At 72.2% G+C, this 57671-nt stretch carries 43 protein-coding genes and 3 pseudogenes (1 of these 46 running past the window's edge); 21 read left to right on the top strand and 25 right to left on the bottom strand.

Translation table 11 applies throughout. The features are described from left to right. Positions 1–1021, bottom strand: the 5' portion of a protein-coding gene (locus HL189_RS16670) for an acetyl-CoA carboxylase biotin carboxylase subunit family protein (RefSeq protein WP_369134835.1). Its footprint begins 203 nt before the window's first position; 1021 of the gene's 1224 nt are visible here — the first part of the coding sequence; it begins with the start codon at positions 1019–1021; its stop codon lies beyond the left edge, outside the window. Between the two features lie 96 nt (positions 1022–1117). Here HL189_RS16670 and HL189_RS16665 point away from each other — a divergent pair, with 96 nt between their 5' ends. Then, positions 1118–2344 carry a hypothetical protein gene (locus HL189_RS16665; RefSeq protein WP_369134834.1) on the top strand — a complete coding sequence of 409 codons (1227 nt, stop codon included), beginning with the start codon at positions 1118–1120 and terminating at the stop codon, positions 2342–2344. Positions 2345–2371: 27 nt separating this feature from the next. Further along, positions 2372–3583: an acetyl-CoA carboxylase biotin carboxylase subunit family protein gene (locus HL189_RS16660; RefSeq protein ID WP_369134833.1), complete on the top strand. Its 1212-nt coding sequence runs from the start codon at positions 2372–2374 to the stop codon at positions 3581–3583. 75 nt (positions 3584–3658) lie between these two features. On the opposite strand, the gene HL189_RS16655 is transcribed toward HL189_RS16660, so the two are convergent. After that, positions 3659–4384, bottom strand: coding sequence for an esterase family protein (locus tag HL189_RS16655; protein WP_369134832.1), 726 nt, complete (start codon positions 4382–4384; stop codon positions 3659–3661). A gap of 162 nt (positions 4385–4546) precedes the next feature. On the opposite strand from HL189_RS16655, the gene HL189_RS16650 reads away from it, so the two are divergent. After that, complete coding sequence (locus HL189_RS16650; protein WP_369134831.1) at positions 4547–6028, top strand: glutamate--cysteine ligase; 1482 nt, start codon at positions 4547–4549, stop codon at positions 6026–6028. Here HL189_RS16650 and HL189_RS16645 read toward each other — a convergent pair. Beyond that, positions 6025–7284 carry a RimK family alpha-L-glutamate ligase gene (locus HL189_RS16645; protein ID WP_369134830.1) on the bottom strand — a complete coding sequence of 420 codons (1260 nt, stop codon included), beginning with the start codon at positions 7282–7284 and terminating at the stop codon, positions 6025–6027. The two genes, HL189_RS16650 and HL189_RS16645, sit on opposite strands and share 4 nt — an antisense overlap. Before the next feature lie 165 nt (positions 7285–7449). Here HL189_RS16645 and HL189_RS16640 point away from each other — a divergent pair, with 165 nt between their 5' ends. The 4 genes from HL189_RS16640 (at position 7450) to HL189_RS16625 (ending at position 11580) form a co-directional block, all read left to right on the top strand. Then, the gene (locus HL189_RS16640) at positions 7450–7653 is read left to right on the top strand and encodes a zinc-ribbon domain-containing protein (RefSeq protein WP_369134829.1); all 204 of its coding nucleotides are present in this window, start codon (positions 7450–7452) and stop codon (positions 7651–7653) included. A 248-nt stretch (positions 7654–7901) separates the two neighbouring features. After that, a complete protein-coding gene (locus HL189_RS16635; RefSeq protein ID WP_369134828.1) occupies positions 7902–9263 on the top strand; it encodes a DUF2254 domain-containing protein in 1362 nt (453 codons plus the stop codon). Between the two features lie 233 nt (positions 9264–9496). After that, on the top strand, positions 9497–10951 hold the full coding sequence (locus HL189_RS16630; protein WP_369134827.1) for an alanine/glycine:cation symporter family protein: 1455 nt from the start codon (positions 9497–9499) through the stop codon (positions 10949–10951). Positions 10952–11220: 269 nt separating this feature from the next. After that, complete coding sequence (locus tag HL189_RS16625; protein ID WP_369134826.1) at positions 11221–11580, top strand: carboxymuconolactone decarboxylase family protein; 360 nt, start codon at positions 11221–11223, stop codon at positions 11578–11580. Positions 11581–11821: 241 nt separating this feature from the next. On the opposite strand, the gene HL189_RS16620 is transcribed toward HL189_RS16625, so the two are convergent. The 4 genes from HL189_RS16620 to HL189_RS16605 form a co-directional block, all read right to left on the bottom strand. Continuing rightward, positions 11822–12655 carry a hypothetical protein gene (locus HL189_RS16620; RefSeq protein WP_369134825.1) on the bottom strand — a complete coding sequence of 278 codons (834 nt, stop codon included), beginning with the start codon at positions 12653–12655 and terminating at the stop codon, positions 11822–11824. Between the two features lie 682 nt (positions 12656–13337). Then, complete coding sequence (locus tag HL189_RS16615) at positions 13338–13865, bottom strand: DUF6463 family protein (RefSeq protein ID WP_369134824.1); 528 nt, start codon at positions 13863–13865, stop codon at positions 13338–13340. 305 nt (positions 13866–14170) lie between these two features. After that, positions 14171–14848, bottom strand: a complete 678-nt coding sequence (locus HL189_RS16610; RefSeq protein WP_369134823.1) for an SDR family oxidoreductase — start codon at positions 14846–14848, stop codon at positions 14171–14173. Further along, positions 14818–16530 carry an FAD-dependent monooxygenase gene (locus tag HL189_RS16605; protein WP_369134822.1) on the bottom strand — a complete coding sequence of 571 codons (1713 nt, stop codon included), beginning with the start codon at positions 16528–16530 and terminating at the stop codon, positions 14818–14820. Before HL189_RS16605 ends, HL189_RS16610 begins: the two co-directional genes overlap by 31 nt. Positions 16531–16679: 149 nt before the next feature. Between HL189_RS16605 and HL189_RS16600 the strand changes: the two genes are divergently transcribed. The 8 genes and pseudogenes from HL189_RS16600 to HL189_RS16565 all read left to right on the top strand — a co-directional run bounded on the left by HL189_RS16600 (position 16680) and on the right by HL189_RS16565 (position 27219). Then, complete coding sequence (locus HL189_RS16600) at positions 16680–17237, top strand: TetR family transcriptional regulator (RefSeq protein WP_369134821.1); 558 nt, start codon at positions 16680–16682, stop codon at positions 17235–17237. Positions 17238–17343: 106 nt separating this feature from the next. Next, a complete protein-coding gene (locus HL189_RS16595) occupies positions 17344–18576 on the top strand; it encodes an FAD-dependent monooxygenase (RefSeq protein ID WP_369134820.1) in 1233 nt (410 codons plus the stop codon). A 141-nt stretch (positions 18577–18717) separates the two neighbouring features. Beyond that, positions 18718–18999, top strand: a complete 282-nt coding sequence (locus HL189_RS16590; RefSeq protein WP_369134819.1) for an antibiotic biosynthesis monooxygenase — start codon at positions 18718–18720, stop codon at positions 18997–18999. Then, positions 18996–19935: pseudogene (locus HL189_RS16585) on the top strand (FAD-dependent monooxygenase); the annotation flags it as partial. The gene HL189_RS16590 and the pseudogene HL189_RS16585, both read left to right, overlap by 4 nt. Before the next feature lie 45 nt (positions 19936–19980). Beyond that, complete coding sequence (locus tag HL189_RS16580; RefSeq protein WP_369134968.1) at positions 19981–20433, top strand: hypothetical protein; 453 nt, start codon at positions 19981–19983, stop codon at positions 20431–20433. 96 nt (positions 20434–20529) lie between these two features. Continuing rightward, on the top strand, positions 20530–21465 hold the full coding sequence (locus HL189_RS16575; protein WP_369134818.1) for an NAD-dependent epimerase/dehydratase family protein: 936 nt from the start codon (positions 20530–20532) through the stop codon (positions 21463–21465). A 622-nt stretch (positions 21466–22087) separates the two neighbouring features. Next, positions 22088–25717, top strand: a complete 3630-nt coding sequence (locus HL189_RS16570) for a hypothetical protein (protein ID WP_369134817.1) — start codon at positions 22088–22090, stop codon at positions 25715–25717. Positions 25718–25719: 2 nt separating this feature from the next. After that, on the top strand, positions 25720–27219 hold the full coding sequence (locus HL189_RS16565) for a hypothetical protein (RefSeq protein WP_369134816.1): 1500 nt from the start codon (positions 25720–25722) through the stop codon (positions 27217–27219). A 252-nt stretch (positions 27220–27471) separates the two neighbouring features. On the opposite strand, the gene HL189_RS16560 is transcribed toward HL189_RS16565, so the two are convergent. The 8 genes from HL189_RS16560 to HL189_RS16525 all read right to left on the bottom strand — a co-directional run bounded on the left by HL189_RS16560 (position 27472) and on the right by HL189_RS16525 (position 37865). Continuing rightward, positions 27472–29964: a SpoIIE family protein phosphatase gene (locus tag HL189_RS16560; protein WP_369134815.1), complete on the bottom strand. Its 2493-nt coding sequence runs from the start codon at positions 29962–29964 to the stop codon at positions 27472–27474. Positions 29965–31634: 1670 nt separating this feature from the next. Beyond that, the gene (locus HL189_RS16555) at positions 31635–32093 is read right to left on the bottom strand and encodes an anthrone oxygenase family protein (protein ID WP_369134814.1); all 459 of its coding nucleotides are present in this window, start codon (positions 32091–32093) and stop codon (positions 31635–31637) included. A 447-nt stretch (positions 32094–32540) separates the two neighbouring features. Next, positions 32541–33032: a TspO/MBR family protein gene (locus HL189_RS16550; RefSeq protein WP_369134813.1), complete on the bottom strand. Its 492-nt coding sequence runs from the start codon at positions 33030–33032 to the stop codon at positions 32541–32543. Next, positions 33029–34519 (bottom strand): alpha/beta hydrolase fold domain-containing protein, encoded by a 1491-nt coding sequence (locus HL189_RS16545; protein ID WP_369134812.1) that lies wholly within the window; start codon positions 34517–34519, stop codon positions 33029–33031. The genes HL189_RS16550 and HL189_RS16545 overlap by 4 nt, the downstream gene beginning before the upstream one ends. After that, positions 34516–35502: a lysostaphin resistance A-like protein gene (locus tag HL189_RS16540; RefSeq protein ID WP_369134811.1), complete on the bottom strand. Its 987-nt coding sequence runs from the start codon at positions 35500–35502 to the stop codon at positions 34516–34518. Before HL189_RS16540 ends, HL189_RS16545 begins: the two co-directional genes overlap by 4 nt. Next, positions 35499–36788 carry an FAD-dependent oxidoreductase gene (locus HL189_RS16535; RefSeq protein WP_369134810.1) on the bottom strand — a complete coding sequence of 430 codons (1290 nt, stop codon included), beginning with the start codon at positions 36786–36788 and terminating at the stop codon, positions 35499–35501. The genes HL189_RS16540 and HL189_RS16535 overlap by 4 nt, the downstream gene beginning before the upstream one ends. A 40-nt stretch (positions 36789–36828) precedes the next feature. Beyond that, positions 36829–37389: a hypothetical protein gene (locus HL189_RS16530; RefSeq protein WP_369134809.1), complete on the bottom strand. Its 561-nt coding sequence runs from the start codon at positions 37387–37389 to the stop codon at positions 36829–36831. A gap of 8 nt (positions 37390–37397) precedes the next feature. Continuing rightward, entirely contained in the window at positions 37398–37865 is a 468-nt protein-coding gene (locus HL189_RS16525) for a hypothetical protein (protein ID WP_369134808.1), read from the bottom strand. Positions 37866–38068: 203 nt separating this feature from the next. Between HL189_RS16525 and HL189_RS16520 the strand changes: the two genes are divergently transcribed. After that, the gene (locus tag HL189_RS16520; RefSeq protein ID WP_369134807.1) at positions 38069–41365 is read left to right on the top strand and encodes a BTAD domain-containing putative transcriptional regulator; all 3297 of its coding nucleotides are present in this window, start codon (positions 38069–38071) and stop codon (positions 41363–41365) included. On the opposite strand, the gene HL189_RS16515 is transcribed toward HL189_RS16520, so the two are convergent. The 4 genes from HL189_RS16515 to HL189_RS16500 all read right to left on the bottom strand — a co-directional run bounded on the left by HL189_RS16515 (position 41326) and on the right by HL189_RS16500 (position 48061). Further along, the gene (locus tag HL189_RS16515; protein WP_369134806.1) at positions 41326–41487 is read right to left on the bottom strand and encodes a hypothetical protein; all 162 of its coding nucleotides are present in this window, start codon (positions 41485–41487) and stop codon (positions 41326–41328) included. The genes HL189_RS16520 and HL189_RS16515 overlap by 40 nt on opposite strands. A 1016-nt stretch (positions 41488–42503) precedes the next feature. After that, a complete protein-coding gene (locus HL189_RS16510) occupies positions 42504–44516 on the bottom strand; it encodes an acetoacetate--CoA ligase (protein WP_369134805.1) in 2013 nt (670 codons plus the stop codon). A gap of 425 nt (positions 44517–44941) precedes the next feature. Next, positions 44942–46021: a PHB depolymerase family esterase gene (locus HL189_RS16505; RefSeq protein WP_369134804.1), complete on the bottom strand. Its 1080-nt coding sequence runs from the start codon at positions 46019–46021 to the stop codon at positions 44942–44944. A 327-nt stretch (positions 46022–46348) separates the two neighbouring features. Continuing rightward, positions 46349–48061, bottom strand: coding sequence for an NAD-dependent malic enzyme (locus HL189_RS16500; RefSeq protein WP_369134803.1), 1713 nt, complete (start codon positions 48059–48061; stop codon positions 46349–46351). Positions 48062–49028: 967 nt separating this feature from the next. Between HL189_RS16500 and HL189_RS16495 the strand changes: the two genes are divergently transcribed. From HL189_RS16495 to HL189_RS16480, 4 genes and pseudogenes are all read left to right on the top strand, one after another. Then, positions 49029–49667: a hypothetical protein gene (locus HL189_RS16495; RefSeq protein ID WP_369134802.1), complete on the top strand. Its 639-nt coding sequence runs from the start codon at positions 49029–49031 to the stop codon at positions 49665–49667. Between the two features lie 26 nt (positions 49668–49693). Beyond that, entirely contained in the window at positions 49694–50407 is a 714-nt protein-coding gene (locus HL189_RS16490; protein WP_369134801.1) for a hypothetical protein, read from the top strand. A gap of 169 nt (positions 50408–50576) precedes the next feature. Then, a pseudogene (locus HL189_RS16485) lies at positions 50577–50723 on the top strand (transposase); the annotation flags it as partial. A gap of 188 nt (positions 50724–50911) precedes the next feature. Then, complete coding sequence (locus HL189_RS16480) at positions 50912–51196, top strand: tyrosine-type recombinase/integrase (RefSeq protein ID WP_369134800.1); 285 nt, start codon at positions 50912–50914, stop codon at positions 51194–51196. Between the two features lie 456 nt (positions 51197–51652). On the opposite strand, the gene HL189_RS16475 is transcribed toward HL189_RS16480, so the two are convergent. After that, a complete protein-coding gene (locus tag HL189_RS16475) occupies positions 51653–51919 on the bottom strand; it encodes a twin-arginine translocase TatA/TatE family subunit (protein ID WP_369134799.1) in 267 nt (88 codons plus the stop codon). A gap of 59 nt (positions 51920–51978) precedes the next feature. Continuing rightward, complete coding sequence (locus HL189_RS16470) at positions 51979–52947, bottom strand: intradiol ring-cleavage dioxygenase (protein WP_369134798.1); 969 nt, start codon at positions 52945–52947, stop codon at positions 51979–51981. Positions 52948–54198: 1251 nt separating this feature from the next. Here HL189_RS16470 and HL189_RS16465 point away from each other — a divergent pair. Next, a complete protein-coding gene (locus HL189_RS16465) occupies positions 54199–55437 on the top strand; it encodes an aromatic acid exporter family protein (protein WP_369134797.1) in 1239 nt (412 codons plus the stop codon). Between the two features lie 85 nt (positions 55438–55522). Here HL189_RS16465 and HL189_RS16460 read toward each other — a convergent pair whose 3' ends face one another. The 4 genes and pseudogenes from HL189_RS16460 to HL189_RS16445 all read right to left on the bottom strand — a co-directional run. Then, on the bottom strand, positions 55523–55663 hold the full coding sequence (locus HL189_RS16460; protein ID WP_369134967.1) for a tautomerase family protein: 141 nt from the start codon (positions 55661–55663) through the stop codon (positions 55523–55525). Then, the gene (locus HL189_RS16455) at positions 55663–55818 is read right to left on the bottom strand and encodes a tautomerase family protein (RefSeq protein WP_369134796.1); all 156 of its coding nucleotides are present in this window, start codon (positions 55816–55818) and stop codon (positions 55663–55665) included. Before HL189_RS16455 ends, HL189_RS16460 begins: the two co-directional genes overlap by 1 nt. Before the next feature lie 110 nt (positions 55819–55928). Then, complete coding sequence (locus HL189_RS16450) at positions 55929–57437, bottom strand: CoA-acylating methylmalonate-semialdehyde dehydrogenase (protein WP_369134795.1); 1509 nt, start codon at positions 57435–57437, stop codon at positions 55929–55931. 27 nt (positions 57438–57464) lie between these two features. Continuing rightward, a pseudogene (locus HL189_RS16445) lies at positions 57465–57671 on the bottom strand (sugar phosphate isomerase/epimerase); the annotation flags it as partial.

The following is a 57671-nucleotide window of genomic DNA, read 5'->3' as shown; positions in this document are numbered from 1 at the left end:
CGGAGATGACGCCGTCCCGGTCGGGTCGCAGCGCGACGATGCCGGCCGAGTACTGGCGGGACGGCTGCCCCCAGACCTGGCCCTGGACGATCGAGTCGGCCCACTGGCGGTAGACGTCCAGGTCGTTGGCGGCCGAGTAGAGGTCCCAGGCGCCCACGCCGGGCGGGCGGCAGCCGATCTCGCTGAACTTCAGGCCCTTGGGACCGAAGAACCACTCCATGTGCGTGGCGCTGGTGCCGATCCCGAGCGCCTCGTTGACCCGGCGCCCCAGGTCGCGCAGCTCCTGGTAGTCGGCCACCGAGTCGATCCGGTTGGTCGTCACGAACTGCGGCGAGATCCAGCGGGTGCGCATCGCCTCGAGCACGTTCGGGAAGTAGTGCGACACGAAGTCCAGCGCCGGGACGCCGTCGACCGAGACGGTGTCGTAGAAGCCCTCGTGCCCCTCGACGAACTCCTCCACCGCGATCGAGTCGACCTGCTGGCCGCCGAACAGGCCCAGCGCCGCGGCCAGCCCGGAGTCGTCGTCGACCCGCGTGGTGTCCAGGGCGCCGGCTCCGGAGCGGGGCTTGAGGATGAGCGGGTAGCCGACCGCCCGCGCGAAGTCGCGCACCTCGTCGGCGGTGGAGGCGGCGGTGGAGGCCGCCGTCGGCACCCCGGCGGACCGGAGCACCTCCTTCATCGACGGCTTGTCGCGGCACAGCCACGCCGTCCGCACCGACGTCCCCGGGATCGTGCAGGCCTCCCGCACCTGGGCGGCGGCCAGGGTGTGCGCCTCGATGGTGGCCTCCAGCCGATCGACCCACGTGTTGTCCTGGATCCACCGGACCGCGTCGGTCATCACGCCGACGTCGGTGACGCTGGGCACGACGTGGTAGTGCGCCATCCAGGAGCGCAGCTCGTCGTCCAGCCACTCCGTCGGTCGCTCGCCGATCCCGATCACCGTCGCGCCGACCTCGGTGAGGGCCTGCACGAACCGGCGCTGCGTCGGCGGGAACGCCGGATCGACCAGGACCACGTTCATGCGGGGGACTCTAGAAGGCGTCTCGGCCCCCCGCAGGATCCGACCGCGAGCTTGCGAGCGGTTGGGGGTGGGGGGTCCCTTCGGTAGCGTCCGACCGTGGTCGTCGCCGCCTTCGTCGCGCCGTACCTCCTGCCGGCCACCGCGCGGTTCGTGTCCGTCGCCGCAGAGCTGCCGGACGTCCGGCTCGGCCTGGTCACCTGCGAGCCGGTGGAGCAGGTACCGCCGGAGCTGCGCCGGCGGCTGGCCGGCCACTGGCGCGTGGCGGACCCGCTCGACCCGCGACAGCTGGCCTGGGCGGTGGACGGCCTCGCCGGGCAGATGGGCCGGGTGGAGCGGCTCGTCAGCGCCCTCGAACAGCTCCAGGTGCCCCTCGCCGAGGTCCGCGAGGCCCTCGGCATCGAGGGCATGGACGTCCGGACGGCGCGCAACGTCCGGGACAAGTCGCAGATGAAGGAGACGCTGCAGGCGGCGGGCATCCCCTGCGCCCGCCACGCGCTCGTGTGCAGCGCCGGCCAGGCCACGGCCTTCGCCGGCGAGGTCGGGTTCCCGCTCGTCGCCAAGCCGCCGGCGGGTGCCGGCGCGCAGTCGACGTTCCGGCTGGACGACGGGGACATGCTGCGCAGCTGGCTGGCGGCCGTGCCGCTGGGCGAGGACTCCCCCGCGCTGCTCGAGGAGTTCCTCACCGGCGAGGAGCACACTTTCGACAGCGTGACGGTCGGCGGGTCGACGGTGTGGTCGTCGATCGCGGACTACCGGCCGCCGCCGCTGGAGGTGCTGCGCAACCCGTGGATCCAGTGGACGGTCGTGCTGCCCCGCGACACCAGCGGCCCGCGGTACGAGGGCATCCACAGGTGGGGTCCGGCGGCGCTCGAGGCCCTGGGCGTCACCGACGCGCTCACGCACATGGAGTGGTTCGCCCGGCCCGACGGCTCGGTCGCCGTCTCGGAGGTGGCCGCCCGGCCGCCGGGGGCGCAGCTGACCTCGATGCACGGTCACGCGCACGACTTCGACCTGTACCGCGCGTGGGCCGAGCTGGTCCTCCTCGGCCGGTTCCCGGTGCCCGAGCGGCGGTTCTCGGCCGGCACCGCCTACCTGCGCGGCATGGGGCACGGGCGGGTGCGCGCGGTGCACGGCGTCGACGCCGTCCAGCAGCGGATCGGGCACCTGGTCGTGGAGGCGCGGCTGCCCGAGCCCGGCCGGCCGGCCGCCACCGACTACTTGGGCGAGGGGTACGTGATGGTGCGCGCCCCCGACACCGCGGTCGTGGAGGACGCGCTGCAGCAGATCGTCGGCGGGGTCCGCGTGGAGCTCGCCGAGGCGTGAGACGACAGGTCATCCACCGGAGGTCCGATGAACATCGTCATGCTCTCTCCCGGCTACCCGGCCGAGATGGCCTACTTCACCCGGGCCCTGGCCGGGGTGGGGGCCCGGGTCATCGGTGTCGGCGACCAGCCGCCGCACGCGCTGCCCGAGGCCGCCCGCTCGTCGCTCGCGCACTACGAGCACGTCGACCTCGCCGACGAGGGGGCGGTGCTCGACGCGCTGCGCGGGCTGTCCCGGCACGCCTCGCTCGACCAGGTGGAGTGCCTCTGGGAGCCGTACATGATCCTGGCCGCCCGGATCCGGGAGACGTTCGGCCTGCCCGGTCTCACCGTCGAGCAGACCGTGCCCTTCCGGGACAAGGAGCAGATGAAGCGCTTGCTCGACGCCGCCGGGATCCGGACGCCGTGGCACGTCAGCGCGCGCACCGTCGCCGAGGTCTGGGAGGCCGCGGCGAAGGTCGGCTACCCGCTTATCGTCAAGCCGATCGCAGGGGCCGGCTCGGCGGACACCTACCGGGTGGACTCCGACACCGAGCTCGCCGCCGCACTCCCCCTGCTGCGGCACGTGCCCGAGGTCAGCGTCGAGGAGTTCGTCGACGGGGAGGAGTTCACCTTCGACACCATCTGCGCCGACGGCCGGATCCTGTTCGAGCACGTCCTGTGGTACCGGCCGCGGCCGCTGCAGATGCGCACGCACGAGTGGGTCAGCCCGGTGTCGATCTCGCTGCGCGACCTGTCCGTGCCCCAGCTGGCCGGCGGGCGGCAGATGGGTGAGGCGGTGCTCGCCGCGCTCGGCTTCCGTTCCGGCTTCACGCACATGGAGTGGTACCTCAAGTCCGACGGCGAGGCCGTGTTCGGCGAGATCGGGGCCCGCCCGCCCGGGGCCCGCGTGGTGGACCTGATGAACCTCGCCACGGACGGCGACACCTACGCCGGCTGGGCGCAGGCCGTCGTGCACGGGTCCATGCCGCCGCTGGAGCGGCGGTACAACGCCGGCGCCGTCTTCAAGCGGGCTCGCGGGTCGGGCCGGATCACGCACTCCGAGGGCCTCGACGCGCTGCTGGAGCGGTACGGCCAGCACGTGGCGCTCGTCGACCTGCTCCCGGTCGGGACGCCGCGCCGCGACTGGCGCTCGACGGTCACCGGCGACGGCATGGTCGTCGTCCGGCACCCCGAGCTGCAGCAGGTCATCGAGATGACCGAGGCCTTCGCCCGCGACTTCCAGATGTTCGCCGCTTAGGCCCCGTCCCGAGCCGGCCCCGTCCAGAGGCTCGCCGCGAGCCTGCGAGCGCTGAGGAGGACGGGGTCCTTCTACTCAGCAGAGCTCGTCGAGGTACTGCGGGAGCATCCGCTGCCAGGTGGGCCAGTCGTGCGGCCACTCCGCGCCCCAGACGTCCACGCGGTTCGGCACGCCCTTGCGGCCGAGCACGTCGCCGGCCTCCCACGACGCGCCGACGTCCTCCCAGGCCCCCTGCCCGGTGGCGATGATCGCGAACCTGCTCCGGAGCCGGTCGAGCTGCTCGCCCTCCAGCCCCGGGAGGAAGTCCAAGGGCGAGGCGAAGAACAGGTCTTGCGAGAACGCGCCGTCGAGGAACCGCTGGATCCGGTACGTGCCGCTCATGCCCACGGCGGCGCGGAACACGTCCGGGAACCGGCACAGCACCGCGAGCGCGTTGAACGCCCCGATCGAGGCGCCGGCCGTGACGATCGGCGTCTCGTCGCCCCCCATGTCGGCGCGGATCGCCGGGACGACCTCCTGCCGGACGCAGTGGTGGTACTGGTTGAACAGCCACATCCGGTGGTCGAGGGACCCGGACTTCGCCACCATCGCCTGGCCGGCGACGCTGTCGCAGGAGTAGAGCTTGATCCGGCCGCTCTCGATCAGCGGCCAGCAGGCACCGACGACGCCGTTGTGCTCGATCTCCTCGGCGTCCCCGCCCGCCGTCGGGAAGACCAGGACCGGGGTGCCGTAGTGACCCCACCGGGCCAGACCGATCGGCTGCTCCAGGCGCTCGGAGTACCACCTGTCGGTTACCTTCACGTCGCCCCCCTTCCGCCCCGCCCGCGTCGGCCACCCTGACACGAGCGCCGACTCGCGACAACGCGACCCGTGCGACGGGACGGCGGGCCACCGGCCGGCATGTCGTCCGGGCCGGTTTGTGCCAACCTGGCCGCACACCTGCGCTGAGGGAAGGCGGCCGTCGTGGGCGAAGAGGTCCAGGCCCAGGAGTTCTCCCGCACCGACCGGCTCCGCTACCGGGAGAAGCTGCGTCGCTGCCTGGACGTGTTCGGCCGGATGCTCAACGAGTCGAAGTTCGACTTCGAGCGGCCGCTGACCGGCACGGAGATCGAGTTCAACCTGGTCGATGCCCGGCAGGACCCGGCGATGCGCAACGAGGAGGTCCTGGCCGCCATCGCCGACGAGGTCTTCCAGGCCGAGATGGGCCAGTTCAACATCGAGATGAACGTGCGTCCGTCCTCGCTGGCCGGCACCGCCGCCGCCGAGCTCGAGGAGGAGCTGCGGGGCAGCCTCAACGATGCCGAGGAGCGCGCCCGCGAGATCGGGGCGCACATCATCATGATCGGCACGCTGCCGACCCTCGACCCCGAGCACGTCACCGCCGAGGCGATCACCGCCCACCCGCGCTACGCGCTGATCAACGAGCAGATCTTCGCCGCACGGGGCGAGGACCTGCACATCGCGATCGACGGCCCCGAGCGGCTGGATCTGCACGCCGACACGATCGCCCCGGAGGCGGCCTGCACCAGCACCCAGTTCCACCTGCAGGTCAGCCCGCAGGACTACGCGGCCCACTGGAACGCCGCGCAGTGCATCGCCGGCATCCAGGTGGCGCTCGGCGCCAACTCGCCGTTCCTCTTCGGCAAGGAGCTGTGGCGGGAGACCCGCATCCCACTGTTCGAGCAGGCCACCGACACCCGGCCGCAGGAGCTCAAGGCCCAGGGCGTCCGGCCCCGGGTCTGGTTCGGCGAACGCTTCATCACCTCGGTGTTCGACCACTTCGAGGAGAACGTCCGCTACTTCCCCGCCCTGCTGCCCGTCTGCGACGACGAGGACCCGATGGCCGTCCTGGACCGCGGTGACATCCCCCGGCTCGCGGAGCTGAGGATGCACAACGGCACGGTCTACCGCTGGAACCGCCCGGTGTACGACATCCACGACGGCAAGCCGCACCTGCGGGTCGAGAACCGGGTGCTGCCGGCCGGGCCGAGCATCGTCGACGTGTTCGCCAACGGCGCCTTCTACTACGGCCTGCTGCGCACCCTGGCCGCCCAGGACCGGCCGGTGTGGTCACAGATGTCGTTCGCCACCGCGGAGGACAACTTCACCGAGGGCGCCCGGCACGGCATCCACGCCCAGCTGTACTGGCCGGGGTTGGGCACCGTGCCGGTCACCGAGCTCGTGCTGCGGCGGCTGCTGCCGATGGCCCAGCAGGGCCTGGCCGAGTGGGACGTGGACACCTCGGTCAGCGACCGGCTGCTGGGCGCCATCGAGCGCCGCTGCACCACCTACCGGAACGGCGCGGAGTGGCAGGCCGAGACGTTCCACCGGATCGACGAGCAGCGGAAGCCGCTGGACCGGCGTGACGCGCTGCGGGAGATGCTGCGCCGCTACAGCGAGCACATGCACGCCAACACCCCAGTTGCGGATTGGCCGCTCGACTAGAGCTGGACGCGCTGGAGGCGGGTCTCCTCGTCGCGCGCCCACAGCCCGAGCAGCCCCCGGTAGTGCTCGACGAAGTGGTCGTGCTCGTGTGCCGGGAAGGTGGACCGCACCGTGTCCACCAGGAGCCGGTCGAAGTCGGGACCGCGGACCCAGTCGAGCACGACCTCGTCGAGATGGGCCAGCCGGCTCGCACAGAAGTCCGTGTAGGCCTCCACCTGGAAGTAGTCGTCGGCGAGGCCGCGATAGGCCTGCAGCTTCTCGGCGTAGGACAGGTCGCTCCGGTCGGCGATGTCGAAGTAGCGGCGGGTGTCCAGGTCGTACCGGGGCTGCCGTCCGGTGACGGTGCAGTAGACCGACCACCGGACCAGCGCCTTCAGCGCCCAGGGGAAGTAGTAGTGCAGGCTCGTCAGCGCGATGTCCGGGCAGGCGTTGGCGTAGTCGATCGGGTGGACGACGCCGTTCTTGATCAAGGTCTCGCAGGAGTTGAACTCCCAGCGGAAGAAGGCGTTGACCAGCCGTCCGATGGTCACCGTCTCCTCGCCCGTGGCGGCGTCCAGGAAGTCGTGCGTCACCGAGTAGCGGCCGTGCATGGGCTGGTCGGGGTCGAACTTCATCACCATGGTCTCGGGGCCGATGGACAGGCTGCGCGCGAAGACCTCGTACCCGTCGACGGCCTTCTGCAGGTGCATCAGCCGCTGCCCGCTCTCGTCGTAGGCCCGGTGCAGCTCGGCAGGGTTGCGGATCATGCTGACGCCCACCCACGCGCCACCGTCGTAGGGCTTCATGAACAGGGGGTAGCCGAGGCGGTCCGCGATCGCGTCCAGGTCGAACGGCTGGTTGTACCGCTCCGCCGTGTAGGCGTACTTGGTGTGGTCCGGCGGGTTCTTGAACGGGATCAGCACCGTGTCGGGCACCTGCAGGCCCAGCCGCAGCATGGCGCAGTAGGCGGCGTGCTTTTCCATGCTCTGGAACGTGAAGGGGCTGTTGAGCAGGTAGACGTCGTCCATGAGCGCCACCTTCTTCAGCCACTCCCGGGGGTGGTAGTACCAGTAGGCGAGGCGGTCGATCACCAGCTCGTAGCGGGGCCGGGCGCACAGCTCGAACGGCTCGATGGTGACCCGCTCGACGTCGTAGTGGTGCTGCCTGCCCGAACCGTCGACCACCGGGCCGAGCATGCGGATCATCGCCTCGAAGGCCGTGGGCCAGTCCTCCTCCGTCCCGAGGAGAAGGCCGATCAGGTGGCGGTGGTCGGACATCGGCGGCACTCCTCCGGACGGCGGCTGTGCAGGTCGGCGCGTGCTGGGACGGCGCGTTCGGATCGTAGATCCGCCGTGCGCGGCGCGCTGACCGGCGAAGACGCGGTGGGGCCAGGCGGACGAGCGCGCCGCGCGCCGGTGCGGTCCGCTGCCTAGGGTGGCCGCGTGTTCTTCCTCTTCGGCTTCGGCACCAAGCAGCAGGACCTGGGCCCCGGCGCCGTGCGCACCTGCCCGCGCTGCGGCAACACCACGCAGTGGGCGCGGGTGCGGCAGGCCAAGCAGTTCACGGTGTTCTTCGTGCCGATCGCCCGGTGGGGACGCCGGCAGCTCGAGCTCTGCGGGATCTGCGGCACCGCGGTCGAGGTCTGAGCACGGTCGCCAAGAGCCCGGTGTGATCGGGGCCGTTGCGGGCACTGGCAGTCGGGGACGCGACTGCCGACCACGCTCCCCGGCGCACCGGAGTCGACCGTGGGCCCCGCCGACCGGCCGGCGGAAGTACTCCCCCGGATCCTGATGTCTCCCGCGACCACAGCGGGACTCCTGCGTGGTCAGGCGGGAGCCGCACCACTGCGGGACGCTCGCAGCGTGCTGACCGACGCCTGCCATGGGTCCTCCCGGTGAGAGCGGGCGGGCCCAGGCGACGCGGTGCGGTCCGTGCGGTCAGCACGTGGCTGCGCGGGGCGCTCTGGCCGATCCCGGTCATCGCCGTCGTCGTCGCGGTCGGCATCGGCATCGGGCTGCCGGCAGTGGACGCGGTGCTCGAGAGCCGCGACTCGGGGCATCCCCTGACCTTCGTCTTCGGCGGAGGCCCCTCGGCGGCCCGCGACCTGCTCGCCGCGATCGCCGGATCGCTCATCTCGGTGACCGGGTTGATCTTCTCCCTGACCGTCGTGGCCTTCCAGCTGGGCAGCAGCCAGTACTCGCCCCGGTTGCTGCAGACCTTCGCCACCGACCGGGTCGTCCAGCTGACCCTGGCCCAGTTGACGGCGACGTTCGTGTACGCGCTCACCGTGCTGCGGACCGTGCGCACCGAGAGCGCCACCGAGGGGGAAACCGCGTTCGTCCCGCGCCTCTCGATCACCGTGGCCTACGTGCTGACCCTCGGCAGCGTCCTGGCCGTGGTGCTCTTCCTCGGACATCTGGCCCGCGCCCTCCGGGTCGAGACGATGCTCCGCGACGTCCACGAGGAGGCCGACGAGACCCTCGCCCGGGAGCTGCCCGATGACCTGGAGCACCCATCTCCCGTTCGGCTGCCGTCCGGACCGGGACTCCCGGTCGCCTCCCCGTCCAGCGGCTTCGTCGTCGACCTGGACGAGGACCGCCTGGTGTCCGCCGCGGCGGGCTCCGACGTCGTGGTCCTCCTGGCCGCCCGGATCGGTGACTCCGTGGTGACCGGGGCACCCCTCGCGCACGCCTGGGCCAGGGACGGCATCCGCGGCCCGGACACAGCGGCGTTGCAGGACGTCCTCGGCCGCTCGGTACGACTGGGCTTCGAACGCTCCCCCGCTCGCGACGTCGCCTACAGCCTGCGCAAGGTCGTCGACATCGCCGTCCGTGCGCTGTCGCCCGGCATCAACGACCCGACGACGGCGGTGCACGCCTTGTCACATGCCTCGGCCCTGCTCGGTGACCTCGTCTCCCGGCCGCTCGGACCCGACTGCCGCGCCGACGACGACGGGGTCGTGCGTCTGGTGGTGCCCCGGTGGACCCCCGACGACCTGGTCGCCCTCGCCCTGGAGGAGCCCCTGCACTACGCCTCGGGTCAACCGGCCGTCCTGCGCCGGATCGCCGTCCTGCTGCGGGAGGTCGCGTGGCGGGCGCCCCGCGGCGTCGTGGACCGCGCTCTGCGCGACCGGCTGCGCCACGCCGTCGACCTCGCCGCCGAGTCCACCCGGATCACGGCGGCGGAACGCCGCTCCTGGGAGGAGGCGCTCGACTCCGCCCTCACCGGCGTGTGGCCCGCCGACCGTCCGGCCTGACCTGCGCCGCAAAGAGGACCAACGCGCGACCACCTGGACTGGCACGCTCCGTCCCCACCGGGAGACCCTGACCCCGCGGGGATCGGGGTTTCGCGCGTTCCGGGCTCGGGGTGCGCGTCGCCGCGCCGAGCCCGATGATGCCCTTCGAGAGCCATCAGCTCGACGACGAGCACGCGGCCCTTGCCCGCGAGGTCACGATCCCAGCGCCGCATGCCCACCACGTGGAGGCCCTGATGGACTTCATCCAGGAGAACCTGATCGACCCCGTCTCGAACGTCCTCTGGTCGTACGTGTTGATCTACGTGCTCCTGGGAGTGGGCCTCTACTTCGGGATCCGCACGCGCTTCGTCCAGGTCCGCATGTTCGGGCGCATGGTCCGCCAAGTCGCCTCCTCCCGGAGCGGCTCCGAGGGCGGGATCTCGTCGTTCCAGGCCTTCTGCGTCGGCCTGGCCTCGCGGGTGGGGACCGGCAACATCGCCGGCGTCGCCATCGCCCTGACCCTCGGTGGTCCCGGGGCGATCTTCTGGATGTGGGTGGTCGCCCTCGTGGGCATGGCCACCGCCCTCATCGAGGCGACGCTGGCCCAGATCTTCAAGATCCCGGCCGGTGACGGCAGCTTCCGCGGCGGGCCGGCCTTCTACATCGAGCGCGGCCTCGGGTCCCGGCGGGGCGGCATGGTCTTCGCCGTCCTGCTGATCTTCACCTTCGGGGTGGCGTTCAACATGGTCCAGGCCAACACCATCAGCGACGTGCTGGCCACCGGACACGGGGTCGGCGAGTGGTGGTCCGCGGCTGCCCTCATGGTCCTCACGGCGGCGGTGGTGTTCGGCGGGGTCCGCCGCATCGCTCGCGTCGCCGAGTTCATGCTGCCGGCGATGGCGCTGGCCTACGTGCTGCTCGCCGCGGTGATCATCGCGCTCAACATCACGCAGGTGGGCACCGTGCTCGGCCAGATCTTCTCGGCGGCCTTCGGTGTCGGCGAGGCCGCGGCCGGCATCACCGGCGGGCTCGCGGCAGCCCTGCTCAACGGCGCCAAGCGTGGGCTGTTCTCCAACGAGGCCGGCATGGGCAGCGCCCCCAACGCCGCGGCCACCGCCACCACCAGCCACCCGGTGAAGCAAGGACTGATCCAGTCCCTCGGCGTCTTCGTCGACACCATCATCGTCTGCTCCGCGACGGCGTTCATCATCCTGTTCGCCGGCTCCGCGGTGTACCGGCCCGGCGAGACGACCGAGGGAGCCTCGCTCACCCAGGCTGCCGTGGCCCACGAGCTCGGCAGCGGCCTGAACTGGGTCATGACCGTCCTGATCTTCGTCTTCGCGTTCTCCTCCGTGCTCGGGAACTACTCCTACGCGGAGGTCAACATGACCTTCCTGCGCGCCCGGCCCATCGCCCTGACGGTGTTCCGCACTCTGGTCGTCGCCGTGGTCGGGGCCGGTGCCCTGCTGGAACTGGCGACGGTGTGGGCGCTGGCCGACGTCGCCATGGGCTTCATGGCGCTGGTCAACCTCGTCGCGCTGGTCCTGCTGGGCCGCTGGGCCCTCGGCGCCCTCCGGGACTTCGAGCGGCAGACGCGGGCAGGCCAGGACCCGGTGTTCCGCAGCACCGGCAACGGGGACCTGCCCCGCGATCTGCACGACAGCGTGTGGACCGCCGAGTACGCCGCCAGCCACGACCGCACCGCGTGACCGACGGAGGCCGGCTCCTGGGTACCTCCGCCGCCTTGCGCCGACCGCACCTGCCCTCGCTGAGGCGACTGAACCTGCCGAGAGCGCTTCGAGCGACTGGTCGACGCGGTCGAGGAGCAGCGGCCCGACGTGGTGGCGGTCGTCATGACCTCGTCGACGGTGAGGGGACCGCCGAGCAGCACAGTGCGCGCGGGGACCGACCCGGGCGCGGATCGGGAAGATCTCCGCGCCACCGCGCCCTGCGGTACGCCAACTGCCACCATCTCGTCATGGGTCACGGCCACGCCGTCCAGGAAGAGCTCCGCGAACCGGCCCGCGCGCTGCGCCGCGCGATCCCCGAGGTCTATGACGGCTACCGCACGATGCACGCGGCCGCGTACGCCGCCGGCGCGCTGGACCAGAAGACGAAGGAACTGATCGCGCTCGCCATCGCGGTCAGCAAGGAGTGCGACGGTTGCATCGCGTCGCACGCTCGGGGCGCCGTCCGCACCGGTGCCACCGAGTCGGAGGTCGCCGAGGCGCTCGGCGTCGCCATCGCCATGAACGGCGGACCGGGCACCGTGTACGGCCCACGCGCGTTCGCGGCCTTCCAGGAGTTCGCCGAGGAGGCAGACCTCCAACAGGGATGACCCGTGGTCGTCCGGTCAGGGCCGCAACCGTGTGCGGATGTGGAGCGTCGCCCCTCGGACACCACATCACCCCGGCTCCTGCAGGTCAGGGGCCGGGGTGATGCCTCGTCGAGGTCAGCAGGGCCGCGAGATGCCGATGGGTGAGATCTGTCGCGATCCACCGACGGGACCAGGGCGGCCGGTCCAGGCGAGTGCTCGGCGTTCGTCGGTGCCGAGCGCGGTACTGCTGCTGACCCGGCTGTCAGTCCTCGTCCGGGGAGCAGTCCAGTCCACCGTTGTGGCCGTCCCGGAGGTCCCACTCCTCGATGCGGGGCTCGCTGGTCCATGTGTGCGTGGACGCGTTCACTCCGCCGCCGGCAGCAGTCCAGGCGGTGTACACGCCGCAGGGTCCGTAGGGCAGCAGGCCCGTGCTCTCGACCTGGACGGAACTGTGTGGCTGGATGGCGACGGTCCGCCGCACCAGGTCACCGGTCGAGCCGACGTAGCCATTGGTGCCGTAGAAGGTGCCCGTGGCGAGCACGTGCACGTTCTCCACGAAATCGGATGTGTTCGTGACCCTGTAGGACTGCCGACCCGCGTTCTCCTCGTAGTACCACATGTCCTCGACGACGGGCAGGTCGGCGAGGTCGTTCCACCCGCACTGCCCGGTGGTGTTGACCGCCCACGTTGCCGTGACGACGCCACCGATGAGCTTGTTGACCGTCGCGCGCAGTGCCGGCACCCGGAGGTGGCCGTCCGAGGCGGCCGACAGCACGATGCTGTCCGTCGACTCGCCCGCGGTGACCCGCACCGAGTCGCGCAGCGCCCCGGAGGACTTCTCGCGCAGGGTGACGTCATAGCTCTCGTCGGCCTTGAGCGCCGGCAGGCCGAACCCCAGGGTGTAGACACCGTGGTCGCCCGACGACTGCACGCAGCTGACGCTGACGTTCGACACCTTGGCGTTGTTCGCCGTGGCGGTCACGTTCGGATTGGTCGTGATGACCGCCGCCGAAGCGGCGCCGGAGCCGCCCACGAGGGCGCCGCTGATCGCAGCCAGCGCGAATGCAGCACTGATGAGCTTGGTCTGACGGGACACGCGGTTCCCCGTTTCTCCCCGTGGGGTAGATCAGCGTTCTCACACACCCTCGGCGCGCAGAACGGCATCGGAACACACCTGTCCGGCCTGCTGAGGGAGGCATGCTGATAGCTGCATGCCACTGCGACAGAAGTGGGACAAGGGGCGACGACCGGGGCCTTCTGGGTGCGGCGTGATGCCGAGGCGCTCGGCGCCGCTCCACCGTCCGGCGGGTCGGCGCGGTGGAGCTGAACTGGACGTGCAGCTTGCCAGCGCCCCAGTACAGGCCTCGGTCGCGGCTGCGCGGTGGCTGGGTGAGAACCGCTCGTGATGCGATGCCGACGGAGCCGCGACGCTGTCGCCTCCTCTCCGGGACGTTCACGTTGTCGTCGACGCCTGAGAACCGACCCCGGCTGGACGGCAACGACTGCTCCGTGCATCCCGGGGTGATCGGCCGCCGGTCGAGGTCCTCGCCGACCTGGCCCGGGTGCGGGTGCTCTACGAGGGCCGGGTGGTGGCCGATCACGAGCGGATCCGGGCCCGCCATCGGACGATCTCCGCCGACGAGCACGTCACCGCCGCCCGGGCGCTGCCCGCCCAGCGGATCGGGTTGCTGCGCCGAGTCGTCCGAAGTGGGGGTGGTCCCAGGGCGGGTCCGCCGCGTCTGGGTGAGCCAACTGCCCGAACTCAGGCGGGGGCGCGGTCAGCTCCTCGGTCGTCTGCCCCTGCTCCCCCGCACGGACGCAAGGCCGACCGCGATCAGCGACCAGAACGGACTCGCGGGCATCACCGCCGCCCCCGCCACGCCGACAGCCGTCAGGACGACGCCGGCCTCGCGCTGTGCAGCGAGGTCACCGGCAACTTCGGCCGAGCGCAGGAGGCGGCCCGCCAGCCAGGACAGCGGGGCGACGGTGAGGAACCAGAACGCGGTGGCGCGATCGCCACGATCGGGAACCGATCCGATCACCTTGGCCCGGACTATCTCGGCGAGCGGATCCCCGTGCAGGACCACACCCACCCCAGCGTGCGCCACACCGATGACCTGCAGCCACCGGCCCGGCGAGGTCAGACGCGTCGCTCCGTGGGAGGACCGACCTGGGACTGCGCGCCCGTTCCAGCCGCTCCGCACGGGGCTGCCGGGCGATGTGGGCAGTCCGGCGTGGTCCGCGATCGCGGCAGCGGTCTCGGCCAGGCTCGCGATGACCAGGACGGCGCTGTGGGTGGGGAACATGCATCACTCCTCGGAGTCCGGTGCCATGAACGTGCGGTGTGGCGTTGCTGGATCAAGGTGGCGCGCCACCCGAACGCCCCGCCGGTCCAGGTTCCCGCGGGCACCCCGACGGTGATGGAACCGGTGACCCCGAGGGAGATGACAGCGACGTAGCGGCCCCGCCGTCCCTCCGGAGCACGGGAGGCGGCGACGGCGAAGAAGGACGGCGTCGCCGCTGCGGCCGCCAGGGCGGCGAGGACCCGCGGGGCCGGAGCCCGCGCAGCATCCGTACCGGAGGTTCGCGTGCGTGCACGTCGAGGACCACCTCAGGCCCCGTCCGCGGCCGTGGCGATCTCCGCCAGCCAGGCGTCGAAGGTGGTCGTGCCGAGCCGTGCCTCGGGTCCGGGGAGCAGCACCTCGCCGGCCATCTCCACACCGAACGGGCCACCGCGCCAGCTGGGCACCAGCCGAGTCGGGTCCCGGCGGGCCGCGAGCGTGCGGCGGGCCATGTCGACGAAGTCCTGCGGCTCGGGACCGGCCACGTCGAGGGAGGTCCTGCGCGGTGGACCGGTGACCACCTCGGCGAGCGCGGCGGCCACGTCCGCGACCGCCACCGGTTGCACCAGCAGGGGCGGGATGGCGGCGGCGCCGTGGTCCGCCGTCCAGCTGACGACCATGGCGGCGAGGTCGAAGAACTGGGTGGCGCGCAGGATCGTCCAGGGCACCGGGCCCGCCTGCACCAGCTGCTCCTGGCGTCGCTTGCCGTGGTAGTGGCCGTTGCCGCGGACCCGGTCGAGCCCGACGATCGACAGGAGCACGTGATGGCGGACCCCGGCGCGCTGCCCGGCGGCCAGGAGGTTGCCGGTGGCTGTGCTGAAGAAGTCCTCGGCCTGCGCCGGATCGGTGGCGAAGGTGTTGGTCACGTCGATCACCGCGTCGGCCCCGCTGAGTGCCTCGTCGAGACCGGCACCGGTCAGGACGTCGACGCCGGTCGACCGGGCCACCGGCACGGCCGTGTGACCCGCAGCGTGCAGCGCGGTGAGCGTGGAACGCCCGACCAGCCCGGTGCCCCCGACCACCACGACGCGCACCGGAGTGCGGTCGTGTCGAGGGTCAGGCAGCCCGCCCGGGGGTGGCTGGGATGCGGACATGACGCAACTCCTCTCCAGGTGGTGGAGGCAGGGCCCAGCTGGGGATGCGTGCCGGGGCTGGCGACCCCGGCGGCCCCGGACCAGCGGCGCACGGATGCCACGTCGGCACGCGCGGCCAGGTGGGCGTCGGGGCGGACGAGCAGGGCGCCGGCCGTGGTCGGGTCGCGGAGGACGACGACCCGCTCGGAGCCGAGGTGGGCACGGGCGACGTCGAGCACGCCACCGACGTCGGCCTCCGGGTGGGCGAGCAGCGCCCAGGCCGGCCCCAGCTCGCGGTGCAGGCGACTCGCGGTGCCGTCGTCCCGGCGGCAGGGGCGGTCGCGGAGCCGGTCGCCTGGCCGGGGCGTGCGCCCCCACCCGCCCAGCGGGCCGCGCCGGTAGCTCACCCACAGCTGCGCGGCGTCGCGGGTCGCGCGTCGCTGCACGCCCGGTCGCCGCAGCAGCGGCACGAGCACTCGGTTCCGCACGAACCGGCTCAGGACCCCCTCGCCGAGCAGGAGACGGGTGGTCGTCGTGGTGCGTCGGACGACCCTCGTGGCCAACGGTCGCCGTTCGGCGGTGTAGGTGTCCAGCAGGGCCGGGTCCGCACGGCCGGCGACGACCAGGGCGAGCTTCCACGCCAGGTTCTCCGCGTCCCCGACCCCGGTGTTCATGCCCTGACCGCCGATCGGGCTGTGGATGTGGGCGGCGTCGCCGGCGAGCAGGAGCCGGCCGCGGCGGTAGTCGTCGGTGAGGCGCCGCTGGACACGGAACACCGACGTCCAGACCACGTCCCGGATGCCGATCCCGCGCTCCCCCGCGCGTTTGGCCAGGACCTCCGCCAACCGCGCGACGATCTGCGGAGGCGCCAGGCGCTCACCGGTCGGGGCGACGTTCGCCATCAGGCGCCACAGGTCCCCCGCGTCGTCGGGCATGGGCATCGCCAGCAGCATCCCGTCGCGGTGGAACCACCCCGCGGACGTCGACCGGTCGCGGTCCCAGTCGGCGTGCACGTCGGCGAGGAGGAACTGCTCGACCACCGGCACCCCGGGGAACGGGATGCCCGCCAGGTCCCGCACCCGGCTGTGCGCGCCGTCGCACCCCACCAGCCAGTCCACCCGTGCGGTGGCCCCACCCGCGAGCCGGACGGTCACGCCGTCCGCATCCTGCACCGCACCCTCGACGGCCGTGCCCCATTCGACGCCGACGCCGAGGCCGACGAGCCGCCGCCGCAGGCGGGCCTCGATCGCGGCCTGGGAGACGAACAGGGCCTGGGTCGCCTCACGCCGATCGGGCAGGAACCGCATCGTCGCCAGCTCGCGTCGGGCGGCGTGCATCGTCATGCCCATCGGCTGCAGTGAGCGCTCCCGCAGATCGCCGAGGGCGCCGATGCGGTCGAGGACCTCGACGCCGCGTGCGTGCAGGATGTTCGCGCGCGAGGTCGTCGAGGGCCCGTCTGCTGCGTCGACCACCCGCACCGGCACTCCGGCCGCGGCCAGGCCGCAGGCCAGGGTCAGGCCGGTCGGGCCCGCTCCAGCGATGAGCACCGCGCTCATGACGTGCCTCTCATCCTCTCCTCGGCGGACGCCGTCGACGTGGTGGCGCGTGCAGACCCTCGGTCACCGACAGGTGCCAACCGTTGTTGGCGAACGACTGTAGGTCCGTCCTCCCCTGATGACAACAGCCGTTGGCATACCATCGCCGGATGGCGTTCACCGACCGGTCCCTCCCCGCCCGTGAGGCGATCCTCCGTGCCGCCCGCGACCGCTTCAGCGCCGACGGTTACGACCGGGCCACGGTGCGGGCGATCGCCGCGGACGCCGGCATCGACCCGTCGATGGTGATGCGCTACTTCGGGAGCAAGCGACAGCTCTTCGCCCTGGCCGTGGACTTCGACCTCCGGTTCCCGGACCTCGCCGCGGCGCCGCGGGACCAGGTCGGCCGCATCCTGGCCACGCACCTGCTGAACCGGTGGGAGGACGACGCCGGGCTGAAGATCCTGCTGCGCACCGCCGCCACCGACGACGACGCGGCCGACCGGATGCGGAGGATCTTCCACGACCAGCTCACGCCGATGGTCGCCGCGCTCACCGACGACCCGGACTCGGCGCCCGTCCGTGCCGGGCTCGTCTCCAGCCAGGCGCTCGGCGTCGCGCTGACCCGCTACGTCCTGCGCCTGCCCCCCGTCGTCGACCTGAGCAGGGCGGAGCTCATCGACTGGGTCGCGCCGACGTTGCAGCACTACCTCGTCGGCCAACCCTGAAAGGAGCTGTCGGCGTGCCGCCGGCAGTTCTGCCAACAGGCGTTGTCAACGAGCGGGCCTCGGGTCTACAGTTGTTCGCCAACAGCCGTTGGCTTTAGGGGTACTGGTGGACGTCCTCATCTCGGGCGCAGGGATCGCCGGCCCGGTGCTGGCGTACTGGCTGCACCGGCACGGGTTCCGCCCGGCCGCCGTCGAACGGAGCCCGCAGCTGCGGCACGGGACCGGTGGACACGCGGTGGACCTCTTCGGTCCCGCCGTGCAGGTGGTGGACCGGATGGGGCTGCTGCCCGCGGTGCGCGAGGCGCGCACCCGAAACGACGTCGTCGTGCTGGAACGGCCCGGGCACCGGCCGGTGGAGATCCCGGTGGCCACGCTCGCGGCCGGCTTCGCCGACGGCGGCCACGTCGAGATCGTGCGCGGGGAACTGGCCCGGATCCTGCACGAGGCGACCCGCGACGACGTCGAGTACGTCTTCGACGACGCCGTCCGGACCCTCGAGGAGGACGGCGACGGAGTGCAGGTGGGCTTCGAGCACGGCCCCTCGCGGCGGTTCGACCTCGTCGTGGGTGCCGACGGGCTGCACTCGGGCGTGCGGCGGCTGGTGTTCGGCCCGGAGGAGCGCTTCGCCCACCACCTCGGCGGCCATCTCGCGGTGTTCACCGTCCCGGACCACCGCGGGCTCGACGGCCGGATGGTCACGTTCAGTGCTCCGGACCGCGTGGTGGTCCTGTACCCGGTGCGCGGCACCGGCCGAGCGCGCGCGGTGTTCCTGTCCCGGCACGGCGGCCCGGCCGCACCCCACGGCGACGTCGCCGGGCAGAAGGCGCTGCTGCGGAACGTGTTCGCCGGCGTGGGCTGGGAGGTCCCCCGGCTGCTCGGTGAGCTCGACGCCGCCGACGACTTCCACTCCGACGCGGTCACCCAGATCCGTATGGACACCTGGACCCGCGGCCGGGTGACACTCGCCGGCGACGCCGGCTACTCCCCCGCCCCGGCGGTCGGCGGCGGCACGACCGTCGCCGCCGTCGGCGCCTACCTCCTCGCCGACCGGCTCGCCGCGGCCGACGGCGACCACCACCGGGGGTTCGTCGCCTACGAGGACGCGATGCGCGGCTACGTCGCCGCCAGCCGTCGGGTCGGACCCGCCGTCCTGAGGACCGTGGTCCCGCGGTCCCGGCTGGCTGTGACCCGCAACGCCTGGCTGACCCGCCTCCTGCCGCGGCTGCCCGTGCCGGTCCGCCACCGGCTCCTCTCCGTCGAGGACCGGCTGCGCGCCGGCCTGACCGGCATCGACCTGGACGCCCCCGCACGACCGAGAGGAGAGCTCGGCGATGGATGACCGCCGGACCGACGTCTGCGTCGTCGTGTCCGGCCGGATCTCGGGCCTGCGGTGTCGGCAGGTTCGCACGCAGTCCTGCGTCACTCGCGTGCCGTGGCGCCCCGGAAGCCCCCTGCGCACGCCGACCGGAAGGAGTTGACCGTGCCCCACGTCCTGGTGCACCAGCGCATCAGCGAGTTCCGCCGCTGGAAGGAGGTCTTCGACCGTCTCGGGCCCGCCCGGGCCGCGGCGGGCTGCCGCTCCACGGCCGTGTTCCGCAACCGGGAGGACCCGCACGAGGTCGTCGTCCTCTTCGACTTCGACGACCTCGCGGGCGCCCGGCAGCACACGGGCAGCGCGGAACTCCGCCGAGCTTGGCAGGACGCCGGTGTCACCGACCCCGGCACCCGTTCCGTGCTCGACGCGGTGGAGGCAGGACGATGACCGACGTGATCGTGGTCGGCGCCGGACCGACCGGGCTGCTGCTCGCCGGCGACCTCGCCGCCGCGGGCGTCCGGGTCACCGTGCTGGAGCGGCGCACCACCGACTCGCGCCTGACCCGCGCCTTCGCCGTCCATGCACGGACCCTGGAACAGCTCGACGCCCGCGGCCTCGCCGACCCGGTCGTCGCTGCCGGGAACACCGTGGCCGGACTGCGGCTCTTCGGGTCGGTCTCGGTGGACCTCTCCTCGGTGCCCAGCCGCTTCCCCTACCTGCTGGTCACCCCGCAGTACGAGGTGGAGCGGGTGCTCCTGGAACGCGCGCTCGACGCGGGCGCGGCCGTGCTGCGCGGTGCATCTGTGCAGCAGGTGCGGCAGGACGCCGACGGGGTCGAGGTGACCTACCGCGACCCGGACGGCGCCACGCAGGTCCGGCACGCGAGCTGGCTGGTCGGCACCGACGGGCACCACAGCACCGTGCGCCGGGAGCTGGGCCTGGACTTCCCCGGCGAGTCGGTGGTCCGCTCGCTGATGCTGGCCGACGTGCGGATGACCGACCCACCCCCCGACCTGCTCACCGTCGACGGCAACGCCCGCGGGTTCTGCTTCGTCGTCCCCTACGGCGACGGCTGGTACCGGGTCATCGCCCGCGACCCCGACCGCGAGCTGCCCGACGACGCGCCCGTCACGCTCGACGAGATCGCCGACGTCGCCCGCCGGGTGTTCGGCACCGACTGGGGCATGCACGACCCGCGGTGGCTGTCGCGCTTCCACAGCGACGAACGGCAGGTCCACCGCTACCGGGTGGGGCGGGTGTTCCTCGCCGGCGACGCCTCACGTGCACTCCCCCGCCGGCGGGCAGGGCATGAACACCGGGCTGCAGGACGCCGCCAACCTGGGGTGGAAGCTCGCCGCCGTCGTGCACGGCCGGGCCGGTGACGAGCTGCTCGCCAGCTACCACGACGAGCGCCGACCGGTCGGCCGCATGGTGCTGCGGATGAGCGGCGGGCTGATCCGCGCCGCGATGCTCCGCTCACCGGTGACCCGCGCGGTCCGCAACCGGGTCGCCCGGACCGCGCTCGCCCTGCCGCCGATCGGCGATCGGATCCGGCTGCAGTTGAGCGGGGTGGGGATCGCCTACCCCCGTCCCCGGGGCGCGCACCGGCTCGTCGGCACGCGGGCACCCGACATGACCGCGAGGGACGGCACGCGGCTGTACGAGGCGCTGCGCCGGGGCCGGTTCGTGCTCGCCGCCCCGCCGGGTGCCGTACCCGCCCCGCCCGGTGTCACCACGCTCGACGTGGACCATGCCGCCACCGCGGTGCTGGTGCGCCCCGACGGCTACGTCGCCTGGGCCGGCCGCACCCCGGAGGGACTGGAGGCGGCGCTGACCCGCTGGGGCGCCGCGGTACCGACCACCAGCGGAACGCCCGCATGACCCACGGCGCTCGAGCCGCCGCTGCGGAGGTGTCACAGCCGGGGCTGCGGTCTCGTCTGCACCAGGTACCGGTGAACCACGGTCGAGGAGCTGGGCATGAGGGTGTTCGTCGCAGGGGCTACGGGAGCGATCGGAAGGCAGCTGGTGCCGCGTCTGGTCGAGGCGGGTCATGAGGTCCACGGCATGACCCGGAGCGAGGACAAGCAGGCGATGCTCCGCGAGTTCGGGGCTGTGCCGGTGGTCGCGGACGCGCTCGATCCCGTCCAGGTCGCGGAGGCCGTGGGCCGGGCGCGGCCGGACGTGATCGTCCATCAGCTGACCGCGATCGGGGCGTTGGACATGCGTCACTTCGACCGCGACTTCGCGCTGACCAACCGCCTGCGGATCGAGGGCACCGACCATCTGCTCTCCGCCGGGCAGGCCGTGGGGGTGCGGCGGTTCGTCGCGCAGTCGATCGCGGGCTATGGCGCGTACGCGCGCACCGGTGCGCCGATCAAGACCGAGGAGGACCCGCTGGACTCCGCGCCCGCGCGGGAGATGCGGGAGACCCTGGCCGCGGTCCGTCATCTCGAGCGGGCGGTCCTCGGCGCACGGTGGACGGAGGGGATCGTGCTGCGCTACGGCGCCTTCTACGGGCCGGGAACGTCGATGGCACCGGGCGGGCAGCAGCCCGAGCTGGTCCGCAGGCGCAGGTTCCCGCTGGTCGGCGACGGCGGCGGCGTGTGGTCGTTCATCCACGTCGCCGACGCCGCGGAGGCGACGGTCGCGGCGATCGAGCACGGCAGCCGCGGCGTCTACAACGTCGTCGACGACGACCCCGCCCCCGTCGCCGAGTGGTTGCCGGCCCTGGCGCAGGAGCTGGGTGCCAGGCAGCCGGTGCGCGTGCCGCGGTTCATCGGGCGGCTGTTCGCCGGTGAGGCCGGCGTGGTGATGATGACCGAGCTCCGCGGCGCCTCCAACGCCAAGGCCAAGGGCGAGCTGGGGTGGCGCCCGGCGCACCCCAGCTGGCGCCACGGGCTCGGCGCCGCATGACCGCCTGCGAGCGGCTGCTCGACGAGCTGTAGCCCGGCGCGTTCGCGCTCGCCCACCCCACGACGAGCTGACGCACCTCGGGCCGGTCGGCGACCTGGCATGGGTGCCATCGCCATCGACCTGCGCCGACTCGTGCGGCGGGAGTCCTGTCGCCGGCGACGACAGGTGGACACGGTCACGGTCACCACGATCGTCCGCTACGTCGCCATCGACGTCCTGCGCCGATCGTCCTGTCGTGCCGATTGCCACCCATCGCTGCAACCCCGCGACCGAAGGGCTTCACCGGCGTCCGCTACCGCGCCATGCTGTCGCCGAGACGGCCGAGACCGTTCTGGCCTCTGGGGGGAGGGGCGCCGAAGTGCTTCCTCGTGTACGGCGGAGTCGACCGTGCATCGCCGCGGTGGCCACCGGACGACTCCGATGCGACGCCCGAGCCGTCCTGATGGAGCACCGACTCATCGGAAGACCGCTCGTCGTGGTGGTGGATCTCGGTCACCGCATGGATCACGTCGACCTGGCGTGAACGGCATGGGCGCCTTCACGGGGCGACCGCTCGAATCGCGTCGGCGCGTCGGTCATCGGCCTGCCACGCCCGGTAGTCGATCAGCCCGGCGGAGGGACCATGAACGTCGTCACCGGCCGCATCGTCGTGAAGGACTCCGGCGTGGGAGTTCCGGACCTGCTCGTCGTCCTCAACGACGTGGACGCCGGCACCAAGGCGGAGGAGCCCCTTCCCTCCGTTGAAGGCGGCGCATCAGGACCCGCCGAGCGGGCGGCGTCTTCTCTTGCCAGAGGCGCGGACCGCCTCGGATCCGTCCTCACTGGTCCCGATGGCCGCTTCTCGATCACGTACGACGACGCCGACTTCAGGATCAGGAACGAGGAGAAGCGGCCCGACCTCCAACTGGTCGTCCTCGCGCCTGAGGAGCCCGGCCTCGCGTACGACGACAGGGTCCTCTACGCCTCGCCCGCGGTGCGGCAGAACTCAGCGCGGACAGAGAGCTACCTGGTCCGCCTGGGTGCCGATCTGCTCGGGGCGGCCGGCATCGCGGTGCCGAGCGGCGCGACGTTCCTGGCCGAGCCCACCGGCGGCGTCGCCAGACGCCTGGAAGCGATCGAGACCTGGCAGAGCGGTGTCGTCGACGCCTCCATCGCCGCAGCCGCCGTCCGCGCCGACCGGCACAAGCAGCGCTTCGCGCACTTCTCCGATGACCTGCGCCCGAGGCTGGCCGGACGGCTCAGTTCCGTGCCCGCGTCAGGCCATGACTCCGACCGATTCGTCACCGCAGACGAGAGCGTCGCGGACAAGTCCCACGCGGTGATGGCCCGCAACATCACCGGGATCGTGAACGAGCCGGGGGTCCGCCGACCGGTTCGCGGGATCCTGACGCTGAGTGCGGCTGAGGTGGAAGCCCTGCGCGCGCGGGTCGATGAGTCCGGCTTCGTCACCGCGGACGCGCTGGCCGACGTGACCGGACACCGGGCCGCCGGCTCCTTCGTGCAACGCCCGGACGCCGCGACGTTCTGCCCCGCCGGGACGGGGCTGGGCGCGACGACGCCGCTCGGCACGAACACCACCCCTCAACCTCACCGCCCGCACGTGGCCGGGGAGAACGTGGAGCCGTCGACCGACGCGGACGTGCCCCGGTTCCTGGCCCGGGTCATGGGAACGATGAGTCCGCCCGAGGAGCAGGCGGAGACGGGGCTCATGGTGTCGGCGTCCCGGACGACGGTCGAGGCCAGCGTCGGCTCCTTCGCGCTCCGGCCGAGCCCGGCCGATGTCCCGGCGTTCCGCGACTACACCCAGCTGCAGATCGCCTTCCAGCACGTCTGGCAGGAGGCGGTCGACGAGGGTGTGCTGAACCTCGCCGAGGACGCCTATCAGGCGATCGTCGAGCTGGGCGGATCCCCCGAGGGGATCACGGGAACGGGTCAGGATCTCGTGGGTGGGCTCCTGGCCGAGGGACGAATGGTCCTCGCGGCCGGTCGCGTCGTCCGGGACCACCGCGGCGATAAGCCCGCGCAGCCGCCGTCCGGCGCGCCGGGTGGCGTCGTCGTGAGCGGCAGCGGCTCGGAACCGTCCGCTGGGCGGGACCACCGCCGGCAGAGCAACACGCCGGTGGTCCGCGACCACCGCACCGGCAACGCGCCCGTCGTCCGTGACCACCGGACCGGCACCACGACCGGGACCTCCACCGGCGACCCCGTTGACCGGCTGCCGGGTCTCCTGCTCGAGCTGCAGAAACGCTTGCGCGGCACCTACGCGTTCACGGTGTTCGCCGCCAATCGCCGCGAACGCAGCGTCAACTTCGGACTGCTGAACACCTATCGGCAGGTCTGGCGGCCGCTCAGCTACCAGGCCGGCCCGCTGGTGAAGTCCATCCCGCTCGCGCCCAGGCAGACCCAGAAGCTCACCGTCACGCGCAAGGTCCACCGGAAGCGATCGCAGCGCGAACTCGCGAACAACCTGCGTGTCGTGCGCGAGGAGCTGAGCGACACCAGCCGTGCCGAGGAGGAGATCGCCCGGCGGGCGTCGGCGAAGACGACGTTCTCGATGAGCAATTCCGTGAGCGGGAGCGTCGACGTCTTCAGCGGCACGCACACGAACGCCTTCACCCGGGAGGCGGGCAAGACGTCCGATGACATCCGCAAGTCGCTGCACGAGAACACCTTCAAGGTCGCCCAGGAGGTGAAGGCGGAGCGCACGACCGAGGTCAACACCGAGGAGAGCGAGGACTTCGAGACGACCGAGGTCACCGAGATCAGCAACCCCAACGATGAGATCGCGGTCACCTTCTTGCTCTACGAGCTGCAGCGCCGCTTCCGCGTGCGCGAGCGGCTGCACCGGGTGCGCCCGGTCGTGCTGGTGGCCCAGGAGGTGCCGGCGCCCCATGACATCGACATCGACTGGCTGGTCGTGCACGACTGGATCCTCAAGCGGGCCGTGCTGGACGACTCCTTCCTGCCGGCGCTCGCCGTCCTGACCAGGACCGCCGGGGAGGAGACGGCGGTGGCGGAGCTGAAGGTCAACGTCGACCAGCAACGGGCCATCGTCGACGAGCTCCGCGAGGAGGTCGTCGCGGCCCGGCGCAACGCCGAGGCGCAGAACGCGCTGCTCGAGCGGGCGGTCTACCGGAGGGCGGTCCCGTCCGACGGTGGCGGCGGAGGGGGCGGTCTCTTCGGGTTCGTCGGTGACATCGCCGAGGAAGTGGCCGATCTCGGTGCGGACGTGCTCGGCGGTGTCGGTGACCTCGTCTTCGGCGGGGACGCCGACCAGACGGCGAACAACCGCCAGGCGATGCAGGACGCGGCACAGCGGGCGGCCGACCAGGCGCGTGACCTGCTGTTCCGGCTGGAGCGCGAGGTGACCGCGCTCAATGCCCTGATGGAGAGCTACGCCAAGGCGGTCCGGGAGCACTACGACCACCTGACCGAGATCGCTCGGCTCCAGGTGCACGTGAAGGAGAACATCCTCTACTACATGCAGGCGGTGTGGACCTATGAGCCACCCGACCAGCGCTTCTTCCGGCTGCACACGGTGCCCGTGCCGGTGTTCACCTCGACCCGACGCGCCTTTCGGATCGAGTTCGACGATCCGGTGCCCGGCATGTTCACCCCACCGCACACGAGCCTGCCGCGATTCGGCGGGCTCGACGTGAGGGGCTTCCCGTTCGAGGCCGACACCGCGGTCGATCCCGAGCCGGCCTCTGCGCCGCTGTCGGAGGTCGCCGACCTCGACACCCTGCTCGGGTTCAAGGGCAACTACATGGTCTTCCCGCTGCTGGAGTCCAACGCGCTGACCGACTTCATGATGGATCCCTACGTCGACCGTGCCACCGGCGAGCTGATGGACCCCACCGATCCTGACGTGATGACGGCGGACGAGTTCACGGACTACGTCGAGTGCCTGCAGGAGGCCGTGACGGAGGAGGAGCTCGAAGGCCTGCGGGCGGACCTGGCCGAGCACGAACAGGCGCTCACGCCGCCGGGTGGGATGGACGACGTCCTTGTCGTGCCGTCGGAGTCGCTGTTCATCGAGGCGCTGCCCGCAACGGAGACGATGCTCGAGCCGTACAAGAAGGTGCACCGATTCGAGGACGCCAAGAAGGTCCAGGAGGAGGTACGGGCGATGCAACTGGAGAGCATCCGGAGGATGGCGCGGCTGCTCGCCGGTGAACGCGAGGACCCGAACGTCGACAAGCGGGTGCTCATCCAAGGCGAGACCGGGCCCGTCGTCGTCGACGAGCCGTAGCCGTGGGCGGCGGGCCGGGCGGTGGGCCGCCGTTCCCCGAGTGGGAGCGCGCCCGGCGGAACGCCCGGCCGGACGACGACGCGCAGAAGCGGCTGGTGGAACTCCTCCAGCAGCCCATCGGCGGGCAGGATCTCGGCCGGCTCGCCGCCCGCCGGCAGGCCCTGCAGGACCTGGTCGAGGGCATCCCCCAGGCCGAGGCGTCGCGGATGTACAGGCGTGTGGCCGATCCCCGGGACCCGCTGGGTCAGTTCCTGACCTACGAACTATCGACGGCGCTGCGCGACGACCTCGTCGATCGGCTGGCTGCCCGCGAGCGGGGGGCTGCACGGGGCATCGATCCACCGCAGCGGAGCACACAGCGTCTGCGGCAGGTCGTGGACCCGCAGCAGCAGGCCCAGCGGTCGACGGGGCCGATGGCAGCGGGCTCGGCGGCCGGATTCCCGTTCCTGATGGGGCCACCACTCGTCGTGCCCTTTGCAGGGATCACGTCACCGCAGTACTACGCGTGGGGCTATCCGGGTATCGCCGTCGGTCGGCCGGTGCTGCTCGTGCCGATCACGTACCCGGCCGCACCGACCAGGCAGCGGCCCAAGCCCGCCCCCAGGTCGCCGGGACCGAGGAACAAGGATCCCAGGAAGCGCGACACGAGGAAGGTCGACCCCGGGAAGCGGCCTCAGAAGAAGCGCACCACGACCGTGCGGAAACCGGCGCCGGGGATCCTCGACTGGCTGACCGAGCAACTGAGCGATTCCGACCACGCCGCGGTCCTGCTGGGCGGACTGCTGCTCGCCCTGCCGGCGAGCGCGGTGAGCGCCGCCCTGGCTGCGGCAGCCGAAGTGATCACCGCCGGCGGCACCGCGGCACAGGCCGGGGAGAAGGCGGCGCAGGAGATGTTGCGATGGACCCTGGAGAAGCAGGGGTTGTCGCCGAATGCCGTCTTCGACCTCAACGAGCTCCGCACGAACTTCCCCGGCCTCGACCTGATCTCCCCCCGACAGGCGTGGCAGGTGAAGGTCTACGGCCTCGATTTAACGGCGTCGAGGTTCACCATCGCCCAGCGCTACGTCAACAACATGCTGAAGCTGTACGACGCCAAATCCTGGTTGAAGCTGCCGGAGCGAACGGCGCACGCGTTGCTGAACGCTTACGGAGAGCTGTCCGCACGGGGGGCCTGGCCGTCGGCGCTCAACCCGGGCTCGACGGTGGACGAGGTCAAGGAGTTCCTGCGGACGACGGTCTTCGCCGTGCCGAACGACGACGTGTCCGCAGTGCGCTCAGCGCTGGCGCGCAGGATCTTCAAGGACCCTCGGCTCCGAGAACTGTTCCCCGAACTCCGGCGGGGCAGCCTCATCGACGCGGACAAGTTGTCCCCAGCTGATGAGGCCGACCTGGCACGGAGGATCCAGTCGTTCATCTTCAGCCGCGTGACCGGCCTGGGCGTCACCAAGAAGCAACTGGCGAACATGGCCGCGATAGCAGCCGAGTACGGGGCCTCGCCGTGAGGCCGGCGACGCGGGCACCACGGTCGACGGCGAATGCGTGATGACCTACGAGGCGCGTCGCCCCACGTCCGACTGACGGGTCCACCCTCAGGCGCAAGGACGGCACGTGGTCGGCCGAGCGGCGGGGTGGTGACTGGCGGGACCCAGCCGCTCCGACCCGACCTCGGCCGGCACGCCGTCGATGATCAGCAGCGTGCAGGGGTCGCGGACGTCTGGGCCTCCTCCAGCTGCCCGTGCACCGGCCGCCAGTCGTCACTCCACCGGCGAGATGACGTCCGGGCTGTCGGCGACGTCGGGTGGGATGCGGTTGGGGCCGGCCTCGGTAGGGCGACGGCGGTCTTGACGGTGCAGACGCACCGCGACGAGTGCCACGTCGTCGTCGGTCCGGCCAAGCAGCATCCGGTCCAGTAGTTCGTCGCACAGCTCGTCGAGCTCTCGGTCGGCCAGCTCCTGGAGGGCCTGCTGCAGACGGTCGAGGCCGTCGTCGAGGGTCTGGTCGCGGCGTTCGATGAGCCCGTCCGTGTACAGGACCAGGGTCGCACCCCAGTCGAGGGTGACGCCGCACTCGCGGCGTCGGGTGGTCTCGTCGACGCCGAGGAGCAGCTCCGCACGCGGCCCGGTCAGCGGCATGACCGTCCCATCGGGGTTGACGACCATGGGTGGCGGGTGGCCGGCGTTGGACCAGCGGATCTCGGTCACGCCCCGGCGCACATCGTCGTCGGTCTGCTGCAGCCGGATGACGACCGCGGTGGCGGTGGTCTCCACCTGCAGCGTGGTCATGGCCTCGTCGACGCGGCGCAAGATCTCCGCCGGCCCTGCGCCGGTGGTCACCGCGATGGCACGCAGCATCGAGCGGATCTGCCCCATGGCCGCTGCCGCCTCGACGTTGTGCCCCAGGACGTCACCGATGGTGATGATCGTGGCGCCGCTGGGCTGGAGGAAGGCGTCGTACCAGTCGCCGCCGACCTGCGCGGTCTCGGCCGCCGGCGTGTAGCGCACGACGACCTGCACGTGGTCGGGTTGCGCGGGTGCGGTCAGCAGCGACCGCTGCAGGCCCTCGGCCAGCTGGCGCTGCTGACGGTAGAGGCGCGCGTTGTCCAGCGCCAAGCCGGCGCGGCCGGCGATGTCTGCGGCGGTCGAGAGCGCCTCGGCGGTGAGGGGGGCCCGGCCGGCGCCGCTGAACAGGCTCAGCAACCCGACCGTGCGCCCCCGGCCGCGCAGTGGGAGGACGGTGAGGGACTCCGGCGCCAGTCGGGCGAGCAGCTCGTGTGCCGGACCGGGCAGCAGCACCTCCCGGATGCGGGCCGTCGCATCCCGGTCGAGGGTCACCGGCCGCCCGGTGCTCAGAGCGCGGGCGACGAACGACGTGTCCCTGAGGGCGGGGATGCGCTCCACGGCGTAGGCGGCGACGACCGGCAGGAGATCCGGGTCGGTGTGCCACCAGCCGACGTCCTGCAACCCATGGCGGAACCCGTGCTGGTCGTCGTCGCCGACCAACGTCACCAGACACCAGTCGGCCAGGGCGGGAACGACCAGCTGAGCCAGCTGGGCGACCGCGACCTCGGCGTCCAACGTGCCGGTCAGCTCGGCGCTCACCCGCCCGAGCAGCTCACTGCGCCGCTGCAGGTGGACCCGTTCGGTGATGTCCAGGAAGTACAGGGCGACGCCTTGCGGTCCCGGCACGGCGCGGACCTCCACCCACACGTTGAGGGGCTCGGGGTAGTAGGCGTCGAAGGTGACGGGCTGGCCGCTGTCCGCGGCCCGGCGGTAGTGCTGCTCGAAGTCCGTGCCGACCGTGGCCGGGAACACCTCCCACAGCGTGCGGCCGAGCAGCTGCGCGCGAGGCCGCCCCGCGATCCGCTCGGCCTCGGTGTTCACATGCGTCATCACCCAGTCGCTGTCCATCGCGATGAACGCCACGGCCAGGCCCTCCAGCAGCTCGGCGGTGCGCTGCATCGGCTCCCGCTGGGCAGTGGTGTCGTTCGCGACGCCGATCAGCCGCTGCCCGCCGCGGTCGCCGACCACCCGGCCGCGGGCGGCGACCCAGCGGTGCGAGCCGTCTGCCAGCACGATCCGGTACTCGGCCTCGTAGGAGCCCCCCGTGTCCAATGCGTGCCCGACCCGGGCGATGACGTCCTGGACGTCGTCGGGGTGCACGCGGGCGTACACCTCCTCGGGGTGGCCACCGAACGAGGCCGGGTCCAGCTCGGAGAGCTGCAGCAGCCGGTCGTCGAGGACCAGCGCGCCGGTCGCCAGGTCCAAGTCGAAGGTGCCCACTCCCCCGGCCTCGACGGCCAGGTCCATGCGGGCCCGGTCGGCGCGCCGGTCGGCGCTGACCGCAGCCAGCTCCAGCTCCACGACGACCGACCGTGCCAGCTGCTCGAGCACCGCCACGTCCGCCGGCGTCCACTCCCGGGACGCGGGGTCGAACACGCAGAGGGCACCGACCGGCCGGCCGTCGGCCCCTGCCAGCGGCACTCCCAGGTAGGATCCGACCGCGCCGGAGGTCACTGGCGGCAGCGCGGCGACCCGCACGTCGCTCCCCGCGTCGGCCACCAGCAGCGGCCGGCCGGACGCCGCGGTGACGGTGCACAGCGAGTCCTCCAGCGGGCCCTGACTGCCGATTGCGCCTGGGGGCAGCCCGGTGCCGCCGACGACCGTCTGCACGTCCGACAGCAGGGACACCTGCGAGGCAGAGACGCCCAGCAGCCGCGCGGCGAGGTCGGTGATGCGGTTGAGCGCCATCCGGTCGGCCGTAGCGGTCCACTGGTGACGGGCACGCACGACTCCGGCCGTGCCGGTGGAACCGGACCTGCTCGTCGCCACCGGGCACTTCTCCGTCTCGTTCCCGTCGCCCTGCCCTTCAGGCACCGAGGCGCTCGCCGATGGAAGGCACCCAATCTAACGGCTCCTACCGCGGCGGATGTGATCGGACGGGACAGCACTGTCGGCTCATCGACGACACAGGCCCCGGGATCGACGCGCCCAGAAGTCACCACCGGCTCAAGGGTGGTTCGTCCGCGGCGCCTTCGCGGCGACCCGCAGGTGTCGTCGCAAGAATGCGCTGATCACCGCGCCGCGCAGGCCGGCGTTGCTGAGGCCGACCTGGTCTTGTCTGGCCACATGGTTCACGACATCGTGATGCGAACGGGGACGCCACCGGGCAATCCCTGAGCTGGACCCGAACCGTCGGTGGGGATACCCGAGAAGGGACTCGCAGCCGGGGCAGTCGCCACATGTCCTTGACGGTGTCGCTGCGCTCCACGGTTCAAGACGCGGCCGAGATCGCGCCACCACTGGCCATCGAGGTGGGCAGGACGTCGTGTCCGGCGTACTCCTGCCGGCGAGCTGCTCGAGCTCTGTGCTCTGGCTCGTCGCGGCCGCCGCGGAGGTGTCCGGCGGCGGCTGACCGAGCAGGGTCACTTGCGGCTCCGGAACCTCGATCGGGGCTTCGTTCCCGCCGAGGCTCGAGGTCGGCGTCGTCGTCGCGGTCACGGGCCCCGCGCGCGGGTGCGATCCAGTTGACGAGGCCTCGGAGCCGTCGAGCCCACCCGCTGACCTCCACCAACAGCGCCACCCCACCACCGCAGCGCGGCGATGCGCAGGGCGTCCGTTGCCCCATTCCGGGATGAGGACGGCGGTCAGGCCGACCAGCAAGGCGATGGTGCCGAACTCATCGCCATCGGCTGGACGCCGACATCAATTGGCGGCCTCCACGAGGGCACCGCCCCTGACCGCGAGCCACTGGAGGGAAGCCAAGATCAGGAGGAGCACACCTCTGCAGAAGGGCCTGCACCCGCCCCTTCGGGGTCACGACCGCGTGAGCCTGCAGAGCGGCATCCCGATCGCCGCGTCCAGGGTCAACCAGCCAGACATCGCGCCCGCCAGTCGCGCATGCACTGGTCAAGCAGCTGTCGGGGTCACCGACTACTCCGTGGACAGTTTTCGACGACGGGGGGCCGCGGGCCAGGGCGACGGCCCTCCCCCAGCCGGACGTTGCACCCGGGAGCCGGCCGCGGGCAAGGGGGTGGGACTGAAGGTGGTCAGGACCGAGCCCCAGTCAGGGGCCGGTCCGGACTCCTCCCGACCAACCCCTGGCCTGCGCTCTCGCGTGTAGCGCTGACCAGATCCGAACCTGCGACCCCTTGACCCCCAGTCACGTGCCCGGGGTTCGCCGACATGCGGGGTCGTACCGTCCCTGCTGGTGTGAGGGCCGCGGCGTTCACCGTCGTTCCGGCCGGTACGGCCTCGTTCCGACCGCGTTGCTGTACGACACCCTGCTGCGGCGTCTTGACGTCCGGCGAAGGTGCTGCCGGGCGGTCCGATGCCGGCACGACGCGGCCTGGGCGACAACGCCACCGTCGTCGTTCGCTTCCGAAGACCGCAGTCGCCTCGAAACGGGGCGAGACGTCAGCTCAGGACTTCTTGTCCATCAGAGCCGACACCGCCCCGAGAGTCGCCAGAACACCGAGCGCCACGCGGAGGCGATGCCACCGTGCCCACCTCTCGAGCAGGTTGGCGGTCTCGGCGTCCGTCAGCTGCTCGGCCGTGAACCGGTGGTTCATCGGTTCGTTGACGGTGATGGTGATCGCGACGACGCCGGCTGCCGCCGCCGCCGCCACGGACGCCGCTCCGGCCCGGTTGCCCTTCGCCGTGTGCACGACGGCTGACGCAGCGTTCGCGGCGGCTGCGCCTGCGCCGAGAGGGATCATCAGAGTTCGGATCCGGTCGGAGTGGGCCGCGAACCAGGTCCGGAACTGTTCTGGCGGGACAGTGCGCCAGAACGGGAGGAGCACGACGTCGATCAGGATCATCCCGCCCGTCAGGAGCCCAGCCAGCACCGCTGAGAGGAGAGCGAGGAAGCGCGCGACCACGCGAGGCACTATCCACGCTCCGTCGCGTGAGCAACAGAGCGATCTATGCAGTGTCGGTTCCCGCCCACCGCGACCCGTACGTGAGCAGCGAGTCGCTCCTCGGACATCTCATCGCCCGGTTCTCCGGCAGGTCAGGAGCCCGGTGTTCCGCTGTTGGAACGGGTGGAGCCCTCGTGGTGCTTCGCGCCTCGATGCGGTCCTCGAGCGGCGCCGCGAAACGGCTCGCCGCCTGGCAGCCCGGGGCCGGGGTGCACGTACTGGTGGACGGTGAGCTCGATGGTGGTGCTCGCGTCCCTCATGCCTTGCAAGGGCGCGAGCACCACGTCACCGGAAGAGTGCCGTGGCGGGGGCGAGTCGCTGACGCAAGGCTGGCTGCGATCGTCCGACGACCAGACGTGTGGCAGGTCGGGTTCCACCCGACGGATCCGCGTGATCGGTGCCGGCCCGTCAGTCGTCCGTGCCGGGGAGGCGCCTCCGCGCGGGTGTCGGGTTCAGTCTCCACAGCCGGTAGGTCCACGGCAGGTCGTAGATGAGGACGTAGGCCAGGTACGGGGCCAGGGCGTTGCGTGAGCGCGCGTCCCCCGCGACCGATCGCTGGAGCGCCACGAGCGGGACCACGAAGGCGCACACCCCGGCGAAGCCGGCGCGAGTGCTCCGACGGCCGAAGAAGACCCCGTTCCAGGCCTCGTTGCCGACCAGGACCGCCAGGCTCCAGGCGGTGCTCCGGGCGTCTCGCCGATCGATGCTCCGTGCCAGCACGTAGCCGATGAGCCCGTAGTACAGCGCACCGACGACCAGGAAGGCAGGCACGGGCAACTGCCAGCGCGGCGCGGTGAGGCCACGGAACCAGGCCATCGCCCCCTCCCCGATGAAGGCGTTCCCCGCGACAGCAGCCCCGCTCGCACAGGCGCTCGCCTGGAGCACGGATCGCCGCTTCATGCCCTGCCCGCATCCGTGCCGCCGCCGTCGACCGGGCCCGTACGTGCCCGAGCGCGCGCCGGATCCTCCGCCCGCCGCTTGAGCGCTTCATTCATGGCGACGAAGGCCGGCAGGGTGTTCCGGTCCAGCGATGCAGCGGTGAACGGGACGAGGAGACCCCGAAAGGTCTCCTGGTGGAGCAGCCGGGTGCCACCGTCCTGAGGCTGGAGCACGAAGGCGTGCTCCGCGTCCATCAGCCCGGGCAGGCCCAGCCTGCCGTGCCACCGCAACTCGCGGTGGACGGCGACCTCGACGAGTCGGGGGCGCACGGTCGTCGCCCGCCCGCCGACTGGCTGCATCGTCAGCGTCAGCCGACGGCCCGGGGCCACGGCCCCCTCCGCACGCACGATGAACGGAATCCACATCGGGTAGGCGGCGAGATCGGTGAGCACCTCCCAGACCCGCTCGGGCGTGGCCTCGATGTCGACGTGGGTGGACAGTCGCTTGGACATGACGTTCTCCTTCGACGGGATGAGGGGTGTTGCTGGAGGCGGCACGGGACGGCCGGTCACTGCCGCAACGGGGGGTCCGCTCTCCGAGCGGACGGCGCACCCGGGTGCCTGATCGGGGTCCAGGCGCCCGCGGAGGAAAGAGGCCTGGGCCGCCACTGCCCGATCGGCCGCGGGACCGGCACCGAGGGTGGGATACGCGTGCAGGGCCCCGGGCTCCTCGAGGTGGTCGACGGCCACGCCGGCGTCCAGGAGCCGCTGCCGCAGCAGACGGACGTCGTGGACGAGGATGTCGCGGGTCCCCGCGGTGATGTGCACGGGCGGGATGCCGGCCAGGTCGCCGTACAGCGGGGACAGCCGGCGGTCGCTCAGCGGGGTCCGGCCGGCGTAGGCCGCAGCCGACGGCTGCAGGAACCGGCGGCTGAGGACCGGGTCGGCGGGTTCGGTCGACGGGATCCGCGGATTGGTGAGGGTCAGGTCGACCCACGGCGCCATGAGCACCAGTGCCGCCGGCAAGGGGCTCCCGGCGGCGATCAGGATCTGCGTCGCGGCGAGCGCCAGGGCGCCGCCGGAGCTGTCCCCCACCAGCGCCCAGCGGCCCCGTCGCAGCACCTCGGCCGTCGTCAGCGCCTGCAGGGCGGCGACGACGTCCTCCAGCGCCGCCGGGTGCGGGTGCTCGGGCGCCAGCCGGTAGTCGATCATGATGGCGGCCACCGACAGCTCTGCGCTGAGCGTGCTCAGCCAGCGCCACTGCCCGGCCACCGGTCCCGTCACGTACGACCCGCCGTGCAGGTAGACCAGCGCGGCGCGGTCGACCGCCGAGGGACGGAGCCACGTGACGGGAACCCCGCCCGCGGTCCGCGTCTCCACGTGCTGACCGGCCGGGACCACCCCTGCCGCGCGAGGCGTCCGTCCCAGCCGCTGGATCCGGACGTTGAGCGGGAACGGCAGCCGTGGCAGCCCCCGGCTGGCCAGGCGGTAGAGCGCCGTGCCGGTCACCGTCGGCTCGCCGAGGACTCGGGCACTCGACGCGACGGTGGCCGCCGGCCCGTCGGAAGGGGGCCGGCCAGCCGCACCGGGACCCCCTCGAGCGCGGAAGACCGGGAGCCGGTCAGGGCGGAGGCGTTGCCCGCCGCTGGGCGACCCAGTCGGCCACGGGTGGCGGCCAAGACGACCAGGCCCAGTGCCGCGCTGGCCATCAGGTGCACCGGGCCCACCGCCTCGCCGAAGTCGAGCCGGGGCAGGAAGCCGGGACCGCCGAATCCGCTGCCGCCGGTCGTCGCGTTCCCCGCCGCGTGCACCAGACCGACGAGGAGCAGGCTGCCCGTCCGGTTGGCGACCCACCCCTGCAGGAACCGGAACGGGACGGCCGTCGCCGTGATGAACAGCAGGACAGCCACCCCGCCGAGCCAGCCGTTGCCGGCCGCCAAGGCGGCGTGCTGCAGCGCGAACAGCGGTCCCGTCGCCAGTGCGGCCCGCAGCGGCCCGTGCCGATCCTGCAGTCGGGTCTGGAGGAAGCCCGTCCAGGCCACCTCCTCCGCCCAGTTCGTGGTGAGGAACACCAGGAGCAGCTGGACCAGCAGTCCCGAGACCAGGGCCGAGGCGAGCACCCAGCCGGTTCCCTCGGGCGGCCCGAGCAGGGCCACGGCCATCGCCGTGGTCGCCGCGGGGACGACGACCAGTGCCAGCCCGTACCAGCGCAGGGGCACCCGTACCCGGGCCGCGCGCCTCCACAGCGCGCGAACCCCCGCCGGCCCGTCGACGACGCGGGTGACGACGACCGCCGGCAGCAGCAGGCCGACCAGGTTGGCCGCGACGACGAACGGGGCCGTGGGCAGGTCCACGTCATAGCACGCACGCACGAGGACGGGCTGGAAGGCGATCGCCTGCCCGACGGAGAAGGACCAGGCGAGGAAGCTCCCGACGGGGTGCCGGCGGATGAGACCCGCCAGTCGCCGATGCGAGGCGACGGGCGTGCTCATCGGAGGCCGCTCGCCGACCCCGGCACGGTGGCGTGCCCGGCGGGCATCGCGTGCGTCGGCAGGGCGACGTGCTCGTTGCGGATCCCGATGGCCATGAAGCGGGAGAACAGCCTCAGCAGCGGCGGCATCCGGGACAGGAGGCGCACCGGCACGGGAACACCACGCGGCGGGACCGGATCGCCGGCAGCGCCGAACATCTGTCGCTGGACACCGCGCTGCACCAGCTGGGTGACCCGCGTGGGGAGATCACGACGGCGCTGCACCCGCCGGAGGTCCCGGGGTGTCACGGCACCTCTGCGCAGGGGTGGGACGAGGGCGTTGGCGGCGGCCACGGCGTCCTGGATGGCGAGGTTGATGCCGACTCCCGCAACCGGGGACATCGCATGGGCGGCGTCACCGATGCACAGAAGTCCCGGCCGGTACCAACGGCGCAGCCGGTTGACCCGGACCTCCAGGAAGCCGGTGTCGTCCCAGCTGCGCAGCGCCGTGCCGACCCGGTCGCCCAGGAACGGCATCGCGCGCCGCACGTCCGTCCGGAGCGCCTCGATGCCCGCCGCCCTCAGCGACGCGACCGTGCCCTTGGGCATGGTGTAGGCGCCCTGCCAGTAACTGCCCCGGTCGATCATCGGGAGCAACCGTCCGGGCACCAGCCGCGCGAAGGACGCCTCCGGGTCCCCGGGGCTCTTGGGGAGGCGGTACCAGAGCACGTCCAGCGGGGCGCCGAACTCGATCACGGACATGCCGGCTGCCCGCCGCACCGCGGAGTGGCGTCCGTCCGCGGCCACGGTCAGCAGCGCACGCAGCTCCCCCTCGGGACCGTCGCCGTCCGTGCGCCGGTAGCGGACCCCGGCCACCGTGCCGTCCTCCTCGATGAGTCCCACCACCTCCACCCGGCGGTGGAGTGCGAAGCAGGAGGACCGCGCGGCTTCGGTGGTGAGGAAGTCCAGGAACTCGTACTGCGGCACCATCGACAGGCACTGGAACCGGCCCGGGAGCCGGGTGAAGTCACCGAGCGGGACCGAACCGTCGTCGGTCATCAGCGTGATGGTGGTGGTGCGCTGCTGGGGCAGCTCCTCGAAGCCCTCCAGCAGGTCCAGTTCCGCCAGCACCTGCATCGTCGAGGCGTGCACCGTGTCGCCGCGGAAGTCACGCAGGAAGTCCGCGTGCCTCTCCAGGACGACGACGTCGATGCCCGCGCGGGCCAGGAGTAGACCGAGCATCGCCCCAGCGGGCCCGCAGCCGGCAATGCAGACCGTGCTGGTCGCGGGCGGGTTCTGAGTGGTCATCAGCGTCGTCCTTCTCTGGAGGACCGGGTGTGGCGGACGGTCAGGAGGAGCTCGTCGACGACAGGACGGACGGCGTGGACGGCTCGATCGCGGGCTGCGGCCGGCTCGCCCGCTTCCGCCCCAACACCCAGAGGAGGACGACGTCGCCGATGACCATCCCCGCCAGCCCCGGCGCGGTCATCGCCCATCCGGTGCCGTCTCCGTCGACGACTCCCCAGAGCAGCTTGCCGACGGCCATCAGGTTGAGGATGACCAGACCCCACAGGACGGACCGCTTCCAGAACGCCAGGCAGAAGGCCGCGAGAGACAGCGGACTGAGCAGCGACATCAGGACCTGCTGCGCGTCCCAGTTCCCGGTGAGCCAGTCCCGCTCGAAGTCGAGGAACTCCAGCACCCGCGGATCGGGCTGCGCAGGCGCGGGGAACCAGAAGATGCTGGTGGTGAGGGCGACGAGCGTCCCGGCGATGCCCCAGGCGCTGCGGCGATGGGCGAACCAGGCGAGCGGCAGGAGGAAGAGCGGCCGGATGTACCAGCTGAGCACGTTGGCGTGGCGGTCGAACGCCCAGTCGCCGAAGTCGGCGAGGACCTGCGCGATGTCCATGAGATCTCCTAGGAGGATGTCGGCGCGGGTGCGCGGTAGGTGGTCGGCGGTGCGGTGGGAGCAGGAGCGGTCGGCACCCGGAACGCCAGGACCACCAGCGCGATCGCGGCCAGGCTGACCGCGGCGAGGCTCCCCGACTGCAGGACCTGGTCGGTCGTGGTGGGCAGGACCGACACGTGGACCTGGTGGTAGAGCTGGTGGGGCAGGTGCACCACCCCCACGGCCAGGCCGACGGCGCGGGCCACCCACAAGACACCGGTCAGGAGCGCGACGAGCGCGACGGTGCCGACGGCGAGATTGCCCAGTCCGACGTCGCGGAGCAGGTGCTCGTTGTAGGGACCGTCCGGGCTGACCCAGTGGGGTCCCGTCCCGGGGAAGTCGGCGTAGAAGGAGGCCGGGAAGGCGGCCTGCCAGGCGCCGATCGTGAATCCGAAGAGGGTGAACCACACCAGCAGCAGCTTGATGGCGAGTCGCATGCGGGCCTCCGGTGAGGAAGGGAATCGATGTCGGCGCGGGAACCGGGATCCCGGGAGCAGCGTCGGCGCCGCGGCTTGACGGATCGTGGGCATCCGCTTGACAGGGCGAGACGCAGCGACGCCGACGAGGGGCGGGATCCGGGCCGCCGCGGGGCAAGATGACCCGACGGCCAGCCGGGCGGGGCCGGAGAGGCAGGTGGGCGGTGCAGTTCGACATCCTCGGGCCGCTGCAGGTGCTGGATGCCGGACGGCCCCTGGCCCTCGGGCGGCCGAAGCAGCGCGCCGTCCTGGCGATCCTGCTGCTCGACGCCGACCGGGTCGTGTCGCTCGACAGGCTGGTGGAGGAGGTGTGGGGCCGGCAGTCGCCGCCGCAGACCCTCGCGTCGGTGCAGGCCTACGTCTCACATCTGCGTCGGCTGCTGGAGCCGCAGCGCGCCCCCGGTATGCCGGCGACCGTGATCGTCAACCAGGCGCCCGGCTACCGCATCGTGGTGGGACCGGAGGACCTCGACGCCACGCGGTTCGAGACGCTGGCGCAGACGGGGCACGACCTCCTGCAGCAGGACGAGGCAGCGCGTGCCGCGGAGACCCTGCAGGACGCCCTCCGGCTGTGGCGTGGACCCGTCCTGGCGGACTTCGGTGATGCTCCCTTCGTCCAGGCCGAGCGGGCCCGCCTGGACGATCTCCGGCTGACCGCGTTGGAGGGTCGGCTGAGCGCGGACCTGGCCCTCGGCCGGCACGCCAGGATCACCGCCGAGCTCGAGCAGCTCTCGGCGGAGCACCCGTTCCGGGAGCGTCTCCAGGGTCTGCGGATGGCGGCGCTCTACCGCTGCGGACGGCAGGCGGAGGCGCTGCAGAGCTTTCAGCAGTTCAGCAGGCAACTGCGCGAGGAACTCGGCCTCGACCCCGGACAGCCGCTCCGGGACCTCCAACGGGACATCCTGGCCCAGGCCCCCCACCTGGTCTGGACGGCGGCTGCCCTTCAGTCCAGCGGGGCCGGACGACCTCCCGTGGCGGCACCGGGGATCCCGGTTCCGGCGGTGAGCCCTCCGGGCGTCGTGCCCCCCGCGGCACCCGGCGGCCTGGTCGGCCGTGACGCGCAGCTGAGGGTGATCGATCGGGCGCTGGCCGGGACGTCGGCCGGGCAGGGACGGATCATCCTGGTGGCCGGTGAGCCCGGGATCGGCAAGACGCGACTCACCGAGGAGGCGATGCGGCGCGCCCGCCTGTCCGGCGCCACGGTGGCCTGGGGTCGGAGCGACCAGGACGCCGGGACCCCGCCGTTCTGGCCCTGGACACAGGTGCTCCGCGACCTGCTGGGCGACGGATCGGGCCGGCCACCCGCGGCGGGGTCGGCCGCCGACACCGCTCAGCTGGCCCGGATCCTGCCGGAACTGGCGGGCGGCGAACCTCGGGCCGCCGCGCCGGTGGTCGACCCGGAAGCGGCCCGCTTCCGGGTCTGCCAGGCCGCCACCGCGGCGCTTCGGGACCTCGCCTCCGCCGGACGCCTGCTGGTGGTCCTCGACGACCTGCAGTGGGCAGACGTCGCCTCCCTCCGGCTGCTGAGCCACCTCGCCCCGACGCTGGCCGACGCCCCCATCGTGGTCCTGGTGACCTACCGCGACCGGACGCTGGACGGCGGGGAGCCGCTCGCCGACACGCTGGCCGAGCTGGCACGCACGGCCCTGGTGGACCGGCTGGAGCTGGCCGGCCTCGGAGTCGCGGACGTGGCCCAGGTCGTGGCGTCCCACGCCGGCACGGACCCGGACGACGGGCTGGCCCGGTTGATCAGTGACCGCACCGGTGGCAACCCGTTCTTCGTCATCGAGGTCCTCCGTCTGCTCGGCACCAATGGCTGGCCGGAGCGGACCACGAGCGAGGCGGCGTCGCTGGTCGCGCAGCAGGTCCCCGCCGGCGTGCGCGACGTCCTCCGCCGACGTCTGAGCCGGCTCCCTGATCAGATCCGCACCGTGCTGCTGGTTGCGGCGGTCATCGGTCAGGAGTTCGACCTGGACGTCATCTGTGCGGTGACCGGGGTGGACGACGACGACGCGCTAGCCGCCGTCGAGCTGACCGTGTCCGCCGGCCTCGTCGTCGAGGACCCGGCCACGGTGGGCCGCTTCCGCTTCGCACACGCGTTGATCCGCGAGGCCATCTACGGCGAGATCAGCCGGGCACGCCGGTCCCGGGTGCACGCCCGCGTGGGGCAGGCGCTGCTCGATCACCGCGGCGACGACGCTGACCACGTCCTCCAGTTGGCCCACCACTGGTGGCTGGCCGCACCGGTGGTCGGCGCCGAGCAGGCCGTTCCCCATGTCCTCGCCGCGGCGGAACTGAGCCTGGACGCCCTGGCGCACGAGGAGGCCGAGCGGCAACTGCGGCGGTGCCTGGATCTGCTCGCCGCCACTCCACCGACGACCCAACGCACCGCCTCGGAGTTGAGCGTTCAGCTGCGTCTCGGCACGCTGCTGGTCCAGCTGCACGACACTGCGAGCGAGGAGGCGTGGGCCAGCTTCGCCCGCGCTCGTGAACTGGCCGACCATCTCGGCGACAGGTCGGCCCTGCTCGCGGCCTACCACAGCCTGTTCGAGGTGGCGTACGCCCGGGCCGACCACCGCACCGCCGGCGCACTGGCGGAGCGCCTGCTCGAGGTCGCCGAGGACACCGCTGATCCGGTCGCGTCCACCGTCGGACACCTGGCGCTGGGCAGGACGCTGTGGTGCCAGGGGCGGCTGTTCGAGGCCCGAGAGCAGCTCGAGCAGGGGTTGCGGGTGGGAGACCGAGCGCCCACGCAGCGCAATCCCCTTCCGCCGGTGTTCATCCTGCAGCTGCAGCTCTCCGCCGTGCTGGACCCACTCGGCGAGCTGGAGCCCGCCGCGGGCCTGGTCGCGGCGGCCGTCGAGGGGTCCCGCGAGCAGCACCCGTTCGCGCGGGCTGCCGTCTTGACCGGAGCTGCGCTGATGGCCGCCCTACGCCGCGACAGCTCGGCAGCGCGCGGTTGGGCCACCGAAGCGCAGGACCTGGCCAACAGGTGGAACTTCCCGGCGCCGGGCGGATACTCGGCAGTGGTCCTGGGCTGGGTGGAGGCCGTGGAAGGGGATCCCCAGGTCGCCATCCCCTCGCTGCGCCGTCAGCTCACCCAGATCGAGGCGGGCGGCGTCCAGCACCTCCTGGCCTGGGGCTTCGGGCTGCTGGCCGAGGCCCACCTCCGCAATCAGCAGCCGATGACGGCGCTACGGCTGCTGGACGACGCCCTCTCCCGGGTCGAGCACACCGGCGAGCGGCTCTACGAACCCGAACTGCACCGCCTACGGGCGCTTGCCCTGGTCGCCCTGCCCGAACCGCGGGCCGAGGATGTCTGCAGCACTCTCCACCGGGCTGTCACCCTGGCCGCTGATCAGGGTTCCGTCCTGCTGCAGCAGCGCGCCGTCGAGACGTGCCGCTCGGTCGCGACCCAGCGTCACAGCGGGAGCTGCGACCACCCCGATCCGCAGCCCTGACCCTCTTCCCCCTGGACGAGACCGACCGAGACCAGCAGCGCGGCGACCCGGCGGTCGAGGGCGGGCGGGGTGGTGAGCACCTCGACGCCCGACGCCCGGAGCCCGTCCGCGACCTCGCACACCAGCCGGCGTCCGAGGTGGGGGTCCCGGTAGGCCGCCGACACGGCTAGGCCGCACAACCGAGCCGTCGTGCGACCGAGGGGGCGGACCACCGCCACTCCCGCGAGGCCGCAGCCCTCGGTCGCGGTCAGGTCGCACAAGCCGTACCAGACGCAGGCCGAGTCGTGGTCGTCGCGGCCGCAATCCGGCAGCAACCGTGCGGCCTGTCGCCGCTCAGGATCTGTGACGAGCCGCCGGAAGACGATGCCGGCCGGTGAGCCGCGGGAGGTCATCGTCCCTCCAAGAGCTGGGGTGTCTCGACCCGACGGTGCTCGCGGCGGTTTGACGCCCGCTTGACGCGAGGCAGGTGCGCGGGCCGACGGTTCGTCGAGGCCCGGCGGCGACGCTCCCCTCCCCGACCAGTCCTGACGGATGGAGTGCGATGACCAGCGTGCTCGTCAGCGGCGGCACCGGACAGCTCGGGCGCCGGGTGGTCCGTGCACTGGCGGCCGACGGCACACGGTGCGGATCCTGATCCGAAGCCCGGCCGCACCGCCGGTGCCCGGCGCCTACGTGGTCGGGGCGGACCTCACCACCGGGACCGGCCTCGCCCTCTCGGGCAGCGCCCGGAGCGAGGCCAGCCGGTCCGGGGTAGGTCTCCGCCGACGTCGGCCACGACGCAGCGCAGTTCGCCGCGGGTGGGGAGGACCTGGCCGTCCACGTTGGGTTCGTGCTGGCCGATCAATGCGTCGGCCCGAGTCACGACGCCCGGCACGGGGCGGTGCAGCGCTGAGCCGACCGCCGACGACCCCGTGCAGGGCCGCCGCAGGCAGGTTCACGCTGAGGTGGTCGTGCCGGTGCGGGTGTCCAGCGATGTGGCCGCCGAGGATGTGCTCGCGCAACGCCTCGTGGTCGACGACGAGCTGCGGGAGGTGGGCAAGGGCTGCGACGGCGCATCCGGGCGAAGTGCTCTGTGCGGAAGAGCCCCGCTCGCCGGCCGACTCCCGGCCGTACGACACCCCGCCCAGGAGGCCAGTGCTCAGGCTCCGGGAGCCGGGACATGTCCGCGCCCGGCTTCTCGGCTCATGCGCCGCTGAGCGAGCCCGATGTAGTGGTCGACCAGTGCCTCGTCGTCCACCGCGCCCTTGTTCACCGCCTTCGCCGGGTCCACGCCCTGGAACAGCCGCTTGAGTGGCACCTCCAGCCGCTTGCCGGTACGGGTGTGGGGCACCCCCGGGACGGCGATCACCTGGTCCGGCACGTGCCGGGGGCTGGCCGTCCGACGGATCGCGGTCTTGATCTCCGCGACCAGCTCGTCGGTGAGCTGCGCACCGGGCGTCAACTGGACGAACAAGGGCATCCAGTAGCCGCCGTCCGGCTCCTCGACGCCCAGCACCACGCAGTCGAGGACGGCGGGGATGGCCTCGACTGCGGCGTAGATGTCAGCGGTCCCCATCCGCACGCCGCCGCGGTTGAGGGTGGAGTCCGACCGGCCGGTGATGATGCAGGTACCGCGCTCGGTGACCTCGAGCCAGTCGCCGTGCCGCCACACGCCGGGCCAGGGCTCGAAGTAGGCCTCCCGGTACCTGCGCCCGTCCGCGTCGTTCCAGAAGTACAGCGGCATCGAGGGCATCGGCTCGGTGACGACGAGTTCCCCGACCTCGCCGACCACCGGCCGGCCGTCGTCGTCCCAGGCCGCGGCCGCCACCCCGAGCAGGGGCCGCTGCAGCTCCCCGACGGTCACCGGCAGCAGCGGCGAGGCACCGATGAACGCGGTCGCCACGTCCGTTCCCCCCGAGGTGGAGCCCAGGACGACGTCCTGCTTGACCGCGTCGTAGACCCAGCGGTAGGCCGCCGCCGGCAACGGTGACCCGGTGGAACCGACCCCGGACAGTCTCGACAGATCGCGGGTCTTCCCCGGTCGCAGGCCTGCGCGCTCGCACGCGGTCAGGTAGCCGGCACTCGTGCCCAGGTACGTCATGCCCGTGCTCGCGGCCAGGGCGAACTGGGCGTCCAGGTCCGGGTACGTCGGCGCCCCGTCGTAGAGGATCACCGTCGCTCCGGTCAGCAGCGCAGAGACGGAGATGTTCCACATGATCCAGGCCGTGGAGGCGTACCAGAAGAAGCGGTCGCCCGGACCGACGTCGAGGTGCAGCCCGACGAACTTCCGCTCCTCGAGCACGATCCCGCCGTGGCCGTGGACGATGCCCTTGGGCAGGCCTGTGGTGCCTGAGGAGTAGACGATCCACAGCGGGTGGTCGAAGGGCAGTGGCTCGAACACCGGCTCCTGGGGCTCTCTGACTGCCTCGGCCCAAGGCAGCGTCCCGGCGGGCACCTCGGCGGGGTGCAGGCGGGGCACGGCGATCGTCGCCCGCAGGCCCGGCAGCGCGGTGCGGAGCTCGGCGACGACGTCCCGGCGATCGTGCTCGCGGCCGTTGAACCGGTAACCGTCGATCGAGACCAGCACGACCGGCTCGATCTGGGCGAACCTGTCGAGGACGGCGCGGGTTCCGAAGTCCGGCGCGCACGAGGACCACACTGCACCGATCGACGCTGCGCCGAGAAAGGCGACGACTGCCTCGGGGACGTTCGGCAGGTAGCCGGCCACCCGGTCACCGGCCCGAACGCCGAGCCTGCGCAGGGTCGCGGCGAAGGCACCCACCTGACCCCGCAACTGGGCCCAGGAGACCTCGACCGGCGCGTGGTCCTCGTCCACGACGACCAGCGCCGGGCCGGCGAGGTCCCACCGCAGCGCCTGCTCGGCGTAGTTGAGCCTGCGCCCCGGGAACCAGACCGCACCAGGCATGCGCCGGTCGGTCAGCACCTCGTCGTCCGGCACACCGGGGAGCACCCTGCTCCACCCCGCGAGATCCGCCCAGAACTGATCAGGGTGCTCCACCGACCACCGCCACAGCGTGTCGTAGTCCGGCGGGTCACCGAAGTCGAGCCCGCGCCGACGCCCCACCCAGCGGGCGAAGTCGGCGGCGCGGGTACCCCGGGCCGACTCAGGGGTCGGCGTCCACAGCAGGCCGGGCTGCTCGTGTCCAGTCATCGGCTCGACCATCGAATCGGAGCATCGGCATCTCCTGAGCCCACGGCTCAGGGACCAACGACCAGAGAACTCTACATCGATGCGGACGATCGACGTTGTCTTGAGCCTGGCCAGGAACCTGTCCTCCTCCGGTTCTCCTCCCCTACGGGCCGGGCGACCTGATGCGACCGGTGACCCGACCTCGCAGCGACCGTGGGCGGACCCCCCGGGCGGCGCTCATCCGCAGACACGTCCGGGCGGTTCGCCTCGTGCGCGGTCGTACCGCTCCCGCAGGTGGGAGAGCTGCGATCTTCACCGTCGTGCTGTCCGGGCCGCTACGAGCTCGTCGTGACCCTCGGGCTCGGCTGCGCTCCTGCTGGCCGCCATCGGCGTGGGCGCTCCAGCGTCGATCACCGGGTCTCCCGCCCCGACGGTTCCGCGGGCCGTCAGAGACTGTGCGCGGCGAAGAACTGCCACATGGCCGTGCTGGCCCGAGGGCCTCGGGGGTCGCTGTACGAACCGCCGGCGAGCCCACCGGACCAGGCGTGTGCCAGCGCCTCGACCTGCCAGTGCTCGAGCTGCTTGCGCCCCCGCGCCGTGTACCAGCGGGTCACGGTGAACCGGCGACCGCCGGCCGTGCGCGGCGGGCCTGCGCGGGACCGGGTGATCCGCAGCGGGTCCCGCGGCCCGGGCGATCGTGCGGCGTCGTGCGCCAGCCACTGCTCGGCCAGCAGAGGACCACTCCGCGCGTGCACCACTGCATCCGCCGTCCCCTGGAAGACGACGAGGGGCGCCATGCGGGCGCCGGGGAGGGGCCGGACCACCGCCCCATGACCGCGCATCGCGGCCAGTGCCCGCAGGCCGTTGTCGGCCGACCGGTAGGCCGGCGCCGAGTGGACGCCGACCGCAGCGAACACGTCCGGGTAGGTGGCGGCCAGGACGAGTGCCATGGCCCCGCCGGCGGAGATGCCGGCGGCATGGACCCGCGACGGGTCGATCCGCCAGCGGGAGCGTTCGGCCGTCATCTCCGCGACGATGCCGGCCAGGATGGCCGGTTCCCCTGCTCCGCGGGACTGGTGCGCTGACTCGTACCAGCGCCAGCACCCGCCTGCCTGGTGGCCGCGGGTCTGGCGTGGAGCGGCGATGACGAAGCCGTTGCGGTCGGCCAGCGCGGCGAAGCGCGTGGCGGCCACGAACTCCTCAGGGGTCTGATTGCAGCCGTGCAGGAGCATCACCAGCGGGACCGGCGTGGACCGCCGGTGGCCGGCGGGGAGGTAGACGTCGTAGGACCGCGCCCCGGCGGGTCCGCTGTGGCTGGCGCGGAGCCAGCGTCCGCCCACCGGTCGGGCGGGCTTGGTCCGGGGCGCTCCGGTGCGGCGCGCCGGTCCGGGCACCGGCAGGCCGAGCGGCACGGCCTTGGTCGCGCGGGCAGCGGTTCTCCGTTTGCGCGGAGGAGCCGGCAAGAACGGGAAGAGGGGCAGCGCGGCGCGCTTGCTGCGCGTGGACCGACCGGAACGACGTGCCATCTTGCCTCCGCGGCCACTCGGCTGGGGCCTCCGCTGCCCGTCGAGGACGGACGAGCCGGAGATGTGGACCGCCCCCACCGTCAACGCGCGTGAGCACGACGTGGCGGTCAGGGCACGACTCGGTCCTGCGCAGCGTAACCGTCCCGCTCCTGCCCCCCGTGGGGTCGAGGTCGTGCCACCAGCAGCGTCACCTGCTGAGCGGCGGCCGTGGCGGCGCTCAGCTCCCTAGCGGTGTGACCGGAGGCGAGGCGCTCGGCGGACTCATCACCAGGCGAGGCCCGGCTCACCGTGTGGCCCAGGCGGCTCGGCTGAGCGCTGGCCGGCCGCTCAGATCGCCTCGATCCGCGGGTACTCCGGCCGCCACATCGCGGCGTGCACCTGCTGGATCGGGTCGTCCAGCTCCACCCGGGCCAGCCCCTCCTCGGCCGCGGCCCGGGCCACCGCGATGCCGACCGCGGCGGACACCGGGCGGAGATCGTCCACCGGCGGCAGCAGGGCCGAGCCCGGGCGGGTGGCGTCGGACATGTCGACGACCGCGGCCGCGGCCGCGGCGAGCATGCCCTCGCTGACGCGCCGCGCCTTGACCGCCGACACCCCCAGCCCCAGGCCCGGGAAGATCAGCGAGTTGTTGGCCTGCGCGACGGTGTAGGTCCGCCCGTCGTGGTCCACCGGCGGGAACGGGCTTCCCGTCGCGATCAGCGCGCGGCCGTCGGTCCAGCGGATCAGGTCCTCCGGGAGCGCCTCGCACCGGGAGGTGGGGTTGGACAGCGGCAGGATGATCGGTCGCTCGACGTGCTCGGCCATCGTGCGCACGATCTGCTCGGTGAAGACCCTCGGCTGGGTCGAGGTGCCGATGAGGATCGTGGGCTTGACCCGTTCCACGACCTCGGCGAGCCCGATCGCCCCGTCGGCAGCCGCCCACCCGCTCACCTCCGCGGCGGGCCGGGCGTAGGTCACCTGGAAGTCGCGCATGCGCGAGGCCTGGTCGTGGGTGAGGAGGCCTCTGCTGCCCAGGGCCCAGAACCGTCGCGTCGCGTCCTCGGCGCCCAGGCCGTCCCGGACCATGGCATCGCGCAGCATGTCGGCGATCCCGATGCCGGCGGTGCCGGCGCCGAAGACGACCACCCGCTGGTCCCGCAGCTGCGTGCCGGCCGCCCGCGTCGCGGCGAGGACCGCGGCGAGCACCACCGCCGCGGTGCCCTGCATGTCGTCGTTGAAGGTGCAGCAGACGTCGTCGTACTTCTGGAGGATCCGGCGGGCGTTGTCCGCGCCGAAGTCCTCCCAGTGCAGCAGCGCGTTGGGGAACAGCCTGGTCGCCGCGGTCACGAAGGCGTCGATGAACTCGTCGTAGCGCTCACCGCGTACCCGGGAGTGCCGGTTGCCGAGGTACATCTCGTCGTTGAGCAGCCCGAGGTTGTCGGTGCCGACGTCGAGGACGACGGGGAGGACGCGCCGCGGGTGGATGCCCCCGGCCGCGGTGTAGAGGGTGAGCTTGCCGATGGAGATCTGGATGCCGCCGACGCCCTGGTCGCCGATGCCCAGGATGCCCTCGGAGTCGGTCGCGACGATGAGGTCGCAGTCGTCCGGGCCGAGACCGTAGTCGCGCAGTGCCCGCTCGATGTCCTCCGGCTCTTCGATGGACAGGAAGACCCCGCGCGGGCGGTTGTACTCGTGGCTGAAGCGCTCGATGACCTCGCCGATGGTCGGCGTGTAGACGATCGGCAGCATCTCCTCGAGGTGCTCAGCGAGCAGCCGGTAGAAGAGGATCTCGTTCCGGTCCCGCAGGCTGGCCAGGTAGACGTGCTTGGCCAGCGGGCTGGGCTGGCCGCTGTACTGCTGGTAGGTGCGCCGCACCTGCCCGTCGACCGACGAGACGGCATTCGGCAGCAGGCCCACGAGGCCCAGCGCCTCGCGTTCGTCCCTGGTGAAGGCCGTGCCGCGGTTGAGCATCGGGTTGCGCAGCACGTCGTTGCCCCGGGCGCGGATCCGCGCGGTCAGTCCATCCGGTCCCGCGGTCAGCTCGTAAGGCCGTTGGTACATCTCGTCCTCCTCGATGTCCGGCGTACCGCCGGTGGTGGGGCACAAGCCCGGGCGGGCCGGCCCTGCGAGAGCGCGTGGACGTCGCCGTCTGGCCGGGAGCGGCGCAGCGCCGCCGTGGAGCGGGCCTGCCACCCGAACAGGTCCTTCGGGCCGAGCCGCCCGTGGTTGACCCCGTCGATCGTCCGGCCCGGACCCTGACGATCTTCTCGTCCTCCACCGCGATGTCGAGACCGTCGCCATCGGGGTGCAGGATCGTCGCCGACGGCACCCAGCGGTCGACGTCGTCGACGGTCAGCCCGTCGGCGAGGTAGGTGTCCACGCGCGTCGGCCAGGTCTCGCCCGGTCCGTACGGCGTCCGGGACCCCCACGGCTCCGCGAGACGATCGAGCTTCGGCACTGATGCCTCCTCGGTCGACCGGCTGACCCTTCGTGCGTCGACCGGTCCGTGCTCGGGCGCCGAGCGCCTCCCACGCGCGGCCGATCAGCCGGAAGTGGTCGGCCGCCAAGACGGTCACCCCGCCGGCGGCGACGTCGACCAGATCCTGGCAGCCGCCGACCCCAACGAGGGCCAGATGATGCGCCGGGCGCCGGAAGCCCCGCGGAGCATGGATCGGAGGGGCCGGGTGCCCCGGCACTCAGAGGGTGCGATCACCGGACACCGACTGGTCGACATCCGCCCGATTCGCCAACCCCGTGAAGCACACCGGCTCGGTTCAGTAGGACGTCAGGACCTCGCTCCTGCAGCTGGCCCCTGCGGTCGTCGACGAGGGCGGTGCCGACGTCGTCGTCCTCGCCGGAGCCCCGCTGGCCGGTGTGGCCCGCGACCTACGCCGCGACTTCCCCGTCGTGGACTTCACCTCCGCCCTGGAGCTCGTCGACCATGGACAGCGATCGCAGTGACCGCAACCGCCGCTACGCCTTCGCCGGATCGCCCCCCTCCCCACTCCCCCACCGAAAAGGACCGTCGGTGAACCCGATGCTGGATCTCCTGATCACCAACGCCACCTCCACGACGGACTGCCACATCGGCATCCGGGACGGGCGGGTCGTGGTTCCCCACGACCGAGCCGCACCCGTGGGGGTCCTGCCGGCCGCGCGCCGCTCGATCGACACAGCCGACCGCGTCGTGATCCCCGGCGGGGTGGACGAACACTGCCACATCCAGCAGGTGACCGGCTCCTGGTCTTCGCTCGCCGACTTCACGACGGCGACGATCGCCGCCCTGTGGGGTGGTACCACAACGGGGATCGACTTCGGGATCCCCGCCGACCGCGGCAAGTCACCGCTGGAAGCAGCCGAGAACAAGATGCGGCCGGCCGAGGCGGCACGGTGGGACGTCGCCCTGCACGGCGCCGTCACGGCCTGGGACCACTCGGTGCCCTGGCAGCGGGAGCGGCTCGCAGTCGCAGACGGCAACCTCCACATGGACACCGACTTCTCCCCCTTCGGCGGGCTCGCCCTGGCCGGGTGGCTGTCGGTGGCCGTCTGCGCCGGCCAGGTCGTGCTGGAGGACGGCGTCTTCGCCGATCCCGGCCCGACAGGCAGGTTCATCCACCGCCTCGGCATCCGCGAAGCGACCGCCACCGGCGCCGGGAGCGACAACTGATGCCCGGCCGACCCCGACGGATCGGCATGATCGTGCCGTCGTCGAACACCTGCCTGGAGCCCCAGACCTACCGGATGCTCGGGGACCGCACTGACGTCACCGTGCACTTCACGCGTATCGAGGTCACCCGGATAGCCCTCGACCCGGACGCCGACCGGCAATTCGACCACACGTCCATGGTCGCCGCCGCGAAACTGCTCACCACGGCCGACGTCGACGTGCTGGCCTGGAACGGCACTGCCGGATCGTGGCTCGGCCCCGATCAGGACCGGGAGGCCGTGCGGCGAATCGAGGGGGCGACCGGCGTTCCCGCCACCACCTCGACCTTGGCCTACCTGGACGCCTTCGCGGCGTTCGGCACAACCCGGATCGGCCTGCTGACCCCGTACACGCGTGACGTCAACCTGGCGGTCGCGGCCCGCTACGCGGCCGAAGGGGTGTCCGTCGTCGACGAACGCCACCTCGGTCTGTCGGTGAACGAAGCCTTCGCGCGCGTCGATCCGGAGGACCTCGTGACGCCGTCGCTCGAACTGGCCGCCGGAGCGGACGGACTGCGTCCCGACGCCCTCGCCTACCTGTGCACGAACCTCTACGGCGCGCCGATCGTCCAGGACATGGAGCGCGACGGCGGCGTTCCCGTGCTGGACTCGGTGGCCGTCACACTGTGGCGGTGCCTGGCCATGATCGGCGCAGCGCCACTCGGCCCGCGCTGGGGACGCCTTCTCAGCCGACCTGTCTGACTGTAGTGACCACGAGCGTTGTTGATGGCGTAGCGGGCGAGACATCAGGAGGGCCTCCGGGCGAAGGTGTGGGTCTGACGCCTCACCGACGACCCGGAGGTCCGGGACTGCCCCGGTTCGGTTGACTCCTTGCCTGTGAGGCTGCGGCAGCGCTGGAAGGATCAGCACCGTGCCCGCGCCGTTCCCGCCGGAGTTCCGGCGTGACGTCATCGCTGTGGCTCGCAGGGGCCAGGCGTCGGTCGCCCAGGTCGCCCGCGATTTCGGGATCTCGGAGTCCTGTCTGCAGCCCTGGCTCAAGATCGCCGACCGGGAGGAACGAGCGCACCTACCACCGCCGACACCGGCAACGCCGGCTGGGACGGTTCACCCCGGTCGAATGCGAAACACTCGAGGTCCCGACGCGTCGTACCGATCTTCGCCCCCGCCGAGCGCCTCCTCCACGGCATCCGAGCCGCCCAGGACAGGGAGCGGCGGGCCGGCCCGCTCTGGCGGGAGACCGGCTTCGTGTTCACCACCGGGACCGGCGAGCCCTGCAACCCGCGCAACGCGGTGCGGGCGCTCGAGGTCGCCGCCACGCAGGCCGGGATCCCGCACGCCGGGCTGCACACCCTTCGGCACTCCGCGGCCAGCGTGATGCTCACCTCCGGCGTCCCGCTCGAGGTGGTGTCGGAGATCCTCGGCCACTCCTCGATCGCGATCACCGGTGACGTCCACGGGACGTCGCGCCCGAGGCCTCCCGCGGCGCCATGGACGTCCTCGGCACCGCCTTCGGCGAGTGAGGTGACCTGATGGTGGTCAAACCACCCCGGACAGCGGTCAGAGGCCGGTCCGGATCTCACCGGACACGGCCCCTGCGCTGCGGTTTCCCGCTGTCGGGCTGACAGGATTCCAACCTGCGACCCCTTGACCCTCAGACGTGCGAAATGCGTCTGTCGGGGTTCGTTGAGGTACGTCTATGCAGCCCGCGGCCATACGGAACCGCTCCGGACCGCGGCGAACCAACCAGAACAAGGAGCATTGGTGGTCGAAACGGTGGTCAAGAACCGAGTGACTGACCTGCGCTGACTCCAGGTCTGGCGTACCCGTCAAGCGTTGCCCAAGCGAGCGGATGGCTAGGATCCGCCCGGGGTCCGACGTGGGGCCGCACCGACTCCCACCCGCCGGCTCACTGCCCTTGTCCAGGCAGTGGCCAGTAGCACCGAGACGTCAGCGCTTCACCGGACGCGACGCGCGACTGGTGCCAACTCACGACGCTTCCGCTTCCTCCTGCGCAGGTTGCTGCGGTCGGTTGATCGCTGCAGCTCCGCCGATGTGGCCGGCCGTTGTCGGCGCGGGCCGCGCGGATGCCGGGAGTGCAGACGGTGCAGTCGGCGTGGTGTCGGTTGCCCGGGCCGGGTGCGGGTCGTCGCGGAGGTCGTTCATCTCTCCCCTGAAGATGCGCAGGGAGCGTCCCAGGGAGCGCGAGGCGTCGGGGAGCCTCTTGTAGCCGAACAGCAGCATGACGGCGAGCACGATGAGGCCGACCTCGTGGGTCCGATGTTCACGGGAGTCCTTCCGCGTGGACGGGTCGGTCAGGCCGGGGGGCTGGGCGGGGTGCCGGCCGGTCCGCCGCCGGGCGGGGCGCCGGAAGGGGCGCCGTCACCGGAGAGCTGACCGCCGGTGGGGGTCGTGCCGGTGTCCACGCCGACGGCGAGGGAGACGGTGTAGCCGGTAGACACGTCGCCGGTGACGGTGGCCAGCTGGCTGGCGCCGCCGTCGTCGTCGAAGACGTTGTCGCTGTCCAGGCTGAGCTGGGCGAGGTTGCGCACCGACGACTCGTAGCCACGGGTGGCGTAGACGGTGTCGCAGACGTCCTGGGGAAGGGCGACTTGCGAGGTGGCGATCGCGGTGGTCGCGTCGGTGATGCTGGCTCGGTCGGGGTAGACCTCGAAGTGGATGTGCGGCCAGCGCCCCGTGTAGCAGGCTGGGACGATGCTGGTGAAGGTCACCGTGCCGTTCGCGTCGGCGATCTGCACTCCGCGCAGGTAGTTCTGGTCGGTGATCCCGTCGGAGTACAGGGAGTAGCCCCCGTCACGGTCACAGTGCCACGCGTAGACGGCGACGCCCTCGAACGGCAGTCCCCCGTTGGCGAGATCGCTGAGCGTGAGGGTGAGCGTCATCGGCACGCCCTCGGCGGTGCCGCTGGCGTCGCCGAAGCTGGAGCGGATGTCGCTGCGCACGATGCCGCTCTGCTCGAGCACGTCCGGGCCGTTGGAACCGTCACCCGGGTACGGGCCGGCTGTCTCGTCAGGGATCTCCCCCGGGGAGGCGGTGGCCGCGGCCGACGACGAGCCCGCCGACGAACTCGACGACGACCCGCTGCTGGAACCGCACGCAGCCAGCCCGATGCCGGCGGCACCGATACCGAACAGGCCGAGGAGCCGGCGCCGGCTGACGAGGGTGTCCAGGTCGAACCCGAGGCCCTGGTCCGCGACCTCCTCGTGGGGACGTGGAAGGCGACGGCCTTCGTAGGCGAGGCCGGACGGCGGACGCTGCGACACGCGTGCTCCTTGACTCGGTGGACCGTTGTTCGTCCCCACCTTCGGACGCCGCACTCGGCGCTGCCTGGCCAGCGGCTATGAGGATGCTGGGACGCCGCTCCCCCGAGCGCCCGACGTGGTCAGACCCGGCTGATGGACACACCCGCCGAACGTCCACGCAGACCCGACCCGGACTGCCGTAGCCGGCTCAGCCGCACGTCTGCAGTCGTCCACGGACACGCACCTGCGCACCTGCTCACCCAGGGACCGTGCCGATCCCGCGCACGTCGGCGGCGGTGAAGTCGGCGGCCTGTCCCCCACGTGCGGCCAGGAGCGCGCTGAGATGCCCTCGGTCCGACAGAGCCTCGCGTCGCCGCCGGCGGGGGTGAGTCAGTCGGCGCCCAGTTCGGCGCGGGTCGGCGGAGCGGCGCCCGGCCGCGAGCAGGTGATGACCGCGACCCGGCCAGCCTCGTCCTGCACGCGGCTCAAGGTCGGCTCGTCGACCGCCCCGGGCGCCGCCCGATTCCCCCCGGCAGGCCAGCGCGACTGAGCCCGTCGAGCAGCCCCACGGTGGAGGGAGTCGCCCCCACCGTGTCGACCAATTCGGTCCGCCGGGAGCACTGGTGCACGGACAGGTACCGAGTGGCCGCGAGGGCACCCTCGGCGCCACGGGTGACCACGACCAGGGCCGTCCCTGTCACCAGCCACTACCGCGCCACGTCCTCGTCCTCGCGGCCCGGGTAGGGCCAGCTGAGGTCCTCGTCGCCCACCTCCACCACGTCGGACAGTCCAATCAGGTGCTCAATCGCGGGCCGGGCCTTGGTAAGGCGTCCCAAACAACGCGGGTTGCACGTTCGGGGCCGACCTCACCACGGGTGCAACGGGCCGGAGGCCGCCGCGCTGCACGTGCACCGCGCGACGATGTACTACCCGGCTGGCCGGGTCACCGAGCTGACCGGGGCGGACCCGCCGACGGGACCACCCACCTCGCGCTGCACTCGGCATGGCCACCACCCGGAACTCCTGGCCGGCGCCGTGCGAGGCGGGCTGCCGGAGTCCCCGATCCTCCTGCGGGTGTGGCATGCGATGTGCCATCAGGTCCGTGCGGTGGCGAGACTGGCCGTCGTCCATCCCACCTGAGGCGACCATGCTCACTCGATCGCGACCACGGCCACCCGTCATCTGAGGCCACGGGCCTGGACCCTCGCGACCCGTGGGCGGCGCGCCGCGCGCCGTGGACTGCAACGCTCTCGGGTCGCCGACAATGGCGACGTGTTCCCGCTGCGCGAGAGTCGGTCGCGGACCCTCGGGGATGTCACCGGGAGAGCGCTCACCCTGCTGCAGAAACGGGGCCGGACCGCCGCCTTCCGCGCGGCGCGGATGACGGGGGCGACGGTCGCCGCGTTCCTCGTCGCCCAGCTGGTGGGACTGCACGACCCACCCCCCTTGATCGCGGCGCTGACCGCACTGCTGGTGGTGCAGGCAACTCTGAGCGGCACCCTGCTCAGCAGTTTGCAGCGAGTGTTGAGTGTCGTGTCCGGCGTGGCCCTCGCCGTGGTGTTCGTCGCGGTCGTGGGGCTCACCTGGTGGAGCCTGGCAGCACTCGTCGCAGCGGCCATCGTGGTCGGGCAGCTGCTCCGACTCGGCCCGCACCTCGTAGAGGTACCGATCAGCGCCATGCTGGTGCTGGGAGTGGGGGCTTCGGGAGCAGAGTCAGTCGGTGCCGGCCGCGTCGTGGAGACGCTGATCGGGGCGGCCGTCGGTGTGCTCGTCAACGTCTTGTTCCCGCCAGCGGTGCAGACGCGGTATGCCGTCCAGGCGGTCCAGAAGTTCGCCGACGAGATCGCAGGGCTACTGTACGACGCGGCAGCCGGCCTCATCGCCGGGCCGGTGACCGTGGACCGGTCCACGCGCTGGCTGCAGGACGCCCGGCGCCTCAACCGGCACGTGCCCCGTGTCGATCGCGCACTGACCCACGCCGAGGAGAGCCGACGGCTGAACGTACGGGCGCTGGGCGCTCCGCCGATGGGGATGGGGATGCGGGCCGGCCTCGACGCGCTGGAGTACACCTCGGTCTCGTTGCGGACCTTATTCCGCGCCATCGATGACGCCACCCGGGAGCGGACCGGCATCCAGGACGACGCCGCCTACGCCGACACCGTCCGGCGCACCACCGCCAGTCTGCTGGAGCGCATGGGCAACGTCGTCACGGAGTTCAACCACTCCCTCGTCGCCCAACCCCGAAACCGAGAGCTCGCGCAGGAGCGCCTGACCGGGTCCCTGGTGGCACTGCGCAGTGGCCGGGCTCTGGTCGAGGACGTGTTGCTCGGTGACCCCCGTAGCCGTGCCGGCCTCTGGGAGCTCAACTCCGCTCTGGTGACGGCGGTCGACCGGATGCTCGATGAGGTCGGCCCGCCACCTGGACCAACGGCTGAGTCGCCGGCGTTCAGGGCGCGGGACGCACTCCAGGCGGCACAGCGGTTGCGGTTCCACCGCCGCCACCCGCACTGATGTCCGGCGTGGTCCCGACCGGACATCGACGGTCTGGGTCCTCGCGGGAGTTGCCCATGATGGACACGATCAGGTCGCTCGGGAGTCAGACCGGTGACCTCTCCAGCCTCTTCGCCAGCCCGGCGTACACGGCGCGCTTTCGCGCTTCGGAGCCCTCCTGCTGGAACACCCGGAAGACGACGAGGTCGTCGGTGCGCTCGAGACCGGGGCCGGTGTCCTCGCAGATCAGTTGCTGGGGGGATGCTCGGTGCCGATCTGGTACCGGTCCCGCGGTGGCGTGGTGATGACGTCCAGCATGACCTCCTGCACCGTGTCGGCCATCAGGCGCAACTGCTCAGGCGTGCGCCGTCCCTCGACGACGTCCATGCAGACCAGCGGCATGAGAACCCCTTCCGGGCGGCATGCGCTCGGACATGACGCCGGGGCCGTGGGGTCAGGCGGGTCGGGCGGCCGGCGCCGGCGGAGGCGGGTCTCACCGGCGCCGACCGGGCTCAGGCGTTCTGTGGAAAGCCGAGGTTCAGCCCACCGTGGCTGGGGTCGAGCCAGCGGCTGGTGACGACCTTGCCTCGGGTGAAGAAGTGCACGCCCTCGGCGCCGTGGGCGTGGGTGTCGCCGAAGAGGCTGTTCTTCCAGCCGCCGAACGAGTAGTAGGCCATGGGCACCGGGATGGGCACGTTGATGCCGATCATCCCGACCTGCACTTCGTGCTGGAACCGCCGGGCGGCGCCGCCGTCGTTGGTGAAGATCGCGGTGCCGTTGCCGTACTCGTTGGCGTTGATCAGCTGCACGGCGTGCTCGTAGGTGTCCACCCGCAGCACCGACAGCACCGGGCCGAAGATCTCGTCCCGGTAGACGCTCATCCGCGGCTCTACGTGGTCCACCAGCGTCGGGCCGAGCCAGAAGCCGTCCTGCCCGCCGTCGGGGGTCACCGCGCGGCCGTCCACGACCAGCTTGGCGCCCTCCTCCTCACCGGCCTCGACGTAGGAGGCTACCCGGTCCCGGTGCCGGCGGCTGATCAGCGGGCCCATGTCGGCGCCCTTGCGGCCGTCGCCGGTGCGCAGCGTGGCGGTGCGCTCGGCGATCCGGGCGACCAGGTCATCACCGACCCCGCCGACGGCCAGCACCGCGCTGATCGCCATGCACCGCTCCCCGGCCGAGCCGAACCCGGAGTTCACCGCGGCGTCGGCGGCGAGGTCGAGGTCGGCGTCGGGCAGCACCACCATGTGGTTCTTCGCCCCACCCAGGGCCTGCACCCGCTTGCCCGCCCGGGTGCCGGTCTCGTACACGTAGCGGGCGATCGCGGTGGAGCCGACGAAGGACACCGCCTGGATGTCGGGGTGTTCCAGCAGCCGGTCGACGGCGACCTTGTCGCCCTGCACGACGTTGAAGACGCCGTCGGGCAGCCCGGCCTCCTTCCACAGCTCGGCCATCCACAGCGCCGCCGACGGGTCCTGCTCGCTGGGCTTGAGGACGACGGTGTTGCCGGTGGCGATCGCGACGGGGAAGAACCACATCGGGACCATCGCCGGGAAGTTGAACGGGCTGATGATCGCCACCGGGCCCAGCGGCTGGCGCACCGAGTGCACGTCGACGTTGGTCGAGGCGTTCTCGGTGAAACCGCCGCGGACCAGGGAGGGAACGCCGCAGGCGAACTCCACGACCTCCTGGCCGCGGGAGACCTCGCCGAGGGCGTCGTCCAGGACCTTGCCGTGCTCGGCGGTGATGATCGCGGCCAACTCCGGCTTGCGGGCGTTGAGCAGCTCGCGGAAACGGAAGAGCACCGCGGTGCGCCGCGCCAGCGAGGTGTCCCGCCAGGCGGGAAATGCCGCGGAGGCGGCGGCGACCGCGGCGTCGACCTCCGCGGTGGAGGCCAGCGCGACCGCACCGATCACCTCACCGGTCGCCGAGTCGGTCACCTCCGCGGTCCGGTCGCTGGTGCCCTCGCGCCGGGCGCCGCCGATCCAGTGCGGGATGTGCGTGGTCGGTGTCGCTGTCGTCATGGCCCCTCCTAGGGGAACGTGGATCCGTCAGGGAGCGGTGTCGTCGGGCAACGGCGTCTGCGGGAAGTTCGGCCCTGACGTGTCAGCCGCGGGCCGACCGGCCTCGGCACCGGCTGGCGCCGCGTCGCCGAAGTGCTTGGTGACCAGCTCGCGGATCGCGGTGAGCATCCGGGCGCCGGACTCGCGCGCCTCGGCGTCCCAGCCGAAGACGCAGGTGGTCAGCACGCCGTCGAA

This window comes from Modestobacter sp. I12A-02662 (genome assembly GCF_041028325.1).
In the GTDB taxonomy this organism is placed as follows: Bacteria; Actinomycetota; Actinomycetes; order Mycobacteriales; family Geodermatophilaceae; genus Modestobacter.
Note: the sequence above shows the minus strand (reverse complement) of the source record. Positions and strands in the feature narration are given on the sequence as shown.

Excerpts from the sequence above, each read along its gene's own strand:
- HL189_RS16660 (WP_369134833.1), top strand. The coding sequence starts at position 2,372 with ATGAACATCGTCATGCTCTCTCCCGGCTACCCGGCCGAGATGGCCTAC.
- HL189_RS16645 (WP_369134830.1), bottom strand. The coding sequence starts at position 7,284 with ATGTCCGACCACCGCCACCTGATCGGCCTTCTCCTCGGGACGGAGGAG.
- HL189_RS16630 (WP_369134827.1), top strand. The coding sequence starts at position 9,497 with ATGGACTTCATCCAGGAGAACCTGATCGACCCCGTCTCGAACGTCCTC.
- HL189_RS16625 (WP_369134826.1), top strand. The coding sequence starts at position 11,221 with ATGGGTCACGGCCACGCCGTCCAGGAAGAGCTCCGCGAACCGGCCCGC.
- HL189_RS16615 (WP_369134824.1), bottom strand. The coding sequence starts at position 13,865 with ATGTTCCCCACCCACAGCGCCGTCCTGGTCATCGCGAGCCTGGCCGAG.
- HL189_RS16605 (WP_369134822.1), bottom strand. The coding sequence starts at position 16,530 with ATGAGCGCGGTGCTCATCGCTGGAGCGGGCCCGACCGGCCTGACCCTG.
- HL189_RS16600 (WP_369134821.1), top strand. The coding sequence starts at position 16,680 with ATGGCGTTCACCGACCGGTCCCTCCCCGCCCGTGAGGCGATCCTCCGT.
- HL189_RS16580 (WP_369134968.1), top strand. The coding sequence starts at position 19,981 with ATGGTGCTGCGGATGAGCGGCGGGCTGATCCGCGCCGCGATGCTCCGC.
- HL189_RS16575 (WP_369134818.1), top strand. The coding sequence starts at position 20,530 with ATGAGGGTGTTCGTCGCAGGGGCTACGGGAGCGATCGGAAGGCAGCTG.
- HL189_RS16570 (WP_369134817.1), top strand. The coding sequence starts at position 22,088 with ATGAACGTCGTCACCGGCCGCATCGTCGTGAAGGACTCCGGCGTGGGA.
- HL189_RS16560 (WP_369134815.1), bottom strand. The coding sequence starts at position 29,964 with ATGGCGCTCAACCGCATCACCGACCTCGCCGCGCGGCTGCTGGGCGTC.
- HL189_RS16550 (WP_369134813.1), bottom strand. The coding sequence starts at position 33,032 with ATGAAGCGGCGATCCGTGCTCCAGGCGAGCGCCTGTGCGAGCGGGGCT.
- HL189_RS16540 (WP_369134811.1), bottom strand. The coding sequence starts at position 35,502 with ATGAGCACGCCCGTCGCCTCGCATCGGCGACTGGCGGGTCTCATCCGC.
- HL189_RS16535 (WP_369134810.1), bottom strand. The coding sequence starts at position 36,788 with ATGACCACTCAGAACCCGCCCGCGACCAGCACGGTCTGCATTGCCGGC.
- HL189_RS16530 (WP_369134809.1), bottom strand. The coding sequence starts at position 37,389 with ATGGACATCGCGCAGGTCCTCGCCGACTTCGGCGACTGGGCGTTCGAC.
- HL189_RS16525 (WP_369134808.1), bottom strand. The coding sequence starts at position 37,865 with ATGCGACTCGCCATCAAGCTGCTGCTGGTGTGGTTCACCCTCTTCGGA.
- HL189_RS16510 (WP_369134805.1), bottom strand. The coding sequence starts at position 44,516 with ATGACTGGACACGAGCAGCCCGGCCTGCTGTGGACGCCGACCCCTGAG.
- HL189_RS16505 (WP_369134804.1), bottom strand. The coding sequence starts at position 46,021 with ATGGCACGTCGTTCCGGTCGGTCCACGCGCAGCAAGCGCGCCGCGCTG.
- HL189_RS16500 (WP_369134803.1), bottom strand. The coding sequence starts at position 48,061 with ATGTACCAACGGCCTTACGAGCTGACCGCGGGACCGGATGGACTGACC.
- HL189_RS16490 (WP_369134801.1), top strand. The coding sequence starts at position 49,694 with ATGATCGTGCCGTCGTCGAACACCTGCCTGGAGCCCCAGACCTACCGG.
- HL189_RS16455 (WP_369134796.1), bottom strand. The coding sequence starts at position 55,818 with ATGCCGCTGGTCTGCATGGACGTCGTCGAGGGACGGCGCACGCCTGAG.
- HL189_RS16450 (WP_369134795.1), bottom strand. The coding sequence starts at position 57,437 with ATGACGACAGCGACACCGACCACGCACATCCCGCACTGGATCGGCGGC.